This is a genomic window from Hanstruepera sp. CR43 (assembly GCF_055227665.1).
Window position 1 is genome coordinate 2191515 of record NZ_CP200078.1, and the last position, 57671, is coordinate 2249185.

Sequence of the window (57671 nt, forward strand, 5' to 3'; positions counted from 1 at the left end):
ACGTTCTTTTAATTGGCGATGGTGACAATGTAACTGTAGGCGCCCCAGCTATAGGCGGAGCTCAAGTAGGAGCAAAAGTCTTAAAGCACCTAAAAGGTGATAAAGTGATAGTTTTCAAAAAGAAAAGACGTAAAGGTTACCGTGTAAAAAATGGTCACAGACAAGCCTTAACTGAAATTCAAATTGAAAGTATTGTGGCTTCAGGAGCTAAACCAGCTGCTAAAGCCGAAAAAGCTGCTCCAGCAAAAGAAGCTCCAAAAGCTGAAGCAAAACCAGCTAAAAAAGAAGAATCAACTCAAGATTTAAGTAGTTTAACTGTTGCTGAATTAAGAGATATGGCTAAAGCAAAGGAAATTACAGGATATTCTTCAATGAAGAAAGCCGAGTTAATTGAAGCTTTAAGTTAATTTAAAATATAAAATCGAAATAAAATGGCACATAAAAAAGGAGTCGGAAGTTCGAAAAACGGTAGAGAATCAGAATCGAAACGATTAGGTGTTAAGATTTTTGGTGGTCAAGCTGCCGTTGCAGGTAACATCATTGTAAGACAAAGAGGTACTGCACACAATCCAGGTGAAAATGTTTACGCTGGAAAAGATCATACATTACATGCTAAAGTAGACGGTATTGTAAAGTTTGAAAAGAAAAAGAATGGAAAATCATTTGTTTCTATAGTTCCTTTTGAGGCTTAAGAAATATTTTCTTGATAAAATAAAAACCCTTTCTGTTTCCAGAAAGGGTTTTTATTTTAAAATATCCTTTATTATTTTTAGATGATGGCAAGTATGCATATTCAGAAACTTAATTGTCTTTCGTTTATTAAGTTGTCCAAAAATAAAATGGGTAAAATGGGCATTATTATCTAAATGTTTTAGAATTTCAATATTGCGAAGTGCTAAGTCAACTTGTTCTGTCAAATCATTTTGAGATATTAAATCAGGTGGTCTTACCATTTTTGGCGCTTTTGCTTTGCCTCTAGGAATATAATTAATCGTAAATAATAACAGGCGCCATTTATTAAATGCCCATTTGTATTCTTTGGGATTTGAGTTAGCTGTTGCTTCAATAACAAGATTGATAACTTTTAAAGAATGGTCTATTTGCCAAGCGATATCAGATTTTGAAATTTTGTTGTTTCTTTTGTCTTTATACCGAATGTAACCTTCAAGTTCATTAATAAGTGGGATTAAAACTTCTGTATTTTGCATACTCTAAACTAATAAAAAACCCTCACAATGCTGCAAGGGTCTTGTTATTGTTTATAGATTCCTGCCTCTGCAGGAATGACAATTAGTATCTGTAGTATTCTGGCTTGTAAGGTCCTTCAACTTTTACACCAATATATTTGGCCTGGTCTTGTTTCAATTCGGTTAACTCAACACCAATTTTCTCTAGGTGTAATTTGGCAACTTTTTCATCCAAATGCTTAGGTAACATGTAAACTTTGTTTTCGTAAGCATCTTTATTATTCCAAAGTTCAATTTGAGCCAACGTTTGGTTCGTAAACGAGTTACTCATTACAAAACTAGGGTGGCCAGTAGCACAACCTAAATTGACTAAACGACCTTGAGCCAAAATAATGACATCTTTTCCGTTTACGTTATACTTGTCAACTTGTGGCTTAATCTCGTCTTTAGTATGACCATGGTTCTTGTTTAACCAAGCCATGTCAATCTCATTATCAAAGTGTCCAATATTACAAACTATGGTTTTGTCTTTCATGGCTTCAAAATGCTCACCACGAACAATATCTTTATTCCCGGTAGTTGTGATAACCACATCAGCATTGCCAACAACAGTTTCTAATTTCTTTACTTCAAAGCCATCCATGGCAGCTTGTAACGCACAAATTGGATCGATTTCAGTAACCGTAACAATACTTCCAGCACCTTTGAAAGACGCTGCAGTACCTTTACCAACATCACCATAACCACAAACAACTACGCGTTTTCCAGCAAGCATCACATCAGTTGCACGACGAATAGCATCTACAGCACTCTCACGACATCCATATTTGTTATCAAATTTAGATTTCGTAACAGAATCGTTTACGTTAATGGCAGGCATTGGTAATGTACCTTTTTCCATACGCTCGTATAAACGGTGAACACCTGTTGTAGTTTCTTCACTTAATCCGTTAATTCCAGGAACTAACTCAGGGTATTTGTCTAATACCATATTGGTTAAATCACCCCCATCATCCAAAATCATGTTAAGTGGTTTTCTGTCTTCACCAAAGAAAAGGGTTTGTTCAATACACCAATCAAATTCTTCTTCAGTCATATTTTTCCAGGCGTAAACTGCTGTTCCAGCATCAGCAATAGCAGCCGCAGCTTGATCTTGAGTAGAAAATATGTTACAAGAACTCCAAGTTACTTCGGCACCAAGAGCTTGCAATGTTTCGATTAACACCGCCGTCTGAATGGTCATGTGCAAGCATCCTGCTATACGTGCGCCCTTAAGAGGTTGTGAGTCTTTGTACTCTTCACGTAAACTCATTAATCCTGGCATTTCAGCTTCAGCCAATTCAATCTCTTTTCGTCCCCATGCCGCTAGCGACATATCTTTTACCTTATTAGGTACGTAGGCAACAGTTTTTGTGTTCATATTGTTATATTTGTCTTTGTATTTATTTGCGACTGCAAAGATAACTAATAACTTTCAGAATATTAAATGCCTCTATATAAATCCATTACTCCCAATCCGCAAACCACTGTTAAAATCTGGAAGATTACGGAATCTTATGATGATTTGCTAAAACCCGTTACCCTGAAACCAGAAAATATGGAACGTGTTTTAGGCATGAAAAGCGAGTTGCATCAACGTGGTTTTTTGAGTGTGCGCCATTTATTGGCAGAATTTGGTTATCAGGATTCGGATTTGTTTTACGATGAAAATGGCAAACCTCATCTAAAGGATGGTAAGCACATTTCCATAACGCATTCGTTTATCTTTTCGGGTGTTGTAGTCAGTGATTTTGAGGTTGGCATTGACATTGAAAAGCAGCGAGAAAAAATTGGAAGGATTGCACATAAATTCATGGATTACGAGTCGCAATATTTGGACTCGAATGATAAAGAATATGTTAGAAAATTAACGGTTATCTGGTGTGTGAAAGAGTCGCTTTACAAACTGTTTGCCACTCCCGGTTTGAGTTTTTTACAACATACCATGGTCATTCCATTTATGATTCACGATGAGGAAACCATTGCCTGGATTGATTATGATAATAAAAAATATCGTTTTAATACAACGTTCATAGAATTTGAAGGATTCTCTTGTGCCATTGCTTTACCGTCATAAATGATAGATGTCTATGCTAACATATTGCAGTCTGTTTCCGCTGGGAAAAAGTCATTGGCAGTTCTTATTGATCCTGATAAATTTCAATTAAGTAATACTGAAATCTTTATCAATAAGGTCAATGAATCGATTGCTACCCATATTTTTGTCGGAGGTAGTGAGGTTGATGATAAAGCCACTGAAGTTCTAGTAAACGCTTTAAAAAAGTATACGCAATTGCCTATTGTATTATTCCCAGGGGATGTTACCCAAATAACCGATAAGGCTGATGCATTGTTGTTTCTATCCTTAATCTCTGGTAGAAACCCAGAGTATTTAATTGGTAAGCATATACAGTCCGTTTCGAAATTAGAAGCAACTAATCTCGAAATCATTCCAACAGGTTACATATTAATTGAAAACGGAAAGGAAACTGCTGTTCAACGTGTAACTGACACAAAACCATTACCAAGAGAACATATTGAATTTATTGCAGATACGGCGAAAGCTGGCGAATTATTGGGAATGAAACTTATTTATTTGGAGGCTGGAAGTGGTGCTATACATCCTGTAACGAACGAAATCATTACCCAAGTAAAAGGCAAATTGGGAGTTCCATTAATTGTTGGTGGCGGAATTAGAACGAAGCCTCAACTTGAAAATGCTTATAAAGCTGGAGCAGATTTAGTCGTAATAGGAACGGCATTTGAAGAAGATGAATCATTTTTTGACAGCTTAAAAAAGAAAACGTGAAAATTTCTGTAGAATTAACATTGACACCATTACATGACGATTATGAACCCGCCATTATTCATTTTATAAAAAAATTGCGAGCTTCAAATTTAAAAGTATTGGAGAACCCATTGAGTACTCAAGTTTATGGCGATTATGATGAAGTCATGCAAACTTTAACAACTGAAATAAAAGAGGCTTTTGAACTGATGGGACTTGGCTTACTTTATATGAAAATCGTCAAATCTGACCGACATGACTATGAACCTCATTTTTGATTTTTTTTTCGGACAGTATCGTGGGTATAATACAATAGATGTTGTTCTGGAAATTATTGCGGTTGTTTTTGGGTTTTTGTCGGTGTGGTATTCCAAGCAAAACAAAATTTGGGTATTCCCTACTGGTATGATTAGCACACTTATTTTTGTGTATCTGCTCTTTAAGTGGGAATTGTTGGGAGATATGATGATTAATGGGTATTACTTTATCATGAGTATTTATGGCTGGTATGTTTGGACACGAAAAGTTGATGCAACACATGTAACGCCCATTTCTACAACCACTAAAAAAGAAAAAATTGGAAGTATTGGCATCTTTTTGGCAACATTATTATTTGTTTTCTTTGTTTATCAAACTTTTGATAAATGGAACGGTTGGGTAGCCTATATCGACACATTAACAACGGCCATTTTCTTCGTGGGTATGTGGCTTATGGCCAGACGTAAAATTGAAAACTGGATATTCTGGATAATTGGTGATATCATTTCAGTACCTTTATACTTCTATAAAGGATTCACCTTTACAAGCCTTCAGTATTTAGGTTTTACAATTATTGCCATATTTGGATATTTAGCATGGAAGAAGCACTTAAACAGAAAGATAGCGACTGCATAAAATTTGTCTTGTTTGGTCCGGAATCTACAGGAAAGACTGTGTTAGCCAAAGCGTTGGCGGAACATTATCAAACACTTTGGGTGCCCGAATATTCTAGAATTTTGGCAGAAAAAAAGAAAATGAATAATGAGTTTCTAACGGAAGATGATGTCATGACCATTGCAAAAGGACAAATGGATTTAGAAAATGAGTTAACGCAACAAGTCAAAAATCTATTGATTTGCGATACCGATTTATTGGAGACAAAGGTGTACAGTGAATCTTATTACAACGGCTATTGTCCAAGTGCACTGAATAAATATGCTATTCAAAATTCATATAATCTGTATTTTTTGACTAATATTGATGTGCCTTGGGAAGCTGATGGTATTCGAGATAAACCGAATGACAGATTAGAAATGTTTGATGTGTTTCATAGAACTTTAATAGACTATAATAGACCTTATGTGTTGCTCTCGGGAACCTTTCAAGATCGTTTAAAAACAGCTATCGAGCATATTGATAAATTATTGAAATAATGACGTATGAGTTTTTCTGATAAAGACAAAAAACAAATTGAAAATAAAGGACTGACAATTAATCAAGTCTACAATCAAATTGAAATATTTAAAACGGGATTACCCTTTTCAAATTTAGTTTCTGCAGCTACAATTGATGAAGGGATCATTAGATTGAAAGATCATGAAATCAATCATTACATTGAATTATTTGAGCAAGAAAAAGACCATAAATCCATTCTAAAGTTTGTTCCAGCTTCTGGCGCAGCAACTAGGATGTTTAAGTTTCTTTTTACTTTTTTGGAATCTTACAGTGCAGAAACCGAAAGTATCAATGCTTATATCAATCATAATGACAACAAAGATTTGTATATCTTTTTTGTGGGATTGGAAAAATTCCCATTTTATTATGAAGTAAAGGATAAACTGGATAGTTTATATCCCAATTATGACGAATTAAGTGTTAGTCAACAATCCCAGTTGTTTGTGAAGGCCATGTTGGATCCTGCTATGTTGGATTATGGTAATTATCCTAAAGGGTTGTTGCCGTTTCATGAGTATAAAAACCGGATTATTTCAACGGCATTTGAAGAGCACTTGTTTGAATCGGCTTTATATTCATCCACTAATGCAAAAACGAAATTGCATTTTACAATTTCCGAACAGCATAAAGATAAGTTTAGTGAAGAATTTTCTCGGATTGAAAAAAAGGTTGAAACTAAAACCAATTCATTGTTCGATATTTCATTCTCTTATCAAAAAGAATCTACTGATACCATTGCTGTAACACCCAAGGATAAGCCCTTCAGAAATGATGATGGAAGTTTGTTATTCAGGCCGTCTGGTCATGGCGCACTTATTGAAAATTTAAACGATTTAGATGCCGATATCATTTTTGTTAAAAATATCGATAATGTGGTGGTCTATAAGTACAAAGATGAAGTGGCAAAATACAAAAAGGTACTCGCTGGAAAATTAATTGAAATACAGAATCAGACTTTTAAGTATTTAGAAAAGCTGGATGAGGGAGATTTAAGTTTTCATGAAATTGTTGAAATAGCCGAGTTTTTAACAAACAAGATGAGTGTTAGAATTTCACCTGAATTTGAGAAGTATGCTGAAAGGTATCAAATTGAATATTTAAAGGAAAAGCTAAACCGACCCATTCGCGTTTGTGGCATGGTCAAAAACGAGGGAGAACCTGGTGGAGGTCCTTTTTGGGTTAAAGATGAAAGCGCTAATATATCCTTGCAAATTGTAGAAGCTGCCCAAATAAATAAAAAAAATAAACATCAAAAGGACATTCTTAATAATGCCACCCACTTTAATCCAGTTGATTTAGTCTGTGGTGTTAGAAACTATAAAGGGCAAAAGTTTGATCTTACCAAATATGTCGATCACAAAGCCGCTTTTATCACCAAAAAAACAACTATGGGTAAGGATTTAAAAGCTTTGGAGCTACCAGGATTATGGAATGGGAGTATGGCTAATTGGAACACCATTTTTGTTGAAGTGCCGCTAATTACCTTTAATCCTGTGAAGACGGTTAACGATTTACTAAAAGCACCGCATCAAATAAAGTAACATGTTTGATGAATCACTGCTTTTATCTGAATTGGAATTCAAAGCCGTCAGAAGTTCTGGAGCTGGTGGGCAGCATGTGAATAAAGTATCGTCAAAAGTGGTTTTGAGTTTTGATTTAATAAATTCCCAGGTTTTTACAGAAGAACAAAAGGAACGGCTATTAACTAATTTGAAAAACCGATTGACCAGCAATGGCGTTTTGATTTTGCAAAGTGATGATAGCCGAAGCCAGCATAAAAACAAAGAGGCGGTCATCAAAAGACTCTTAGAAATCATTAATGATGGACTAAAAGTTGCTAAAAAACGTAAAAAAACAGCAGTCCCTAAAGCCGTGAAATTAAAACGCTTATCCAAAAAGCGACAACAATCAGATAAAAAAGCCAACAGAAAACCACCGGAGCTTCCATAAATTATGAAGTTAATTTTATGGAAAATAATTAATTGTTAGCTACCTTTGTGACGTTCTCAAAAAAGGGGTGCCAAATAACGGCTGAGATCATACCCAATGAACCTAGAACAGGTAATGCTGTTTAGGGATTGTGAATATTAAAACTGTATCCGGAACAGTGAAGATATTCCATTTTATAATCAATTATTAAACAAGAATAATGACCTCTTTTTATTCGGCAAAAATTATTTTATCGAATGAAAAATTTATTCACATTTTTAGCACTAATTGTGGTATCTACAAGTGCGTTTTCACAGGAAGAACCAGTTATTCAACCTAAAGACTCCACTGAACTGGAAGTGTTAAATGAAGTTATGGTAAGCGCTGTGCGTGTCAAAGCAACATCTCCCATTACTCATTCCAACCTCACAAAAGAAGAGATTGCCGAACGCAATTTAGGGCAGGATATACCCATTCTGTTAAATTATTTACCTTCGGTGGTCACTACTTCTGATGCAGGAGCAGGAGTTGGTTATACAAGTATTCGTGTGCGCGGTATTAATGCACAATCAACTAATGTCACCATTAACGGAATTCCTTACAATGATGCGGAATCATTAGGAACTTTTTGGGTTAATCTTGGGGATTTTGCTTCATCCGTTGAAAGCTTACAGTTACAACGAGGCGTTGGAACATCATCAAATGGATCTGGAGCTTTTGGTGCCAGTATCAATGTATTGACTGATGCGATTTCTAAAAATTCCTATGCCGAATTTGCTAATTCCTTTGGTAGTTTTAATACCAGAAAACATACCCTTAAATTTAGTACGGGTTTACTTAATGACCATTTTGAAGTAGCAGGAAGGCTTTCTGCAATTAAATCAGATGGTTATATCGATCGTGCTGAATCCGATTTAAAATCTTATTTCCTTCAGGGATCTTATGTAGATGATAACCGTGTTATAAAAGCCATCACTTTCGCAGGTAAAGAAATTACCTATCAATCATGGAATGGCCTGGAAGATTTAGAAAAACTGGAAAACGATAGAACGTATAATACTGCTGGTGAATATACTGATGCAAACGGTAATATTCAGTTCTATGAAAATGAAGTAGATAACTACCAGCAAGACCATTATCAATTGCACTGGAATGAGCGCTATAACAACTATTGGTCTACTAACTTGGCGCTGAATTATACCTATGGGCGAGGCTATTTTGAGCAGTTTAGAGAAGATGAAAGCTTGTCCAGTTATGGTTTGGACGATGTCGGAATTGGCAGTGAAACCGTTTCTGAAACCGACTTGGTACGCAGACGTTGGTTGGATAATGACTTTTATGTTATTAACGCCAATGCGAACTTTAAAAAGAATCAGATAGACGCTATTTTTGGAGGATCCTATAGCTTTTATGATGGTGATCACTTCGGTGAGATTATTTGGGCACAATTTGCCAGTAACAGTATGAATACTGATAGATACTACAATGCTAACGGTAAGAAAACGGATATCAATTTTTTTGGTAAAGCCAATTACAGACTCAATGATAAAATAAGCCTTTTTGCTGATTTGCAATTACGATTGGTAGATTACAAAACCACCGGACTTACCTCGGATATATTACCTCTGTTAGTTGATGAAAATTATACATTTTTTAATCCAAAAGCGGGTATCACTTATACGATAAACTCGAGTAATAGCTTGTACTTTTCCTATGCCAGAGCGAACAGAGAACCCAATAGAGATGATTTTGAAAACAATACGACCATAAAACCAGAACAGTTAAATGATTTTGAGTTGGGTTGGCGTTTAAAAAAGGATAAGTTCAGATTAAATGCCAATACTTATTTTATGTTATACAATGAGCAATTGGTGTTAACTGGAAATATCGATAATGTTGGTAATCCTATCCGCACTAATAGTGGCGAAAGTTATAGATTGGGACTGGAAATAGATGCCGCTATTCAACTCGGAAAGAAATTTGCTATTCAGCCTAATCTAACGATTAGCACTAATAAAAACAAAGAAATGATCACATCAATAGATGGTGAATTGGTGAATTTGGGCAAAACGGATATTTCGTTTTCACCTAATCTAATAGCCGGAAATGCTCTGGTTTTTCAACCGATTCCAAGCTTACAAATGAGTTTATTGAGTAAGTATGTTGGTGAACAATACATGAGCAATACGGAAGCTGAAGCCTCGAAATTGGATAGTTACTTTGTAAATGATTTTAGTATCAATTACGAGTTACTGTTTCAACGCGATGAAGAAAAGAAACCGTTTTTAGATGCTATTGTGTTTTCAGGGCTGGTGAATAATATCTTTAACGAGAAGTATGAATCCAATGGTTATTATTATACCTATGATGATACGTGGTCTAATCCACCAGAGGTAACCACCATCGAAGGCGCTGGTTTTTATCCACAGGCCACAACCAATTTCTTATTAGGAATGACATTGAAGTTTTAAGCATCAAAAAAGGCGACCTAATTTGGTCGCCTTTTTTGTTAATTATTCCACACCCTGATAATATCACCAGTTTTTTCTACAAAATAACGTTTTAAACCGTAGTTCCCGGTGGTGCCTTCTTGCGGTTGCCCAGTGAGAATATCATAGGTTTTGGAATCGTCACAATCGCAAGTAGCTAATATGCCCTCAACTGTTAAAGTAGAGCAATTACGTAATTCGTGATTCGGATCACTCAATTCAAAAGCACTATAGTTGTTACCACCAGCATAATATACCACAATACCATTGATGCCATAAGTTGGCTCTATTATATAATTATTTGGAAATTGTAGGTCAGTATACCTAGGGAATGACACATTAATGGTCGTACCAGTATCAAATGTGTAATTTGGTAAATACCGATTATTGTTATCAAAACCGTCATCATCATTATTCTTACAAGACCATAGTATAATACAGCTTATTAATAGGACAATTGTTCTTTTCATTTCCATGTGATTTTAGGTGCAATTTACAACAAAAAGCGTTCAGCTTTAAATATTTTGTATATTTGTCATGTTATCTCGTGTAAGCGGGATTTTTTTATTATAAAACGATGAAGTTATGAGTAAAGTATCTTATTACACAGCAGAAGGGTTAAAAAAACTACGAGACGAGTTAAAACAATTAAAGGATATAGAACGTCCGCGTGCATCCCAAGCCATTGCGGAAGCACGAGATAAGGGTGATTTAAGTGAAAATGCCGAATATGATGCCGCTAAAGAAGCGCAAGGCCTTTTGGAAATGAAAATTTCTAAACTTGAAGAAACATTGGCTGGCGCTAGATTGATTGATGAATCGCAATTGGATACTTCCAAAGTTTTGGTGTTATCAACAGTGAAAATTAAAAACCAGACCAATGGTATGGAAATGACTTACACCTTGGTTGCTGATGGTGAAGCTGATTTAGCTTCTGGAAAGATTTCGGTCAATTCACCTATTGGAAAAGGCTTGTTAGGGAAATCGGTTGGAGAAGTTGCCGAGGTTAAAGTGCCTAACGGAGTCATGAAATTTGACATCTTGGAAATTTCCAGATAAGCTGTAAACTAAATAATATTTTAGAAAGATTCCTGTCATGCAGGAATCTTTTTATATTTACAAAAACCTTACAGTATGGCATCTATCTTCACAAAAATTATTAGCGGCGAAATCCCATGTTATAAAATTGCGGAAACCGACAAGTTTTTTGCGTTTTTAGATATTAATCCCAATGCTAAAGGCCATACTTTATGTATTCCAAAACAAGAAGTTGATAAGTTGTTTGATTTAGATGATGATACCTATTTGGAATTGATGGCTTTTTCTAAAAGGGTTGCAAGTGCTATTGCTAAAGCCGTCCCTTGTAAGCGGGTTGGGATGACTGTCATAGGTTTAGAAGTACCTCATGCACACGTGCATTTAATTCCACTAAACTCTATGGAAGATGCGCGCTTTATTAGTAAGCAAAAATTAACTGATAAGGATTTCAAAGAAATTGCATCTGCAATACGAGCCCAATTATAATTGATCTTTTAAAAAGAATAAAGCAACTCCAGCAATAATTAGCGCTATGGCTACGCCTATCAATATCCAAGCTTTTTTCTTTAGTTTAAAGGATGCTTTTTTAGGTTCGAAAGCGCGTTGATGATACTTAAATACACGCTCAATATCGTCGGTCCAACTAATGGGATAAATGGTTGTATTGCAAGTTTTACAGGATAGCACATGGCTTGTTTCCGTAGTGAGCGATTTGTAAAAATGGGTTTCAATAAATTTTTGCTTGAACGTCAAACGTAGCCCGTCATTACTGTAGCATTCTGGACAGTTATTTTTTAGGGCAACTTCTTTGATGGTGATTAAGCTCTCTTTCATGATGAAACCGATTTTAATTCAATTTGCATAGTCGTACCTTTGTTGGGTTCTGAATGAAGGACTTTAATTTTACCGCCATGAAACTCTTCAATGATACGTTTGGCCAATGATAATCCCAATCCCCAACCACGTTTTTTAGTCGTAAAACCTGGCTCAAAAATAGTTTTGAACTGCTTTTTTGAGAGACCTTTCCCAGTATCACTTACTTGAATTTTTACAGTCTCTTCCAATTGTTGAATGGAAATAGATAGCTTACCCTTGCCCTTCATAGCGTCAATGGCATTCTTGACTAAATTCTCAATTGTCCAACTATATAATTGCTTATTCAGTTGAACAAAAATAGCTTCACTTGGAGCTTGTAATTCAAAATCTATAAGGTCTGAAGAACGCGCCTTTAAATAATCGTAAGAATCTATGGTTTCTTGTACAATGTCAGCTTTCTCAAGTGTTGGTAATGACCCTATTTTACTGAAACGTTCGGTAATGGTTTGTAATCGGCTAATATCCTTCTCAATTTCGATGATGTAATCAGGATTGATATTTTCTGTTTTTAAAATTTCGGTCCACCCAATTAATGACGACAATGGTGTGCCAATTTGATGGGCTGTTTCTTTAGCCATTCCAGACCAAAGTTTGTTTTGTGTAGCAATTTTGGAACTACGGTAAAAAAAGTAAACAACAGCCCCAAAAAGAAAAATGATAAGTAAAAGAGCTAGTGGATAGTATTTGAGTTTATTTATCAACGGTGAATTGCCATAATAAAGTTTTCCTAAATTCACATTGGTATTTAATTCAGAATCAAAATAGGATAGTTCAATAGGCTTGTTTTCTTCTTTGAATTTATTAACCAGTTTAGTAACATAACCTTTATTATCAAGCATGGTACTATCAATGTTTCGCCAAAACCCAACTTCATTTTGTTCACTGACTACAATCATGGGATTGTCATTTTTTGTATCAAAAAACACTTTTGAAGACACCGGATTTATATTATCCGTTAAAAAGTTTTGCTGAATATCACTCTGTGCTGCGGCCCATATATCCATTTTTTTTCGCTGTTCTTCCTTAAAATGCTGAAAAAACACATAGGTATTCCAAAGGATTAAGGATATAATTCCAAAGGACGCAATAACAATAATCCAGCGCGTAATATTACGATGTTTCGAAAAAATCATAGAGTCATTTACAAACGGTAATATAATGTAAATCTGTTAATAATATTGTGTGATAAGGCAACCAAATCATTTTTAGTTCATTATCAGATTAATTACATTTGTGCAAATTAAAAATAATTCATGACTTCATTCGAACCCAAAGAGCTTTCAACAGGCAAATTACACAGTTATTTGTTGTGTGCTGTTGCACCTAGACCAATTGCTTTTGCCAGTACAGTTGATAAGGAAGGTAACCCAAATTTATCTCCTTTTAGTTTCTTTAATGTGTTCAGTGCCAATCCACCAGTCATGATATTTTCACCTGCAAGACGCGTGAGGGATAATACCACGAAACACACTTTGGAAAATGTTTTAGAAACCAAGGAAGTGGTTATCAATGTTGTGAATTTTGATATGGTACACCAAATGTCATTGAGTAGTACGGAATATCCAGAAAACATCAATGAATTTGAAAAAGCTGGATTGCAAATGCTAAAATCTGATATGGTAAAACCATTTCGTGTAGCTGAATCACCCATTCAGTTTGAATGTAAAGTCAATGAAGTCATCTCTTTAGGGCATGAAGGGGGTGCAGGCAATTTAGTTATATGCGAAGTTGTTAAAATGCATATTGATGATGAGGTATTGGATGAGAATGGTCATATTGTTCAAGAGACTTTAGATTTAGTGGCACGTGCTGGTGGTAGTTATTATAGCCGCGCTAAAAATGGCTTTTTTGAAATACCAAAACCCTTATCAACATTGGGTATTGGTGTTGACAGCATTCCGGAGTATATCAAAAATAGCATGATTTTAACTGGAAATGATTTAGGCATGTTAGGAAATGTTGAATCACTTCCCAATGAGGAATCAGTTCAAGAATTCGTGGCATCGGTTAGTGAACGCTATCCGAATATTTCAGAAGCTACACATAGAGAAAAACATAAATTGGCACATAACTACTTAAGTTTTGGTGATGTAGAAAGTGCCTGGAAAATATTATTATCATAACACAGAAAATTAGAATAGAAAATGGAAGTACAAGGGAGAATTAAATTAATTGGAGACACACAAACTTTCGGTGCAAACGGATTTAGAAAAAGAGAAGTGGTCGTAACAACTGAAGAACAGTATCCGCAACATATCATGATTGAGTTTGTTCAGGATAAAACAGACTTGCTAAACAATTTTCAAGTAGGGCAACAAATAAAAATCAGTATCAACTTACGTGGTAGGGAATGGGTGAATCCTCAAGGTGAAACCAAATATTTTAATTCCATTCAAGGATGGCGCATTGAAGCATTACAATCAGAATCTGCTAACCCTGAAATGCCTCCTGTTCCACCTGTTGAAGCATTTGAGCCAGCAAATGATTTGAATGAAGACGATCATGACGATCTTCCTTTTTAAAAATAGAAGGCCTTATAAAATGTCAATCCCAACTTTTTGAAGTTGGGATTTTTTTATATAAAAAAGCCTTGAATGAACAAGGCTTTAGTTTTGTGGTTTTAGATTTGACCTTTATAAACAAACTCAAAAAAAGCAATGATGAACAAAATTTATTGCACAAAGGCCACTGTAAAGATGGTGAAAAAAGTTGTATTTTCAAAAACTATAGAGGTTTAAGAACTGTAATCATGGGATTCAATAAATTCATTTTAAATGACTTATGCATGTTTTAGGAACTGAAATAGCTTTCCCAAACCCACGTTTAACCGATGAAAATGGACTATTGGCTATCGGTGGCGACCTATCGGTTGAGCGGTTGCTGCTTGCTTATAAAATGGGCATTTTTCCTTGGTTTAATGATGAAGAACCTATTTTGTGGTGGTCTCCCGACCCGCGTTTTGTGTTGTTTCCAAGTAAACTAAAAGTTTCAAAAAGTATGAAGCAGGTACTTCGAAATTCGGATTTTGAGGTAACAGTTAATCAAGAATTTGAAAAAGTCATTTCAGAATGTTCTAAAATAAAGCGAAATGGTCAAGGTGGAACTTGGATTACTTTTAGCATGATAGAGGCCTATTCGGAACTACATCGAATGGGTTTTGCTAAATCAGTTGAGGTATGGTTGGAGGGTAAATTGGTTGGAGGTCTTTATGGTGTTGATTTAGGCAATGGCGTTTTTTGTGGCGAAAGTATGTTTTCAAAGGTTACCAATGCCAGTAAAGTAGGCTTTATAACTTTTATACAGAATACCAGCTACGGCCTTATTGACTGCCAAGTTTATACGAACCATTTAGCGAGTCTGGGTGCTGAAGATATTTCTAGGGAAGATTTTTTAAAGCATCTGTAGTTATACTTCATCATACCTGAAACATGCCACTTCGTGGTCATTGACCATGCCTGTTGCCTGCATGTGCGCATAAACAACCGTACTACCAACAAAATTAAAACCACGTTTTTTTAAATCTTTGCTCAAAGCATCGGAAATAGCAGTTGTTGCAGGTGCATTTTTGTGGTTTTTTAGGTTGTTTTTTATGGGTTTATGGTCAACAAACCCCCAGATATATTCCGAAAATGAACCAAACTCATCCTGAATTTTTATGAAAGCTTGAGCATTGGTCACAGTGGCATTGATTTTTAATTTGTTGCGAATGATTCCTGCATCTTGCAATAAGCTATCGATTTTAGGTTGTTGGTAAGAGGCTATTTTTTGGTAGTCAAAATTATCAAACGCCTTTCTAAAGTTTTCGCGCTTTCTTAAAATCGTAATCCAGCTCAATCCAGCCTGGAAAGTTTCAAGAATCAAAAACTCAAATAAGGTCTCATCATTATAAACTGGAACGCCCCATTCCTGATCGTGATAGGCTTCATAAAGTGCATCCCCGACACACCAGCCACATCTGTGTTTTTCCATTTTTTTAATGATTTAATTGTGCTTCTAGTTCTATAATTCTTTCATTTTTCTGTTTCAATTCAATACGTAATTCTATTGTATATAATAAGATAAAAATCAAGACACAAAACTTTGAAAAATCATATAAAGGCAATGAGTCGCTTAAATAATAATTTTCATATAAGTGAAATCTTTTTCCTATGTATAAAAAGAAAAATAAAATGATGAAAAAGTTCTTTAGACTTTTAATAATTTTCAGCCAAGTCATATTTTGTAAGGTTTAAAGATTCTTTCTACTAATGTAACAACTGTCACGCAAATGGCAGTACAATAAATGTATTTTTGTTTAAAATAATTATATGGAAATCACCCACGATAGCGACATTCAAACGATTATAGGCAGCAGTTTAAAAACAGCAATAAACTATAAGGACTATAAGGAATTAGTCAAAAATATGGTTGACAATAAATCGACAACAGGGAATGACAAATCAGAAGCTATGGTTAATTATACAATGCTGAATGATCGCCGTATGAAACGCTGGGATAAAACGGTAAAAGCTACTGAAGAGTCTAAAACGCGTTTAGAAGGATTTGATAAACAAGTCACCTGGTTGGTTGTTACCGAAAGCTGGTGTGGTGATGCGGCACATGTTATTCCGGTTTTTAACAAAATTGCAGAACTCAATCAGAATATTGATTTAAAATTAGTCTTACGAGATGACCATGACGAGCTCATGAATCGGTTTTTAACCAATGGCGGCAGGGCTATCCCAAAGCTAATAATGATGGATAATGAGACTAAAGATATTTTAGGAACTTATGGGCCTAGACCCAGTGAAGCCACAAAAATGGTTAATGATTACAAGGCTGAACATGGCACTCTAACTCCAGAATTTAAAGAAGATTTACAACGATGGTACAATGCTGATAAAGGCCAGACTGCCATTGAGGATTTATTGCAACTGTTGGGAGTTTAATTTTTCCCTTCAAAGTAAAACGTAATGGATCCTAATTGCGATTTTTTTGAAGCATCAGCACTAAATCGGGCATCTTTGGCGTAATCAATAGCATGATCGTGTAGGCAGACATTATTTGTAGACGCAGCTTCGTTAATTGAAGCATTGGTGACCTTCCCTAAAGCATTTACGGTAATGTTGACCACCACTTTTCCACCTGTTTCACATAGGTAAATAGGCGTTGGTAAAAACGTAAGGGTTCTGTTTAACAGTGAGTAATGTGATGTGCTGTTTTTGTTTACAGATTGCTGACTTAAATTACTTTGCTGTTTTTTTAAAACCGAATTTACGTTATCAAATGATGAGAGCACGTCATCATCAATTTCTGGTTGTGAAGTGGTTTCATTTGGACCGTTATGATCTTCTCCCTGATTTTCAGATGGTGTATATTCATAATCTTTTGGAGGTGCAATAGGTTGATAAGCTTGCGCAAACCGTTTATAATTTTCAGTTTCGTTATAGGCTTTATTGGTTTCTGCTACCTGTTTTTCAGCGGCTTCTTTTGCTAATGCTTCTTCTTGAAGTTCTTCTTCAGTCTTTGGTTCAACTAAATAATAGCTTTCTGTAATAAGGTCTTCCTGTTGTTTTAGATGAAACGTAAACATACCCATAACCATCGTTCCCGAAATAAGGGCCGTTATCAACATAGCTTTATGTTTATCGGTTAAATTCAAAGATTTTAATTAGGCTAATCAAGCATGTTTCAATCTAATATACGGAAAAAAGCCTTATTTGGTCGTTAAGCTTTTTATAAAGGCCTCTGGAGAAAGGGCATTCGCAACATCAAAGGATCCTATTTTGGTGCGTCTTAAAACAGATAAATGAGCACCTGAATTCAGTGCTTTGCCAAAATCGTGAGCTAAAGATCGAATATACGTGCCTTTACTACAAACCACTCTGAAATCAAGATTATTGCCATCAATCTTGGTAATTTCAAATTCGGAAATGGTAACTGTTCGTGATTGTATCTCAACGTCTTCACCAGCACGTGCAAATTCATATAGGCGTTTACCATCCTTTTTTATAGCTGAAAAAACGGGTGGATATTGTTCAATATCACCAATAAATTGTTGGGTGGTTTTATGAATCAGTTCATCGGTAATATGGTCCGTTGGAAAAGTATGATCGATTTCCGTTTCTAAATCATAGGAAGGCGTGGTGCTCCCAATGACAAAGGTTCCTGTATATTCCTTGTCCTGACCTTGAAAGGTATTGATTTGTTTGGTCATTTTTCCCGTACAAATAACCAGAAGACCGGTAGCTAAAGGGTCTAAAGTACCCGCGTGACCAACCTTTATTTTTTTGATGTTAAACGCATGTCGTATTTCCCATCGCAACTTATTGACAACCTGAAACGATGTCCAATTCAAGGGTTTGTCAATTAATAGTACTTCGCCATTAAGAAAATCTTCCGCAGTTTTCATATCGTTAATTTATCCAGGCATATATTATAGCTGCCAGACCAACAATGATACAATAAGCGGCAAAATAGGAGAGTTTACTTTTCTTAACAAGGGCTATCATCCATGTACAAGCAAATAAACCAGCGACAAAAGCGGCTATAAAACCGACACTTAATGATGTAAAATTGGAACTTTCATAGGTCAGTTCGCCACTTAAAATATCCTTCGCAATTTTGCCAAATATCAATGGAATAACCATTAAAAATGAAAAACGTGCTGCCCGCGATTTATCATTACCAAGCAATACAGACGTTGAAATGGTGGCACCCGAACGGGAAATACCTGGTAGCATAGCAATGGCTTGAGAAATCCCAATAACAAAGGCATTGCCAAAACTCACTTTTTTAAAGGTATCCTTGGCTTTGTCCGCCAGTAGCAATAAAATAGCCGTTACGAGCAACATGAATCCAACCAACAAAATATTCCCTCCAAATAGGCTTTCCAATTGCTCTTCAAAAAATAATCCGACAATGACGGCAGGTATCATGGAAAGTGCAATTTTGGCGGCAAATTGTAGGTCTTCATTCCATTGAAATTTCAAGATGCCTTTTAACAACAACCAGATATCCTTTCTAAAAACAACCATAGTGCTTAAGGCCGTAGCAAAATGAAGAACCACAGTGAATAAGAGACTTTCTTTAGGGATGGATGCATCACCTAAAATAGACTTTCCCAATTCTAAATGACCACTTGATGACACTGGTAGAAATTCAGTAAGTCCTTGAATAACACCTAAAATAATTGAATCTGAAATATCCATAGGGCAAAAATATCAAAATGCACTTATCAAAGTGACCAATGAAGTAAATAAGTGTTATTTTTTATCAGGATTCAGTAAAATGGCATAAACCTCAATCCCGAAACCAATGAGCACTAAAGCAGGAGCCAAACGAATGCGACGCCAGCTAAAAATATCGGGATTAAACACATTAGGGTCGTCACTACCACCACCAGACATTAAAATAAAGCCCAATGCTATGAAAGCCAAACCAATCAGCATGAATTTATAATTCTTTTTCCCAAATATAAATTCTGCTTTTGCTGCTTCTTTTCGTTTTTGTTCGCCCATAATCAATTAAATTCTGTGAAATAATATCGTCACCAATTGCCAATTGCGCAATGTGTTCGGATGTCCCTAACCACAATTTAGGTAAGTGCAAAGTAACCCTTTTATTTAAAACTTTTGCGTTAAGAGAATCTAAATTTAATCCGCGCTCCAATCCACGGTTAATATAATAGCGGTCACCATGGCTGTCACTAAATACAATATCGTAGGACGTCCCTTCACTAATCTTAATAATGGTTTCTGTTTCGACTACACAGCTTTCAGGTTGCGGATCTTGAATTATTAGAGATTTGATCCCAAAAAAAATGACTCCCAAAAGTATTATCGAAATAAAAATGAATAGAACGTATTTTTTCATTTGAAGAAAACGTTGGTTATATATCTTTTAACGAAGAGTACCAATAATTATTATTAACTAAGAATTAAAGTCAGGACTATATACTTCATACTTCAAATTTAGGTTTTCAGATAGAAAAGCGACTATCTTTTTAGCATTTTCCTGTTTTTTGAATCCGATCACTTCAGTTTTTTCAGTATGAGATTTATTGAGAAGGTATATGTAAAACTTATAGAAACTATGAGTGTTTTGAGGAAATACAATCCCAGGTGCTGGCATGCCATGAGCTCTTTTCAATTTTAACAATGAAACTGTAGTTTTATTTTTTAAATCAATACTTTGCTTATAAATTAAAAACCCTAAAACGAAGTACCCTTTAAAGAGTTTATATTCTTTAACTAATAACCCTGACCTTGAGAAGATAATTGCTGACATTAAAAGTGTAAAAATTCCTAAATAAATTGAAACTATAGGAAATGGTTTTTCTATTAAAGAATAGCTTTCGCTTTCAGCTAGGTAAAAAAGAAAAAGTGTCACCAATAAAATAATAGATAAGTGAATTTTTTGAATAAGATCTAAATTGTGCTCGCCAATTATTTTTTTCATAATATTCAATCACTAATCACTAATCACTAATCACTAATCACTAATCACTAATCACTAATCACTAATCACTAATCACTAATCACTAATCACTAATCACTAATCACTAATCACTAATCACTAATAATACAACTGATCCGTCTTTAAATTCAAAAACCGTTGTGTGGCAATAAACGTACTAATCCAGGTAATTACAATACCCAACATAAAAATACCCGCAAACAATCCAGCAATTAGCACCGTATTGTTCAATAAGTTGAGTTCAGGGAATGTTTTGTTGACGTAATAGAACACAATAGCCATGCCTATCATGGCTAAGATTGCGCCGATAACTCCCAAGCGAACACTTTTCCAAACAAAGGGTCTACGTATAAATTGCTTGGTAGCACCAACCATTTGCATGGTTTTGATAGTGAAACGTTTGGAATATACAGACAGCCTGATGGAACTATTAATAAGCAACACCGCAATAACCGTAAATAAGGCACTAATGACCAAAATCCAAAAGCTGATTCTCTTAACGTTATTATTCATTAAAGTGACCAAATCATTATCATACCGCACTTCATCTACAAAGCTTTTGGTCAATGCTTCTTCAGAAATGGCCTGCAATTGTGTTTCATTCACATAATCGGCTTTGACATGCACATCAATAGAATTTTGTAATGGATTATACCCCAAAAACTCCATAAAATCCTCACCGTTTTCAGCTTTCATAGATTCCGCAGCTTGTTCTTTAGAAACAAATTCCGTGGATTTAACATATTCTGAAAGGGCCAAACTCTTTTCCAATTGTTTAATCTCAACATCTTTGGCAGAATCTTTCAAGTAAATGGTTACCACAACCTGTTCTTTAAAATGATCTGAAACCTTTTTGGCATTAATCACCAGCATCCCCAATAAACCCAATAGGAATAATACGAGACCAATACTCAAAACAACTGAAAAATAGGATGAAATTAAGCGGCGTTTTTGATACCTGTCAAATGATGAGCTCATAGAAATGTTTGTTAGTGATGTAAAAATATAAAACTATTTCATACTAATATCAAAAGACCATAGTCTTTTGAAACCATTAAAAAATTGTCATTCCCACGAAAGTAGGAACCCATTGGTTTATCTTTAAACGTTTAAACTTTCAACATTGTTATAATAAGCGTAAATTTGATGTTAAAAGAAATCTGAATTTGACCTTTACGCTTCACGATTTAAAAATTTCAAGACCAGGACTTTGGTTTCCAACTATTTGGATTTATTTAGTGCCATTTCGAATTGAAGATTACTTTTGGTTAGAGTTCAATTTTTGGTTGGGATTCATTTTTGTCACATTTCCACTTAACTATTTAGTTTATGGATTTAATGACTTAAATGATGTTTATGCTGATAAACTTAACGACAGAAAAGGAAACTTTCTATTTGGGGCAAAATCTTCACCCGAACAACTGGAATCTATCTTGCTTAAAATTGCAATTATAATAAGTCCTTTCATCATTTATTTTTCAATAATAGGCGGTTGGAAAATGTTTGGTTTGCTCATGTTTATGATTGTTATTAATGGGTTGTATAATTTTAAACCATTCAGATTTAAAGAGCGTCCGCCTTTTGAAATTGCTATTCAAATAGGATATGTGTTTACTGCATTTTTTAGTATTCAGTTAAATGACTTGAATATATTACCATGGCAAACAATTTTGTATTTATCGCTATTTGCATTTCAGGCGCATATTGCCGGTGAAATTATGGATATAGAACCCGATTTAAATTCGGGAAAGAAAACAACAGCCACGATAATCGGAAGAAGGAATACCAAATTCCTAATGCTGCTTATTCTATTGGTTGAAGTTTATATTTTATCATTTTGGTTTCAAGACTACATCTTGGCAGGATTTTTATTGACTTTTTCTGGATGGCTCATTTTGGATAACTTTTTTTTCTTTAAGTCAAAACCTTACTCGGTTGATCAAATGAAACTATTTGGATTAGCTATGAATGTATCTGCCATTTTATCAATGATTTGGATCCTGTATTCAGGAAAATTGTTGGACCCTGTTTTTTGATTGTACTTCCCTTTTACAATCTTATAATAAACCGTAAATTTGCGCTTTTATAAGCGGAAAAACAGGACGATGAAATACAATTTCAACGAGATCGAAGCCAAATGGCAAAAGTATTGGGCAGACAACCAAACCTTTAAAGCGGCCAACCATTCAGACAAACCAAAATATTATGTATTGGATATGTTCCCATATCCCAGTGGTGCTGGACTGCATGTGGGTCATCCGTTAGGATATATTGCTTCCGATATTTATGCACGTTATAAACGCCACAAAGGGTTTAACGTTTTGCATCCACAAGGATATGATAGCTTTGGATTACCCGCTGAACAATATGCCATTCAAACAGGTCAGCATCCTGCGATTACCACCGAAGAAAACATTAAAACCTATCGCAGACAGTTAGATCAAATTGGCTTTTCATTCGATTGGTCTCGGAAAATTCGTACCAGTGACCCGAGTTATTACAAGTGGACCCAGTGGATTTTTATTCAACTGTTCAATTCCTGGTATAATTACGATAGTGATAAAGCCGAAAACATTGACACGCTAATTTCTGTTTTCGAAAAAGAAGGAAATTTTAAAGTGAATGCGGCTTGTGATGATGGTGTAGTTGATTTTACTGCGGAAGAATGGAATGGTTTGTCTTCTGAAAAACAACAAGAAATTTTATTGCAATACCGATTAACCTATTTAGCAGAGACCGAGGTGAATTGGTGTCCTGCTTTAGGAACTGTTTTAGCAAACGATGAGATCGTTAATGGCGTTTCAGAACGTGGCGGACATCCTGTGGTTAGAAAGAAAATGACCCAATGGTCTATGCGTATTTCGGCTTATGCTGAACGCTTATTACAAGGGCTGGAAACTATTGATTGGACAGATTCTCTAAAGGAGAGTCAACGCAATTGGATTGGTAAATCCGTTGGAGCCTCTGTCACTTTCAAGGTTAATAATCATGATGCTGTTATTGACGTTTTTACCACCCGACCTGATACTATTTTTGGAGTCAGTTTTATGACTTTGGCACCAGAGCACGAATTAGTCGCGAAAATCACGACGGACGAACAAAAGGCAGAAGTAGATGCCTACATTGAAGCAACGGCTAAACGTAGCGAACGCGATAGAATGGCCGATGTTAAAACCATTTCAGGGGTGTTTACCGGTGCTTATGCCGAGCATCCCTTTACTAATGAACACATTCCAATATGGATTGGCGATTATGTTTTGGCTAGTTATGGAACAGGAGCTGTCATGGCTGTGCCATGTGGTGACCAACGCGATTACGATTTTGCCAAGCATTTCAATATTCCAATACCTAATATTTTTGACGGTGTTGACATTTCTGAAGAAGCCTTTGCCGATAAGGAAAACACGGTTATTGCTAACAGTGATTTCCTTAATGGTTTGAACTACAAAAAAGCGACTAAACGGGCTATTTTTGAATTGGAGCAATTGGGTCAAGGTGAAGGAAAAACCAATTACCGTTTGCGTGATGCCGTATTTTCGCGCCAACGTTATTGGGGAGAGCCTTTCCCAGTGTATTATGTTAATGGCATGCCGCAAATGATTGATGCCAAGCATTTACCCATTAACTTGCCAGAAGTAGAGAAGTACTTACCTACGGAAACGGGCGAACCACCTTTGGGTAACGCCTCCACTTGGGCTTGGGATATAGTAGCTAATCAAGTGGTTGATAATAGTAAGATAGACCACAATACAGTTTTCCCACTAGAGTTAAATACCATGCCAGGTTGGGCAGGCAGTAGCCAATACTTCAACCGCTACATGGACCCGCATAATGACACCGAAATCTTTTCACAGGAAGCGGTGAATTATTGGCAGGAAGTAGACTTATATATTGGTGGTAGCGAGCACGCTACAGGACACCTGCTATACGCGCGTTTTTGGCAAAAATTCATGTATGATTTAGGCTTGGTGCCAGTGGATGAGTTTGCTAAAAAACTCATTAACCAAGGGATGATTTTGGGAACGAGTGCCATAGTTTATCGTATATCTGGTGAAAATATATATGTTTCTAAAGGGTTGAAAGATGATTATGAAGTCGAGGAGTTAAGGGTTGATGTTAGCCTGGTTAATTCTTCTGACGAAATAAACATTAATCAATTGAAAAATTGGCAGCCTCAATTTAAAGATGCTGAATTTATTCTTGAGGACAATAAATATATTGTTGGTAGAGAAGTTGAGAAAATGTCGAAGCGTTGGTTTAACGTTGTTAACCCTGATAGTATTTGTGAAGACTATGGTGCCGACAGTTTGCGTCTGTATGAAATGTTTTTAGGGCCTTTGGAGCAGTACAAACCATGGAATACTGCTGGTATTACAGGGGTGCATGGATTCCTTAAAAAGCTTTGGAAATTATATGTTGATGAAAACGGTTTAAATGTAACTGATGCTGAGCCAACAAAGGACAATTTAAAGACCTTACATAAAACCATTAAAAAAGTAGAAGAAGATATTGAGAATTTCTCGTTTAACACGTCGGTATCTACTTTTATGATTGCCGTTAATGAGTTAACCGCTCAAAAATGTACCAGTCGTGATATTTTGGAGCCATTGATTGTGTTGATTTCACCGTATGCACCTCACATCGCTGAGGAATTATGGAGTCAGTTAGGGCATAATGAGTCTATTTCAACTGCGCCATTCCCTAAATTTGAGGAGAAGCATCTGGTAGAAAGCAGTAAGAACTACCCGATTTCCTTTAACGGTAAAATGCGTTTTACGTTGGAGTTACCCTTGGATATGAGCAAAGAGGATATTGAAAAAACCGTATTGGCACACGATAAAACACAGGAGCAATTGCAAGGTAGAACACCTAAAAAAGTAATTGTGGTTCCTGGTAAAATTGTAAACATTGTCGGATAGTACTGTCATTCCTGCGAAGGCAGGAATCTCTTGGCTAAAAGGATTAAATTTAGAATTAAGCATGAAAAAAATACTCATAATTCTATTGACTCTAGCTTGTTTCAGCTTGTCAGCTCAAACCGAATTACTACAATTCCCTCAAGATTTTTATGGTATTTACAAAGGGGATTTGCATATAACCAATGCCAGAGGGAAGCAAACCATTCAAATGGAGTTTCATTTAAACCCGACTGATTCTATCGGGAAATTTCAATACATGTTGGTGTATATTATGGATGGCAATCGTCAGGAACGTCATTATAATTTATTGGAAAAAGATGTGGCTAAAGGTGAATACATTGTTGATGAAAATAACGGTATTCTTATCGACGCCAAGCTAATAGATAACACTATTTTCTCCATGTTTGAAGTACAAGGGAACATCTTGACAACTACCGAGCGTTTTTATAAAGACAGTATGGATTTTGAAATCACCTTTGCCAGTAAAGCCCAGCAAACCAAATCAGGAACAGTAGGTGAAGATGCTACCGAAGTGATTTCATATCCCATTTCAGTTTTGCAAAAAGCAAATCTCAAAAAACAAAACTAGATTTGTTAATTCCATAATTTTTAAATGGGATTTTGACGATTCCATAAAAATTTCAAAAACCTGATTTTCAGGGTTATATTTTAAATAAAAACCTTTTATTTTTAATTCCAATTATAAATCTTTTAAAGCCAATCAAAGATGAAAATTGGAGTCCCAAAGGAAATTAAAAACAATGAAAGTCGTGTGGGTATGACACCTGCCGGTGTTATGGAATTAACCAGCAACAACCATACGGTTTATATTCAATCCACTGCAGGCGAAGGCAGTGGATTTTTTGATTCAGATTATGAGGAAGTTGGAGCCGTAATTGTCGATAATATCCAAGATGTCTATTTAAAGAGTGATATGATTGTCAAAGTCAAGGAACCTATTGAGGTGGAGTATGCATACATAAAACCCAACCAAATTGTATTCACTTACTTTCATTTTGCTTCTAGTGAAGCGCTAACTCTAGCAATGCTTAAAAGTCAGGCCATTTGTATTGCTTATGAAACCGTTGAGGATGAAGATGGTTCCTTGCCATTATTGACTCCCATGTCTGAAGTTGCAGGTAGAATGGCTATTCAACAAGGCGCTAAATATCTTGAAAAACCCATCAAGGGTCGTGGTGTATTATTGGGAGGTGTCCCAGGTGTTTCCCCCGGAAAAGTATTGGTGTTGGGCGCTGGTGTTGTGGGTATTCAAGCCGCGAAAATGGCAGCAGGATTAGGTGCTCATGTTACTATTATGGACATAAATATGAAACGTTTACGCTATGTGAATGATGTCATGCCCAGCCACGTGGTTACCGAATTTTCAAGCGTGTACAACATAAAAAGGCATATAAAAACGCATGATTTAATAATAGGAGGTGTCTTAATCAAAGGTGGGAAGGCTCCTAAACTTATTACCAGAGAAATGCTCAAGGACATGCGACCCGGAACGGTATTGGTTGATGTTGCTGTAGATCAAGGCGGTTGCATGGAAACCACAAAAGCAACGACCCACGAAGATCCCACCTATATCATTGATGATATTGTTCATTATTGTGTGGCCAATATGCCTGGGGCTGTTCCTTATACATCCACATTGGCATTAACTAATGTGACACTGCCCTATGTTTTAAAACTGGCTAATATGGGTTGGGAAGCAGCTTGTAATGCAGATGCATCTCTAAAAAAAGGACTAAATGTTGTCGAAGGGCATATCGTTTACAAAGGCATAGCAGAAGCCTTTGGCTGGGATTGTCAGATGACATAACCTGACAAAGTTTCTTAACGAATATTTGGCTCATTATTTGCTATATTACTACTAAATTTACAGTTTAAAATAGAAAACAATGATCGGATATTATATATTGATTGGTGGTATTGCTTTAGTAAGTTGGTTGGTTAGCAATCAATTAAAGCAAAAATTTAAAAAATACTCACAGGTTCATTTGCGTAATGGGATGAGCGGTAAAGAGATTGCTGAAAAAATGCTGTCAGATAATGGCATCTATGATGTTGAAGTCATTTCTACTCCGGGTCAACTGACAGATCATTACAATCCAAAAAACAAAACAGTAAACTTAAGCGAAGCAGTTTACAGCCAGCGTAATGCTGCTGCAGCGGCAGTGGCTGCTCATGAGTGTGGTCATGCGGTACAGCATGCACAAGCCTATAGTGCTTTACAAATGCGTTCGGCTTTGGTTCCTGTCGTTTCAGTAACATCAGGTATGTCACAATGGTTGGTGATTGGTGGATTGATATTGGGTGCTGCTGCAGGAATGGGTATGGGCTTTTGGATTGCTGTTGCTGGTCTGGTTTTTATGGGCTTTGCAACCCTATTCAGCTTTATCACATTGCCAGTGGAATACGATGCCAGTAATCGTGCCTTGGCTTGGTTAAAAAATAAAAATATGCTGTCCCAAGAAGAATATTCAGGAGCTGAAGATGCGTTGAAGTGGGCAGCTCGCACCTATTTGGTGGCTGCTGTCGGTGCTTTGGCATCGTTGTTATATTGGGCGCTTCAAATTTTTGGAGGAAGAGACTAAATTAAAAAATAAGTTATTATTTAAGTCGGATTCATACAAACCGACTTTTTTTTGCTTAAATTTCAAGAATGAATACTAACTAACACAATTAAATTTATGGAAAATCAAGTTCAAGAACCATTATTATTAAGTGAAGTTTCAGATGCTGAACGCGTGGCATTTTACAAGAAAACCTATGCGCATGTAGCCGGAGGTGTATTAATTTTTGTTCTTTTTGAATATTTATTATTACAAAGTGAAACTATTGTTGAATTCATGTTCTCAATGACAGAAGGATACCGATGGTTGATCATGTTGGGCGGTTTTATGTTAGTCACTAATTATGCTGAAAGCATGACTATGAAAACCACTAATAAGAATACCCAATATTTAGCATATAGCTTATACATTTTTGCCGAGGCCTTAATTTTTGTGCCTCTTATTTACATTGCTGCATTTTACATGGATTCTGGGCCTGAAATTTTAAATCAGGCAGCTATTGTCACCTTGGCTTTATTTACGGGCTTATCTGCTGTGGTATTTGTAACAAAAAAGGATTTTTCATTCATTAAAACAGGGTTGACTATTGGGTTTTTTATTGCCATCGGACTAATTATAGCAGGCACCCTTTTTGGGTTTAATTTAGGCCTGTGGTTTTCTGTTGGGATGTGTTTATTGGCTGGAGGCTCCATTCTATATCAAACATCCAACTTGGTGAATAAATATTCAACCGAGGATTACATTCCAGCTTCATTGGGATTATTTGCATCCTTGATGTTATTATTTTGGTATGTACTATCCATATTTTTATCGAGAGATTAAAAAGAAAAGCTCCTGAATTCAGGAGCTTTTTTTATAGTTCTATTTGCCGATCTATCTGTTGGGCTAGAGAGATAAAGGTTTCGGTTCTTGAAACACCCGGAATAGATTGAATGTTTTTATTGAGCAACTGCATGAGATGCTCATTATCCTTGCAAAGTATTTTGATAAAGATGCTCCAATTTCCAGTGGTATAATGGCACTCTAAAACTTCAGGTATTTTTTTAAGTTGTTTCACGGCATCTGGATTACTCATGGCCTTATCTAAATAAATGCCAATGAACGCCATGGTGGTATAACCCAAAACTTTTGGATTAATCACAAATTTAGAACCTGAAATAATTCCTGATGCTTCCAGTTTTCGCAACCGTTGATGAATAGCTGCGCCAGATATCCCCACTTCTTTTGCAATGGCCAGAATAGGTGTTCGGGCATCACGCATTAATGCGCGTAGAATGGTTTTATCTATGCCATCAATTTCAATATTTTGATTAATGACCTTCATCTAGATATTTAAGGGGTTGTAGCCAAGATACGGGACTTCGATTTCTTTGAAAGTAATGTCGTAGGTTTCCAATTCTTTTAGAATAGGTTCATAGACTTCTTTAATAATAGGCATCTGAACACCTGGCGTTGTTATCTTTTCATTTAAAATCGCTAAAGTAGCTATGGCTACGGGCAAACCAACTGTTTTAGCCATGGCTGTGTAGGTTTGATCTTCGCCCAGGGTAACCATGGTAGAATCTATTTGATGTTTTTTGCCTTCCAGTTCATAACCAAATTTATGATACATAACAATCATATCTTTTTCATCGTCTGCAAGCGTCCAGCTGTCCATTAATATTTTTTGCAGGATTTGGGCTGGAGTGGCTTTTTTAAGACCAACCATTTTTTTATTATTGAAAATATCCAATTCAATTAATTTATCCCAAACAATATCATCTTGATCAATTTTTAAGGCATGCCTAAACTTTAGTTCAACAGAATCTGTCGGGCTGTAAGGCAAAAAGGCATTTACAAAATCTCTATATGACATGTTCTCGCTATCATCAATAGTATATTCATCATCGGTCATACCTAGTTGAACAAACATATTCCAGGCGCGACTGAAGCCCACACGACGCATGGTGCCTCGATATAATGTTCTGGCATCATCCAGTCCATAAGCTGATTGGTACTTCAGAGAATCTCTATTGGCATAAGCCTCAAAACGGCCATATCCTTCAACATCTAAAAATTCGGTGCGTCTAAACAAACGGTTGTAAGGAATATACTTATAAGTACCTTCCTGTAAAAACTTGGCAGCCCCACCTTGGCCTGCTACAACAACATTCCTTGGGTTCCAAGTAAACTTATAATGCCAAAGGTTATTGTCGCTTTCCGGAGCGACCAACCCACCTGTAAAGGACTCAAAAAGAATGACTTTTCCGCCTTTGTTTCGAATACGGTCAATTACCTGCATGGCACTCATATGGTCAATTCCAGGATCCACACCAATTTCATTCATAAAAATAAGACCTTTATCCCGAGCGGCTTTATCTAATTTATGCATCTCATCACTGATGTAGGATGCCGTCACCATATTCTTATTAAAAGCAATACAGTCTTTGGCAACCTCAATGTGAAACCTAGCCGGTAGCATGGATACTACAATATCACAATTTTGAATGGCACTTTGTCTTGAATGTTTATCATGAATATCTAGCATAATAGCTTGGGCATTGTCATGGTCGTTTATCAATTTTTTGGCATGGGAAAAATTGACATCGCCTACAATGACAATCAAGTTTTCAGACTCCGATTTGTCTAGTAAATATTTTATAAGGTAAGATGCCGATTTGCCTGCACCAATGACTAATATCTTTCGCATAATGAAATTTGTTCAGTATTTTTGTGTACACGAAAGTAGTAAATAGTAACTGTTATAAAAACCCAATTTATAAAATTCTATGAACAAAGAAGTATTGATTCTCGGAGCATTTTTTGGTGGATTAAGTGTCATTTTAGGGGCTTTTGGAGCTCACGGACTTAAAGAATCCTTATTGGCGGAATCTCTGCAAGTATTTGAGACTGGTGTGCGCTATCAAATGTACCATGCTTTGTTACTTTTAATCATTGGAAGCACCCAAATAGTTGATATGAAAACCAAGAAAATCGTTTTCTATCTTGTGCTTTTAGGAGTATTGTTGTTTTCAGGTTCTATTTATGGTTTAGCGACCAATTCATTGACCTCATTTGACTTTACAAGTATAGGCTTTATAACACCTATAGGCGGTTTGTTACTTATTTTAGCGTGGGTTTTATTGTTAATAAAGTTTTTGAAAAACAAGGCTGATATTTTGTGAAATAATCGGTCTACTTTAAAATAATGTGTAATTTTGCAGGATAAAACAACACAAAATATTATGGTAAATCAGACTCAGGCATCGAAAACGATTTCGTTGGAACAATACGGAATAAAAAATGCCAAAGTTCAATATCAGTTATCTTCAGAAGAATTACAGAATATTACAATAGAAAAAGGACAAGGCGTTGAGGCGTCCTCCGGTGCATTGGCTGTCAATACAGGCGAGTTTACTGGGCGTTCTCCACAAGATAGGTTTATTGTAAAGGATGACATCACCAAAGATCGGGTATGGTGGGGGAATATCAATATCCCTTTTGATTCGGATGCATTCGGAAAACTTTATGACAAGGTTGTTAGTTATCTTTCTGAAAAAGAAGTATTTGTTAGAGATTGTTATGCTTGTGCCGATGAAAACTACCGATTGAATATTCGTGTTATTAATGAATATCCTTGGAGCAACATGTTTGCATATAACATGTTTTTAAGACCAGAAGATTCAGAATTGGAAAATTTTGCACCTGAATGGACAATTGTCAATGCTCCTGGCTTTATGGCAAATCCTGAAGAGGATGGAACACGTCAACATAATTTTGCTATTTTGGATTTCACCAGAAAAGTAGCTTTAATTGGTGGAACAGGTTACACAGGAGAAATTAAAAAAGGAATTTTTTCGGCACTAAACTTCATATTACCAGTATTTAAGAATACATTACCGATGCACTGTAGTGCCAATGTTGGGGAAGATGGAGATACTGCTATCTTTTTTGGTTTGTCTGGAACAGGTAAAACAACCCTGTCTGCTGATCCGAATAGAAAGTTAATAGGTGATGATGAACATGGTTGGACTAATGAAAATACCGTGTTTAATTTTGAAGGTGGCTGTTATGCAAAAGCCATTAACTTGACTGAAGAAAACGAACCAGATATTTACAGAGCCATTAAAAAAGGGGCTATTCTGGAAAATGTCATCATGGATGAAAATGGTGTTGTGGACTTCACAGACACATCTATTACGCAAAATACACGTGTTAGTTATCCTATATTTCATATTGACAACATTCAAGTGCCTTCTATAGGTGAAAACCCTAAAAATATTTTCTTTTTAACTGCAGATGCTTTTGGTGTGTTGCCTCCTATTTCTAAATTGACCCCTGGTCAGGCAGCTTACCATTTCATTTCCGGATACACGGCCAAAGTTGCTGGTACAGAAGCAGGAATTGATGAACCTTTACCAAGTTTTTCCGCTTGTTTTGGAGCACCTTTTATGCCATTGCACCCAACAAAGTATGCTGAAATGTTGAGTGCTAAAATGAAAGAGGCTGGTGTTAACGTTTGGCTTGTAAATACAGGTTGGACAGGAGGTCCTTATGGTGTAGGAAGCCGTATTAAATTGAAATATACAAGAGCTATGATTAGTGCGGCACTGAATGGAGATTTAGATGAAGTGACTTATGAAACATACCATACACACTCTGTTTTTGGATTGTTGCAACCTAGACATTGCCCTGGCGTTCCATCTGAAGTATTGAGTTCCAGAAGGACCTGGGATAATGATGAAGGTTATTACAAAGCAGCTTATAAATTATCAGAATCATTTAGAGCTAATTTTAAGAAGTTTGAGGAGTTCGCAAACGAAGAAATCCTTGCGGGAGCACCCAATTTGAAGCCAGAATAGCAGATTATTGCATTATTTTAGACGTAATGCACGTTTTTGACTTGTTAGTGTTAAAGAAATTTGGTATTTTTAAAGGTCAAATTACAGAACCTCAATACTATGAAAAAAACTACTTATTTTTTTACACTAATAATCTTTATTGCATTTCAAAACTTATCTTTTGGGCAGTACACAGCTATACCTGATGTTAATTTTGAGCAGGCCCTGATTACTTTTGGGTATGATTCAGAGGGTACGTTAGATGGTCAAATTTTGACTGCTGATGCCAATGGAGCATCTGGTTCGTTGTCTTTTGCTGGACAGAATATATCTGATATAACAGGTATTGAAGCTTTCGTCAATATAGACGGTCTTAATATGTCTTATAACCCTATAAATGTAGCGGTTGATTTGACCTTAAACACGCTATTAACTAATGTTAATTTTGAAGAATGTAATAGCTTGCCTAGCTTGACAATTACGAATTTAACAGCACTCCAAGTTCTCAATATTTATGGAAGTGCTATAACTACGATTGATGTTTCGACAAATACAGCTTTATCCGATATTACAGCTAGAAATGGAAGTCTAACAAGTTTAGATTTATCAGCTAACAGTAGTATAGTTGCAGTTAATGTGAGAAATTGTAATTTATCAAGTTTGGATATGCGTAATGGAAATAACGCGAATGTAACTAGTTTTAATTCCGATTTCAATAGTGGACTTACTTGTATTTTTGTTGATGATTCAGCTGAACCTAATTTAGCGACTTGGTCAATTGATTCAGGTAGTACTTTTGTTGAAAATGAAGCCGAATGTGCTACCTTAAGTGTTGATTCGGTTACAGCAGTGGTCTTTGATTTGTATCCAAACCCTGCAACGGATGTCATCAATATTACTTCTAAATCTCAAAAAGCTTCAATTGAAGTTTACAATATAACAGGTAAGCAAGTGTTATCTAGAAAGCTTGGAATAGGGGACAATAGAGTCAGTATTGCTCAATTGAAATCAGGTGTATATTTAGCCAGATTGATATCTGATTCAAGTGTTGAAACTAAAAAACTGATTGTTCGTTAATTAAGTTTTAAAAAATAAAGACATAAAAAAGCCCAACTCAAAAGTTGGGCTTTTTAAATCTATAGAGTGTTGCTATTTTTTCTTGTTGTTTTCTATGATATATTTTTCAAGAGCCATCGTCATTGAAGGTGTTTCAGGTGTTGGTGCAGCAATATCAACTCTTAAACCACGCGATTCAACGGCCTTAATGGTTGTATTCCCAAAAACGGCAATACGAGTGTTGTTTTGTTTGAAATCAGGGAAGTTGTGAAATAATGAGTCAATTCCTGAAGGGCTAAAAAACACCAAAATATCGTAATAAACATCTGCTAAATCTGATAAATCACTGATTACAGTTCTGTAAAAAACAGCTTCTTTCCAATCGACATTTAGAGAGTTCATCGTTTCTGGAACTTCAGGTTTCAACTTATCAGTTGTGGGTAAAAGAAAATTTTCTCCTTTATACTTTTTGATTAAAGGTGATAAATCGGCAAAAGTACGTTTACCGACATAAATTTTACGTTTTCTGTAAACAACGTATTTTTGTAAGTAGTAGGCAACGGCTTCAGACTGGCAGAAATATTTCATAGTGTCCGGCACCTTAAAACGCATTTCTTCGGCAACTCTGAAAAAATGGTCAACGGCATTTCTACTTGTTAATATAATCGCAGTGTATTTTGTTAAATCAACTTTTTGCTGTCTTATCTCCTTTGCATCAACTCCCTCAACATGAATAAATGGCCTAAAGTCAATTTTAACTTTTTGCTTTTCTTGAAGATCAAAATATGGCGAATTTTCTATTTTAGGTTCTGGTTGAGATACTAAAATTGTTTTCACTTTCATAAATAAAATTCTGTTTTTAAAGCCCTAAACATCTACTATAACGCTAACTATAATAACGTAAGGTGCGATTTCAAGTGCGCAAAGATACAAAATAAAATAAAACATGTTTTGTTTTATCAAATTTTGATACACCTTTAATGTGGTTAAAAGACCTATGGCAAAAACGAGAAGAATGATGGCTAAAATACTATAAATAATTACAGGACTGCCGTCAATACTATAGATTAATAATGCATTTAGGGGCAATAGCAGAATACCAACAAAATTTTTATAGCTTATTTTCTGAAACAAATAATTATCTATCAAAAAATCAATATCAAACACACTACCAATAAGCCGTTCTATTAAAATTTTCATGGTTATAAAAATAGCCACGGCCAAAAACAATTTTAACAATAACGTCAATGACAATGAGACACTACCAAAAAGGGTTTCAAAAGATAAAATACCAAATATGGTAAATGTGAAAACAAAGTTGATAAATAATAAAGCATCAAAAACGTCAAAAAACTTCTGATCTCTGGAGTATATTTTTAGGTATTTGGAATTCCCCAATACAAATACAAAGTCATCAAAACGTTTGGCAAACAATACCTTTGAAACGGCTATCAAGATTAGGCCAATGACAATACTAATTGTGAATAAATCATTTGATATTAAAGGGCGTAGCATATTGTAAAATTATTATAAATTATGACATGGTCAGAAAATATTTTAAGGAATATTTAAAAAAAAGTATGCGTCAAAAGGTTACATTTGCTAAAAATTAAAAGCCTTTAATGCAGGATGCCATTGTTATAATCCCAACTTTCAATGAGATTGAAAATATTGAAGCCATTATTAGGGCTGTGTTTTCTCAAAAAAAAGCTTTTGATATACTCGTAGTGGATGACAATTCACCTGATCTCACAGCATTAAAAGTTAAGGAATTACAAACGGAATTTGTTGGTCGTTTGCATTTGTTGCAAAGAAAAGATAAAACAGGTTTAGGAACCGCTTATATTGCTGGTTTTAAATGGTGTTTGGAACGTGATTATGAATATGTTTTTGAGATGGATGCCGACTTTTCGCATAACCCAAATGATCTGATTAAGCTCTATAATGCCTGTAAAAATGATAATGCTGATATGTCCATTGGCTCGCGCTATGTCAAAGGGATCAATGTTGTAAATTGGCCAATGAGTAGAATTTTATTATCTTTTTTTGCTTCTAAATACGTCAGGCTCATAACTCAAATGAAGATTCATGACACAACCGCTGGCTTTGTTTGTTATAAAAAAAGGGTTCTGGAAGCTATAGATTTGGACAAGATTAAGTTTGTGGGATATGCCTTTCAGATTGAAATGAAGTTCAAGGCGTATCTGAAAAACTTTAAAATAGTTGAAATACCAGTTATTTTTACTGACCGAACTAAAGGGAAATCTAAAATGAGCAGTGGTATAATTTCTGAAGCGATATTTGGCGTGATAAGTATGAAGTTGAACAGTTTAATAAATAAGGGATAGTATGTACTTAAATCGTTTAATTATAAAAAATGGTCTAGTCGTAAATGAAGGTAGTACGCAACAGCTGGATATTTATATTGAAGGTGAGGTCATAAAGGAAATAGGACCTAATTTTAAAAAAGAAGGTGTTAGGGTTATCGATGCTTCTGGAAAATATATTATTCCTGGTATTATTGATGATCAAGTTCATTTCAGGGAACCAGGACTTACTCACAAGGCAGATATTGAAAGTGAGTCAAGAGCGGCAATTGCTGGAGGCATAACATCTTTTATTGAAATGCCCAATACCAATCCCCAAACAACAACTATTGAAAAACTTCATGAAAAGTTTGAAATAGCGGCAAATAAATCATTTGCCAATTATTCTTTCATGTTTGGAGGTACCAATGATAACCTCTCTGAAATTTTGAAAGTCAATCCAAAAGAGGTCGCTGGTTTAAAGCTGTTTCTGGGCTCCTCTACTGGTAATATGCTGGTTGATAACCCTGAAACGCTCGAAAAAATCTTTTCAAGCACCGATATGGTCATTTCAGTTCATTGTGAAGATGAAGCAACCATTCGCAAAAACACTCAAAAGTATGTCGATTTATATGGAGATGATATTCCGATTAAATACCATCCAATTATAAGAAGTGAGGAAGCCTGTTATTTGTCGTCTTCAAAGGCCGTTGAATTGGCAAAAAAAACGGGAGCGAGATTACATGTTTTTCATTTGTCAACAGGTAAGGAAACCCATTTGTTCACTAACAAGACACCTCTGAAAGATAAAAAAATTACAGCCGAAGTCTGTGTACATCACTTATGGTTCTCGGATGCTGATTATGAAGAAAAAGGTACGCGAATTAAGTGGAACCCGGCAGTAAAGACAGCACAAGATAGAGATGAACTTTGGAAAGCTTTGTTGGACGATAGAATTGATGTTATTGCTACAGACCACGCACCACATACCATTGATGAGAAAAACAACCCGTACACCAAGGCGCCTTCAGGTGGGCCATTGGTACAACATGCATTAGTTGCGCTGCTTGAGGCTCATCATCAAGGGAAGATTACAATTGAAAAACTGGTTGAGAAAATGTGCCATAATCCGGCTATTTTGTTTGAGGTTGAAAAACGCGGATACATAAAAGAAGGATACTTCGCCGATTTGGTTATTGTTGATACCAACAGTCCTTGGACAGTAAATACAGAAAACATTCTGTATAAATGTGGTTGGTCTCCATTTGAGGGCACGACATTTCAGTCAAAAATAAAGCATACCATATTAAACGGTCATGAGGTATACAATGAAAATGGTTTTAGTGGTGTTAAAGCGGCTAAACGGTTAACTTTTAACAGATGAGACAATTATTGATATATTCCTTTGGTATCTGCCTATTGGTGTTTTCTTGTCAAGACAAAAGCACGCCACAAAAGCCCAAAAACTTAATTTCTGAAGATAAAATGGTAGATGTCCTCATAGATTTATCTTTATTATCTTCAGCCAAAGGCGTCAATAAAAAAGTTATTGAAAATAACGGAATTACACCCGATGCTTATGTATATCATAAACATGGAATAGACAGTCTCCAATTTGCAGACAGTAATGCCTATTATGCCTTTTTTGTAGATGATTACAACCAGATTTACACGCGTGTCCAGGATAGTTTGGAAAAGCTTAAAATTAAATATGTCAGACTAGAGGAAAAGGAGAATAGCAAAAAGAAAAACTCTAAAACATCTAAAGAGAAACAGAATAGGGTGAATATCGACTCTTTACGAAAAAGACGCAATGATAGCATTTTACAACCACCAACAGTTTACGACGACTAATTTTGCTCCTTTAAAAACTGCTTGGAAACAGCTTCAATGCTTACTTCATTAGGAATAAATTTATAGTCTAGAGCGTCTTTAATTTTGGTGTTCTCATAAAAGGCTTTATTAAATAGGGAAGCAACCATTTGTTTTACTAGAACACGACGTTTACCTGTAATTTTATTTTTGAGCCAGTCCAATCGCCAAGCAATTGCCAGTAACCAGGGTTTGGCTTCCTTTTTCGGCTGTTCAACATTCAGATGATTTGCAATGGTATTTAAAAACGTTTGATAGGAGATATTTTCAGCTACAAGAACAAACCGTTCATTTTTGATGCTACTGTCTAAAAGGGTTATCATAATATTCACAACATCCCGTACATCAATGACACCAATGCTTCCTTCGGTATAATATGGTATTTTGTTATAGACTTTTTTAATAATGTTGCCGCTGCCATGAGACCATATACCGCCACCAATGATGACACCTGGATTTACTATCACGGCAGGCAACCCCTCTTGAGTACCACGCCATACTTCCATTTCAGCACCATACTTGGTGATAGCATAAACACTGTTATCGGCATCTGCATTCCAAGTAGTATTTTCGTTAATGATATTATTCTTGTTGGATTCCCCCAGAGCTGCAATGGAACTAACATAACACAATTTTTTCACCTTACTGGAAATGCATAAGTTGACGATGTTGGCTGTACCTTCAATATTAGTTCGTCTCAAAAGATGATACTTGTCTGGTTCAAAGGATACAAAGGCAGCGCAATGATAGACATAGGTTATGCCATCAAAAACGTCCATTAATTTAGGTACATCCAATAAATCACATTCAATCCAATCAATTTTATCATACAGTGCATCAACATGATCAGTATAATAGGAAAAAACCTTTTTAACAATGGAAAGTTTTTTGGGCCGTCTATAAATTGCCCTTACGGAATCGTTGGCATTAACCAATTGGTACAATAAGTGTGAGCCGACCAAACCTGTTCCTCCTGTGACTAATATCATACAAGCAAAATAAAGAATTATTCATTAAGACACGGTAATTATACATTGATTTTTATCTTTGCCAAGATTTAAACTTCATTTATCAAATTATGACAAATGCATTTGTAGAAGAGCTACGTTGGAGGGGCATGGTACATGATATTATGCCTGGAACTGAAGAACAACTCAATAAAGAGATGACCACAGCCTATATTGGTTTTGACCCAACTTCAGATTCATTACACATAGGTAGCTTAGTACCTATTATCCTATTAGTGCATTTGGAAAAGGCTGGTCATAAACCAATTGCATTAGTTGGTGGCGCAACGGGAATGATTGGAGATCCATCTGGCAAGAGTGATGAACGAAATTTATTGGATGAAGAAACTTTGAATCATAATGTTAACGGAATTAAAAATGTGTTATCACGATTTTTAAACTTTGAATCTAAAGAATCGAATGCGCCTGTTTTGGTCAACAATTATGATTGGATGAAGGATTTCACCTTTATAGATTTTGCCAGAGATGTCGGTAAACGAATTACCGTTAATTATATGATGGCAAAAGACTCTGTCAAAAAGCGATTGTCGGGTGAAGAAGGTAGCGCAGGTATGTCATTTACTGAATTTACATACCAATTGATTCAAGGATATGATTTTTACCATTTGTATAAAACCCATAATTGTATGCTGCAAATGGGTGGGAGTGATCAATGGGGAAATATCACGACTGGAACAGAGTTGGTAAGGCGTATGAATGTTGGTGAAGAAGCTAAAGCTTATGCTATGACATGTCCGTTGATAACAAAGGCTGATGGCTCAAAATTTGGTAAAAGTGAAGGTGGGAATATCTGGTTGGATGCCGACAAAACTTCGGTTTACAAATTTTATCAATTTTGGTTAAACACGTCCGATGAAGACGCTGAAAAATATATCAAGATTTTTACATTTTTAGACAAAGAAACTATTGACAGCTTAATCTCTGATCATCAAGAACAACCCCATTTGAGATTGCTTCAAAAAAGATTGGCTGAAGAAGTAACCACCTTTGTGCATTCAAAAGATGATTTTGAGAATGCTGAAAAAGCATCAAACATTTTGTTTAGCAAAACTTTTAAAGAAGATATTAAAACCCTGGATGAGAAAACTTTTTTGGATGTTTTTGAAGGTGTGCCTTTAGCTGAAATTTCTCTTTCTGATTATAACAATGGGTTGGATATGATTGGAGCACTTTCGGCCCAAACAAATTTTCTGGCATCTAATGGTGAGGCTAGAAGAGCCCTCAAAGAAAATTCTATTTCTGTTAATAAGGAGAAAGTGAATGAAAATTACCAATTAGGAGATTCAGACTTGATTAACAATCGTTATATTATTATTAACAAGGGAAAGAAAAACACGTACATAATCAAAGTGATATAAATACAAAAACGCCTGGATATCCAGGCGTTTTCCATTAACCAATCAGCTAAAAAAATCTTTCTTTTTCTAGCTATCGTTTGGTCGAAATATGCTCTTGTAACTTACAAGGCCATCAAGTTACAACCTCTAATATCTGAATTATCAAACCGACCAATAATTTCAAAGGAGCCATTTTGATTTAAAGAACCTAAATCCTGTGTCGCAATAAATGAACACGAGTTGATATTGGCTAAATCGATAACATTAATGCCACCTGTTTTATTGTTTTTTTGAATAGTAAGGGCATCTTCTGGATCTCGGATTAAAATTTTCATCCAAGGCGGACATTCGAAAATGCCATTTCCTTTGGAATAGCCTTGACTCAATAATTCTGTCATACCATATTCACTATGGATTGAATCGACCCCAAAACCAGATTTTAAAATGGTATGTAACTCATCTCGGACAAGCTCCTTGCGTCTTCCTTTCATCCCACCAGTTTCCATGATGATTGTATTTTTTAAATCAAATTGATAGGTTTCAACTAAATCTAAAAGCGCATACGACACACCAATTAGCAAGGTTTTTTTTTCACTGGCATCCAATTCAATTAATTTCGTTTTTAATTGGTCATAGTCATTTAAATAAAATCCGCTATGGGCATTATTTGAAGCTTTAATGAGATAGTCAACCATATAAACCAATGAAGAGCCTTCACGTTCTAAATAAGAGGGCAATAAAGCTAGGACGGTATAATCCTCAATATGGCCATAAAACTGTTTAAAACCGTAATTAAAGCTGTTTTCATAGAGACCCAAGTCCGTAATGTAATGCTTGCTTGTTGTAGCACCTGTAGTCCCCGAACTGGTGAATATTTTTTCAATGGGTTTGCGAGAACTTATAATCTGCTTGGTCTTAAAAAATTCGATTGGCAAAAAGGGGATATCATTGACAGAGGTCACTTCGCTTGGATGTTTGTAAAGCAAATCACAAAAAGACCTGTAAACAACATTGGTTTCAAATTGATACGCAAAGATTTTTAAGGCTATTGTTTCAAAAGCTTGCTCTGAAGAAATATTGAAAATAGCCTGTGTGTCAATCATGGTATAAAAATATGTAAAAATAAAAAGCGCCACCTATTTGGTAGCGCTTATATGTTCAAAAAAGATGTCGCTTACTTAACAACTAACTTTTTGGTAATTGTGTTCCCGTTTTGAGAAATTTGTAACATGTAAATGCCAGTGTTTAAGCTGGAAACATCAACACGGTTATTTGTAACGGCAGTGCTGATAACACGTTTGCCTAATATATCAAAAATAGCAACCGAAATACCATTATTGTTAGTTGATGTAATGTTGACATAGCCATTGGTTACCGGGTTAGGATAAACATTGAATTCATTTGCTGAAAAAGTATCTGCCGAAAGTGTAAAATCATTCGCAGCTCCCGGAGTTCCTAGATCTCCACTTCCAAAAGGTGATGAACCTTCACCCCAATTAGCACCTAAATCATTGTCATCAGCGTTAAAAGCAGTCAAAGATAATTCCATGCTAATTCCTGTTGGATCTGGAAATTCAGTGCCACCATCCCAAATAACTGTATCAATCATGGTTCCACTACATTCAATTATTAATCCATCAGCTCCATTTCCTAAAGAAACACCAGCATATTCATAATCAACAGGGACGCCACCATTAGTTCCTATATCTGCATTGATTCCAAATACAGCATATCCATTTGCGGGAACTACCAAAGCACTTATTACGAATTCTTCCCCTACTGAAGCATCATCTTTAATTATCCAACCTTGCATATTAATTGGAGCTCCAGTCGTATTATAAACTTCAAACCATTCACCTTCAGAATCATTAACGGCATTAGGATTTTGCATAATTTCAGTGATGATGATATCGCCATAATTACCACAAACAACACCACCCACACAAGCAGGACTGGTTATGCTTCTGGTGAAATCACAACTACTATCAGATACATCACCTGTAAAAGTGACTGTAAAGTTTGTACCTTCATCAACTCCAGAAATTACTATTGTTCCATCGGTAACACTAGTTGGATCATCACCACCAACAGTGCCAAAGCCTTCGGTATCTATATTGTATGTGGAAGTTCCCCCACCTGTATACTCTATAGTTACTGTGTATGTGTCAATACCTGCAGTTTCCGTGTCACAAGTGGTTGTGATTGTGCCAACTTGTAGATCACAAGGAAATTCTACAGAAAACGTGACAGTTTGCTCAACGGCTGGCATAATAGGAACATGTGAATTATCAACTAATTGCATAAAAACCGTATAGGTCTCACCATCAACAACAGCAATTGATTCTGGATCTGTATCATATTTCATTGGCTGTGAAACACCATTTATAGTCCAATGAATATGTCCGTCACCAGTTCCACCATTTCCTGGCAATTGGTCTACTATGAAGTTTTGAACATCTATGGTTACATCAACATTCGTTGTTCCAGAAGCAAAAGCAGTACCATCTCCAGGAGATGTAATGGTTAGTACCGGGTCAGATGAACAACCAACATACGAGCCTAGGTTATCCCAGCCAGAGTCTATATCAGTTACTATCCATTCAGAATCATTAGCATCGGTTCCAGCAGAAGAAGCCCAATCATTGTTTGGTCCACAAACTGATGTTTTTCTTGTTAAAGTGTGATTGGCAGTTGCAGCAGTTACTCCAGCAACGTCCCAACCAGTGCCTGGATCACCATTGAAATCTCCTAACCAATCTAATACCGTAAATCCGGTCATTTCACCCGCATCAACAGTACCGTTGGTATTGGCATCATCCCAAGTACCGTCGTTTGCAACTAAAGCATAACCATCGTCTCCATTACTTAAAAAGTTAAAAGTCATATCGGCAGCAGCGAGAATTGTTGGGTCTGCACTACCATGAGCAATTACAAAAACATCCCCATCAGCTAAAACAAAACCTGATGGAAAGGTATTCCAGAATTCGTATTCGCCAACGACTGTAGGGTCATTGGATACATTAGGAAAAGCATAATCGTCAAGGTTAACGTCAGATCCGGTTCCATTGTAGATTTCCAGAAATTTGTTGTTACTTGATCCTTCTCCATACATACTGAAATATAAATCAGATGTCTGCGAAAATGATAAGGCAGTTATTAAACAAGTAAAAAGTAAAAAGTAAATTTTTTTCATAATTGTTTTGTATAAAATTAGGAAAACAAATATAGGCAGAATTTAGGTTTTTTTCTAATTTTATAAGGAGTAAGAGGCTTTTTTACAATAAGTTAATATTGGTTAAAGCTACTTAACTATTAGTTTACGCGTGGCACTAACAGCATTTTCGGTAACTTTAATGATGTAGACACCTGGTTTTAGTTTGGAGATATTTAATTCTTTACTCTGGAGTGTAGCAGATATGACTTCTTTTCCTAAAACATTGTAAATGACAACATCTTTGGTAAAGTTGTTTTTGGTAACAATATAGAGCTTGCCATTGGTAGTAGGATTGGGATAAATAGACAATCCATCAATGTTTGAGGTAGGGGAAGTGGTGTTTTTTTCCAAAACAGATTGAGCGTTCGTTTCATGTAGAAACAAACTAATTAAAAACACAAAAATGAATAATGTAATTTTTTTGCTCATAAACAATACCTAATCAACTACAAGTTACTAATTATCTTCAATTTGTATGCCAAAATAAATGTTAAATTAGATTTTGTGCATTATAAATTAATGGAATTGTAATATTAAAGTTACCTAATTGTTATTTATCCCATAGGATGGGTTTAAAGTCTGTTATTAATTTTATCTTTACGTTTTGTATATCACTTTAAAATGAAGAAAAAAGATATTAAAATACTGCTAGTAGATGATGAACCAGACATTCTTGAAATAGTTGGTTACAATTTGTCAGCTGAAGGATATCAGATTATTACTGCTTCTGATGGTGTTGAAGCGGTAAAAAAAGCAAAAAAAGAACGGCCTCACTTAATTGTAATGGATGTTATGATGCCCGAAATGGATGGTATTGAAGCTTGCGAACAAATCAGAAAAGTACCTGAATTAAGTGATACGATTATTACGTTTTTAACCGCCAGAGGTGAAGACTATTCTCAAGTTGCTGGATTTGATGCAGGGGCAGACGATTACATAACTAAACCAATAAAACCAAAAGTGTTGGTTAGTAAAGTAAAAGCTCTGTTAAGAAGACTTAAGGAAGAAGAGACTTCAGATTCTGTAATGAAAATTGGGTCTTTAGTGATTAATAGAGACGAATACAAGATTACTTTGAAAGGTCAAGAAATTATTTTGCCCAGAAAAGAATTTGAATTATTATCTTTATTGGCATCAAAGCCTGGTAAAGTTTTTAAACGCGAAGATATTTTAGATAAAGTCTGGGGTAATGAAGTTGTCGTAGGTGGTCGTACAATTGATGTACACATTAGAAAACTTCGGGAAAAAATTGGAGACAAATCGTTTAAAACCGTGAAAGGAGTGGGCTATAAGTTTATTGATTGATGCAGAAACTAAAGAAAACGTATAAGTTTGCGATTAAAACATCGCTTTATCTGACCATTCTATTAACACTCCTTTTGAGTGTTTTTTTATACTATACCAATGCACTCTCGTGGTTGGTTTTACCATTTATAGCAATTTTTTATGCACTGTCTTTTATAACCATTCAATATCGTGTTGAGCGATTTATTTACAGACGGGTCAAAAAAATATACGATGATCTGACACTCCTGGAAGCAACTACTTTAAGGAATCAGCCCATAACAACAGATATGGCAACCCTTACCAAAGAAATTGATAAATATGCCAAGGATAAAAAGTTGGAAATTGAAACATTAAAAGTCAGGGAAGAGTATAGAAAAGAATTTTTAGGGAATGTATCACACGAATTGAAAACCCCATTATTTACCGTTCAGGGCTATTTGCTTACCTTATTGGATGGCGCTATTGAAGATAAGAAAATCCGAACTAAATATCTTAATCGTGCTAATAAGGGCGTTGAAAGATTGATATACATTGTCAAGGATTTGGACATGATTACGAAGTTGGAGGTTGGGGATTTGAGTTTAAATAAAGAGGTTTTTGATATTGTGGAACTCATCCAAAGTGTTTTCGATTTATTGGAGATGAAAGCTGCCAAAAAGAAGATAACCTTGACCTTTGATATGGATTATCCCGAACCCATTATGGTGCATGCAGATAGAGAACGCATTCAGCAGGTTCTGACCAATTTGATTGTAAACTCCATTAAATATGGAAGGGAGAAAGGAACGACAGAGGTCAGTATTGAGAACTTAATAAAAAATAAAGTTATAGTTCGAGTAACGGATAATGGTGAGGGTATAGGCAGTGAGCATATCAAACGAATTTTTGAAAGATTCTATCGAGTTGATAAAAGCGGTTCTCGCAAAGAAGGAGGTTCTGGTTTAGGTTTATCCATTGTGAAGCATATCATTGAGGCTCATGATGAACGTATTTATATTGAAAGTGAGGTAGATGTCGGAAGTGAGTTTTCATTCAGTATGGAAAAGGCTGAATAAGTTTTTATAATTAACGTCAAAATAAAAGGCATCCAAACCTCTAAAATTCTTTAATAGTTCTAATTTATTCAGTGAAAATTCATCTTGAGGGCACGATGGCACGATTCTGTTTTTGTGTAATGTTTTAGCCAAATATTCCTGTTCAAACTGACCAGGTGTTGGTATGAAAAACGCCTGTTTACCTAATTTAGCTAAATCCATAATGGTGGTATATCCAGATCTTGAAATAACCAGTTTGCTTTCATTTATAGCAGTTTCCAATATATCGCTTGTCAAATAGTTATAATAAGTAATGTGGTTTCGGATGTCTTTTTTTATGTCACCATCAACTAGGCCTTTTACAAACAATACCTTTCCTGAATAATGAGAAAGTTCACTGGAAAGTTTCTCCTCCAATAATGTTCGTTGAGGTTCCGGACCAGACAATAAAACCATAATATCATAAACAATTGGAGTTTCAAGTTTGTTGAACCTACTAATTGGGCCAATGTATTTCAATGTTACATCCAAAGAGTCTGTATGGCCCAATTTGCCACTTAAATTGAGTTCATCCATGCTGTCTGGTACCCAGCACTCATCAAATTTCTTGATGATCTTTTGATGCATTTTGGTGCTAAACCATGTTGTACTACCACTCAAAACCTGCAATTGATGCGTCATAAATACACAGGGAATATTTTTGTTAAACACTCCAAAGCGATTATCAGAAATAATACCTGCAATATTATGATTCACTATGATATTGGCAGTAGCCTGTCTTTCTGCCTTAATATTCTTGAGAATCTTCGGGGAGTCCTTCAGGATTTTGTATTTAAATCTACTACCCTTCTTGGAGTAGGTGATATTGTATGATGGTAATGACAAACACAGTAGGTCAGGAAATTCTCGTTTTAGTAATTCCAAAGCAACGCCATCGCTCGCTATGACAGGCTCAAAATGGTATTCTTCGAGAGCTTTTATAATGGGAATGCAACGCGTGGCATGACCTAATCCCCAGTTCAAAGGGGCTACTAAAATTCGCTTTTTTTCAGACATTAAAAACAAAGGTAAGCATATATTCGCTTCAACATATTTCCGTAATTTTACCGAAACTTTTTCAAAACATTAAATAAGTAGTGGGAAGTAAAAATAAGCTAAAGCGATTCAAAGAAAACGAGACTTTTAACAACGTGGTCCAACCAACGCGAGATATGTTGGTAAATCAAAAGTTTGAATTGAAAGGTAATTGGAATCGTGATTTTTTTAAAAATGAGAATCCAATTGTCCTCGAGTTGGGTTGTGGTAAAGGAGAATATTCCGTGGCATTAGCCAAAAAGTATCCTGAAAAGAATTTTATTGGGGTTGATATTAAAGGCGCTCGATTTTGGCGTGGTGCTAAAACAGCTATTGAAGAAGGTATTGCCAATGTTGGATTTTTAAGAACGCAAATTGAACTCATTGATTGGGCTTTTAATAAACATGAAGTTGATGAAATTTGGATAACCTTCCCTGACCCACAAATAAAGTACAAGCGTACAAAGCATCGCATGACCAATTCCGAGTTTTTAAAGCGTTACAAAACCATTCTTAAACCAGATGGTATCGTAAATCTTAAAACAGATAGTGAGTTCATGCACGGGTATACATTAGGTCTATTACATGGCGAAGGTCATGAGGTATTATATGCTAATCATAATGTATATAAGCAGGAAGGTAGCCCGGAAGAAGTGACGAGTATTCAAACGTTTTATGAGAGTCAATATTTAGAACAAAACAAACCAATTACGTATATTAGGTTTAAAATCAAAGATTCTTGAATATCACCGTTGTTTTTTTAGCTGGATTTATTGCAACGTTTTTGGCAACATTGCCTCCCGGTTTATTAAATATGACGGCAGCCAAAATTAGTTTAAAAGATGGTCATACACGTGGGATTATGTTCTCCTTGGGAGCATGTCTTGTTATCATCTTTCAAGCGCTTATTGCCACAGTTTTTGCGCGTTATTTGAATAAGCATCCTGATGTCATTGATATCTTACAGCGGGTAGCTTTTGTGATCTTTGTTTTAATCAGTATTTATTTTCTTTTAATAGCTAAAAGCACTGAAAAAAAGGAAAAGGATGTGGATGTCAAGAGTAAATCCAGTCGTTTTTTTCAGGGCATATTTATGTCTAGTATTAATGTATTCCCAATACCTTTTCAGGCCTATGTCGCCATTACCATAGCTTCATTTGGATGGTTGGAATTTGACAACACGGGCATTACGGCTTATGTTGCTGGTGCTACTTCAGGGGCTTTTGTAGCCTTGTATATTTACATGTTCTTTTTTGATAAAATTAAAGGCACAAAAATAACGTCTCAAAAGGGTATGAATTATCTCATTGGAATTATTACAGGGATTATTGCTATCGTTACCTTCATTAATATTTTAAAAGAAATTTAATGAAGCCGGAAACGTTGAATTTTTTTGAGAAAGTTTACGAAGTAGCTCGACTGATTCCGTACGGTCGTGTTACCAGCTATGGAGCTATTGCCAAATATTTAGCCGCTCCCAGAAGTGCCAGAATGGTGGGTTATGCCATGAATGGTTCTGTAGGAAAGGATGTTCCAGCACATAGAGTGGTCAATCGAAACGGATTATTAACTGGAAAACATCATTTTGACGGCACCAACCTCATGCAACAACTATTAGAAAGTGAAGGCATAACCATTATTAATAGCCAAATACAGGATTTTGATGAGGTCTTTTGGGACCCTCAAAAGGAACTACGTTAATCTTTTATAACTTTTCTAACTGTTTCATTAAGAGCTGCCTGCAACTTCACAAAATAGGTTCCGGTTGTGAGGTTTTCGGTGGATAAGGAGATGTTGTTTTTAGTTCCCACAACAGCAATCTCCTGAATCACTCTTCCTGAAACATCAAAAATGGTGACATGTTCGATAGGCTGTTTTGATTCCAGATTCAGGATGTTGGTCGTCGGATTCGGATATAGAACTACACCATCATTAGCGAATCCAAATTCATCAACACTTAAGGCAGCCACAGTTGTGGTGGCTTCGTCTGTAATGATAGGGAAGTTGTAATCAAAGTATATTTCGGCATTGTTGTCAAAGGAATCTCCCAACACCAGAGTTTCCAGTGTTTTGATTTTAAAGGCTACATAGCCATCGTTGTTGGCATCATCAAAAGGTAGGTTGATATCCTCAAATATAAATTCAATATAATGCTGACCTCCCTGATCTTTAACGCGTGCAAAATAATCATGACTAGCGTGTAATGGCACCAAGGTTGACAGGTCATACTTGGTAATATCAATATCATCCTTTACCACAATGTTTACGGCACTGGCTGTTCCCGTATTTTCAAAACGGATTAGATAGTCCACATACTTGCCAACTTCTTCAGGTGTAATGTAATCGCCTTGTAAACAAGTTTTATCATTCGGATCATAAGAGTTTACGACTGTTTGATTAAAAACAGCTGTATTGTCATCAGGAGTTTCATCGGTTTCAGAATGGTTAACAGACCCTTCAAAGACCAACACATCATCACCATTCACAGGTGGTGAATCAGTTGGTGCATTGATGCCCATGGTAAAGGCAATTTCACGCACTTCAAAAGGGGTCAAATCACTAAAGTTCCAAGACAGCGAACCAATGGCCTGACTGTCGGGAGCTGGATTGGCAACAACAAAATCCATGAGGTCATCCTGAAAGGACAAACCCACGCTACCTGATAATGTGGTTGTTCCCTTGTTTTTATAAACCAGTTTATAGTCCGTATCAAAACCGGGTCTGGCAGCTTCCGTTGGTAATACGGCAATTTCCAAATCGTTGAAGGTGCCATTAGCCGTTACACAAAAATCCTGGACATAAGGACTGGTGTCAGACGGAAAATTAACGGTTATACTACTTGGCGAAACTGAAAAATATTCTGGGTTTTCAAAGTTTGGTGAAATGGTATGAGAACCAGAATCAATATACAATGTAAACGCTCCATTGGTGTTAGCTATAAAACTATCATTTATGGAATTGCTGGTAATGTTATAAACAACATTTTGCATGCCAATATCACTAACATCACAGCCATTATTATTAGAATCAAAAGTAGTTTCGCCTTGGACAATATAGTATTCTCCATTTGGCTCAAAGGAACAATAAGAAGAAATAGCAACATCCGTATACCCAAACTCAGTTAATTTATTTTGTACCTCATCAAAATTTTCTTCTATGGTGCACACTACCGAAAGATTTGGATTGCCATCAAAAAAAACATCATATTCCCAAGCTAGACTTTCCGCATTACCAAGATTTAAGGAGGTGAATTCATTATTACTGGCATATAAGTTTATTAGCGAATTGTTATTGCTGATGTCCAAAGAGGTGAGTAAATTATTTGCACAAAAAACACCCTCAAGATTTGGGCTGTTGCTGATGTCTATTTCAGTTAGATAATTATTTACAACACTAAGATATTCACCTGTTATGGGACACAGGTTAATAGAAGTCAATTGATTATTATCAACAATGAAATCAGAAATATATTCCAAATTTGTAAGGTCTAAAGTAGCTAGATTATTATTGCTGCAATCTAATGTCCAAAATGAAGATTGATTTGAAAAATCTAAAGAAGTCAATAAATTATTACCACAATATAAGGATTGAAGATTAGGCGCATTGTTGATGTTTAACACAGTTAATTGATTGTTATTACAACTCAAATCATAAAGTGTTGTAGAATTTACAGTTAATTCGGTTAACAGATTGTTTCCACACGCTATCAGGTTAATATTTAAATTTCCTAAAATTAAAGAAGTTAACTGATTGTCTTGGCAGTTTAAGCTATTTAAAGTTGTCATTGTAGAAACATCTAAAGAAGTTAATTGATTGTTCCTACAGGTTAAGCTATTTAAACTTTCCATAGTGGAAAGATTTAAAGATGTTAATAAGTTGTTGCTGCAATCCAAACTAGAAAAATCCGGAGTATTTATTTGTAAGGATGTTAGTTGATTATTATTACAATCAACGTTCAAAAGTTCAATTGAATTAGGAATAGTTAAATTTTCCAGTAAATTATCTTGGCAGTATAATCGTTTTAAATTAGTAAAATCAGCAATATTTAAAACCGATAGTTGATTATTACGACAATTCAATTCTTCGATATTGACCAATCCACCTAATTCTAAACTTGTTAATTGATTATCACGGCAATTCAAATTTATCATATTTTCCAAACCGCTTAAATCCAAAGAATTCAGGACATTATTTTCGCAATACAAATAACTTAAGTTTATTAAATTACTTAAGTCTAAACTAGTTATTTGGTTATCGTTACAACGTAAGCTTTCTAAATTCGTAAATGACTCAATGCCCAATAATGATGTTATAGATTCATTATCAACATTCATAGAAGCAATTTGTAAGGCTTCACTTGTTTGAATTTCCCCGTCATTGTTAAAATCTGCATCAGTCCATGCGCCAACACCAGTATTACAACAAATTGTACTGGTCAAAGCATTCTTAAAATTAGCGTCAGGTATATAAATTATCTGCGCTTGTAGGCAAAAAGAAAATAACAGGGCAGCGATAAAGAGATATTGTTTTTGCATCTGGTTTTGAGTTTATTCCTTAATTATTTTTTTTACGATGTCACCGTGGGCTGTCTGCAACTTCACAAAATAGGATCCGGTTGTGAGGTTTTCAGTGGATAGGGTCATGTTGTTTTTAGATCCCACAATAGCAATCTCCTGAATCACTCTTCCTGAAACATCAAAAATGGTGACATGTTCGATAGGCTGTTTTGATTCCAGATTCAGGATGTTGGTCGTCGGATTCGGATATAGTACCACATCATTATCGGATGATACAAACTCATCAATGCTCAAGGCAGCCACGGTTGTGGTGGCTTCATCAGTAATAATAGGGAAGTTATAATCAAAATATATTTCGGCATTGTTGTCAAAGGAATCTCCCAACACGAGAGTTTCCAGGGTCTTAATTTTAAAGGCTACATAGCCATCGTTGTTGGCATCATCAAAAGGAAGGTTGATATCCTCGAATATAAATTCAATATAATGCTCGTCACCTTGATCTTTAACGCGTGCAAAATAATCATGACTGGCGTGCAATGGCACCAAGGTTGACAAGTCATATTTAGAGACATCGATATCATCTTTTACCACGATGTTCACGGCACTGGCTGTTCCTGTATTTTCAAAACGGATTAGATAGTCCACATACTTACCGACTTCTTCAGGTGTAATATAATCGCCTTGCAAACAAGTTTTATCATTCGGATCATAAGAGTTTATGACTGTTTGGTTAAAGACTGTTGTATTGTCATCAGGAGTTTCATCAGTTTCAGAATGGTTAACTGACCCTTCGAAGACCAACACATCATCACCATTCACTGGCGGCGTATCAGTTGGTGCATTGATGCTCATGGTAAAGGGAATCTCGCGCACTTCAAATGGTGTCAAATCACTAAAGTTCCAAGACAGCGAACCACTGGCCTGACTATCGGGAGCGGGATTGGCAACAACAAAATCCATGAGGTCATCCTGAAAGCTCAAACCCACACTACCTGATAAGGTAGTTGTTCCTTTGTTTTTATAAATCATTTTATAATTTGTGTCAAAACCGGGTCTGGCGGCTTCTAACGGTAACACTGCAATTTCCAAATCGTTATAGACACCATTGGCTGTGACACAAAAATTCTGGACATATGGACTGGCATCTGCAGGGAAATTAACGGTTATACTACTTGGCGAAACTGAAAAATATTCTGGGGTTTCAAGAGTTGGAGTTATAGTGTGTGAGCCTTCTTGAACAGGGATAGAATATTCGCCTGAACTATTTGCAATAAAAGCTCCAGTAACAGCTCCATCTGTGATACTAAAATTTAAATTAGAATACATAGCATCATCAACTGTACAACCGTTCCCATCTGAATCTAAATGTGTAGAGCCTTCAACAGTATAATAAGTACCTCCAGGGACAAAAGAACAGTAACTATTTATTTCATAATTATTTAAGTTTTGTGTTGAAAATATGCCGTTTATGATATCAAATTCATCATTATCCGCACACACATAGGTTATGGGATTGTTTGAAAAATCAATAGCGCCCCATATTAGATCGTTAGGGTAATCTATCACACCATTTTTTATTATGAGTGTTTCAATTTGGTTATTTTGACAAAGGTACCTATGCGGGTTTACGATTTTGTTTGATAAATCCAGAAAAGTAATTTGATTGTATTCACACTCAAGAGTTCGCAAAAATGGATTGCCTGTTACATCTAATTCAGTTAATTGGTTGGCATAGCAATATAACACTTCAAGATTCGTCAAATTAGTAATGTCCAATTCAGTTAAATAGTTACCTCCACAGTTAAGATAGTTAAGATTGGTCAAAGCAGAAACATCTAGCGTTGTAATTTGATTGTTTGGGCAAGATAACCTTTCAAGCTGTGTCAATGTGCTAACATTTAATTCGGTAATTTGATTCGATGATATTATTAAACGGGTTAGATTATTTGGTAGTGAACTGACATCTATTTCAGTAAATTGATTATTGGAAATATTCAAGGATTCAAGATTGGTTAATGAGCTAACATCTATTTCAGTGAATTGATTAGAGGAAATTTCCAAAACCTCAAGATTTGTTAAACTGCTAATATCTAGTGAAGTAAGTTCATTGGCTCCACATGATAAATGATTAAGATTTTGTAACCCATTGACATTTAATGATGTTAATTGGTTATCCGAACAATATAGAGTTGTAAGATTAGATAAAGTACTAACATCTAGAGCAGTTAATTGGTTAGAATAACATTGTAATGTCTCAATACCTGAAAAGGTGCTTACGTCTAATGAAGAGAAGTCATTATTTTCACAAATTAGCTCAACAAGGTTGGTTAGTCCACTTAAATCCAGAGAAGTTAAATTATTGTTAGTCACATTTAACACTTGAATGTTGCTAAATGCATTAATACCCTCCAAGGAAGAAATAGATCGTCCGATAGTATGAAGATAAACAACTGCTTCAGCTTCAGCAATTGAAATTTCTCCATCGTCATCTATATCAGCATCACTGTCGCCAGCACTATCGCCATCTATATCGACACAATTGGTATTCACAAGAGCATTTTTAAAGTTGGGATCTGGAAAGTCAATTATCTGCGCTTCCAATGAAAAAGAAAATAGAAGTGCAATAATTAATAAGTAATAATTTTTCATAGCGTTGATTAATAAGCTATTAAATATACACATTAAAAATTAGAGTTTGATAGCTAACATAAATTCAGGCATCAATCATTTCAATCAAACCGTTTCAAAATCTAAACAATTCACTGTATATTTGCACTTTAGAATAAATCTAAATTAGAATTCTGTGAAATTAAACAAACAAGATATATTAAAAGCCCTTGAAACCATTTCAGTGCCTGGTGAAGGTCAGAATATGGTGGAGAGTGGTGCTGTAAAGAATGTGGTGACTTTTGGTGAGGAGGTGGTAATCGATATTACCATAGCAAACCCAAGCCTACAAGCCAAAAAGAAAACCGAGGTGGATATCATGAAAACCATTCATGATTTGGTATATGAAAAAGCCAAAATCACTGTCAATGTCAAGGTTGATGCACCTACCAAGTCGGCTCCTAATGTTATTAAGGGGAAGGCTATTCCGGGTATTCAAAACATTATAGCTGTAGCTTCGGGTAAAGGAGGTGTAGGTAAGTCTACGGTTACAGCCAATTTAGCTGTTACTTTGGCTAAAATGGGCTTTAAGGTGGGTATTTTGGATGCCGATATTTATGGGCCTTCGGTTCCTATTATGTTTGATGTCGAACATGAACGACCACTGGCCATCAATGTAGAGGGTAAGTCTAAAATGAAACCCATAGAAAATTATGGTGTTAAGGTCTTATCAATCGGGTTTTTTACCCAACCCAATCAAGCGGTTGTTTGGCGTGGGCCTATGGCTGCCAAAGCCTTAAACCAAATGATTTTTGATGCACACTGGGGAGAGCTGGATTTTATGCTTATTGATTTACCACCTGGAACAGGTGATATTCATTTAAGTATTATGCAGTCCTTACCAATTACAGGTGCTGTGGTAGTGAGTACGCCTCAAAATGTGGCATTAGCCGATGCCAAAAAAGGGGTGGCTATGTTTCAGCAGGAAAGTATCAATGTGCCAGTTCTGGGTATCATAGAAAATATGGCCTATTTTACACCAGAGGAATTACCAGACAATAAATACTATATCTTTGGACAAGAAGGGGCTAAAAATTTAGCTGAAGATTTACAGGTGCCGTTTTTAGGTCAGTTACCTTTGGTGCAAAGTATCCGCGAAGCGGGCGATGTTGGTAGACCAGCGGCTTTACAAACAGCGACTGTTTTAGAGCAGGCTTTTGAAACTTTAACACAGAATGTGGTTCAGGAAGTGGTTAGACGCAATGACAACTTACCACCAACTGAAGCTATAAAAATTACGACTATGGCTGGTTGTTCAGCAGTTAAAAAATAAACCATGAATACAGAAGAGTTAAAACTAAATATAGAAAAGGCACTGGATGAAATCCGTCCGTTTTTGCAAAGTGATGGTGGTGATATTTCCTTATTGTCCATTGAAGATGACAATAAGTTAGTGAAAGTACAACTTCAAGGAGCTTGTGTGGGTTGCAGTGTGAACCAAATGACACTCAAATCTGGGGTAGAAATGACCATCAAAAAGTACGCCCCACAAATAGAACAGGTTATTAACGTAGAATCTTAAAAATTAAGATGTAATGTGACTTTTGTCACATTTAATTAATAAAGGAAGTAATAACTTTGTTTATCCAAAAATTCAATTCATGATTAAAACTGATATTCTTATCATTGGAGCTGGTCCAACAGGACTTTTTACTGTTTTTGAAGCTGGACTACTCAAGTTAAAATGCCATTTAATTGATGCATTACCGCAACCAGGTGGTCAATGTTCTGAAATATATCCCAAAAAACCGATTTACGATATTCCAGCCTATCCTGAAATTCTGGCCGGTGACCTAACCGATAAGTTACTGGAACAATGTAAGCAGTTTGAGCCTGGTTTTACGTTAGGTGAACGTGCTGAAACCATAGAAAAGCAAGACGATGGAACTTTTATTGTGACGACCAATAAAGGGACACAACACCATGCGCCAGTGGTTGCCATTGCAGGTGGTTTGGGCAGCTTTGAGCCACGTAAACCCCTAATTCACAATATTGCTGACTTTGAGGATAAAGGTGTGGAGTATATGATTAAAGAACCGGAGATGTATCGCGGTAAGAAAGTCGTGATTGCAGGAGGTGGTGACTCGGCATTGGATTGGAGTATCTTTTTAAATGATGTGGCTAGTGAGGTAACCCTAATTCATAGAAGAAATGAATTCCGTGGGCATTTAGATTCTGTTGAAAAGGTACAAGAGCTCAAAAATCAAGGAAAAATCAATTTAATCACACCTGCTGAAGTTACCGGCATAGTGGGCGATCATCATGTTAAGGCCGTAGTGGTTTCTCAAGCAGAACACATTCCAAAGGAGTTTGAGATTGAATGTGATCATTTTATACCCTTATTTGGTTTATCACCTAAATTAGGACCAATTGCCAATTGGGGATTGGAAATAGAAAAAAATGCTATTAAGGTTAATAACGCATTGGACTACCAAACCAATATTCCTGGTATTTTTGCCATAGGCGATGTTAACACCTATCCTGGTAAATTAAAATTGATTTTATGTGGTTTCCACGAAGCAACTTTGATGTGTCAGGCCGCTTATCAAATTATCAATCCGGGAAAAAAATATGTCTTGAAATATACCACTGTGAGTGGTGTAGATGGTTTTGATGGTACGCGTAAAGAGGCTCCTAAAGCCGTTGTAAAAGCGATTGACTAATGGATCAGGATGTTACCTTAAAAATCACAGATAGAGATGGCAATACCCATGAAGTTCTGGCTCCAACCGATATGGCTATGAACCTTATGGAAGTCGTAAGAAGCTATGAGCTCGCTCCGGAGGGAACCATTGGTATTTGTGGCGGCATGGCTATGTGTGCTTCGTGTCAGTGCTATGTTTTATCAGACCATGAACTCCCCGAAATGCAAGATGACGAAGAAGCCATGCTGAGTGAGGCCTTTTACGTAAAGGATAATTCCCGATTAGGTTGCCAGATTCAGATTACCCCTGAATTGGATGGTTTGGAAGTTGAGCTAGCACCGGAAAGCTAATCCGTTTTATAATCAATCAATTTTTGAGGTCCCTCCAATAGCACTCGCACGATTTTAAGTGTGCCATCATCTGTAGTGGCAATTTGCCATTTAATTAGCGAGATTTCACCATTTTCAATTTCTATTCCCGTAATACTTCTGGGGTGCACACAACTACCATCGTTAAAGAAGGCAATATCACCAGGCTCTGGAAAACGGGGTCTATGAGTATGGCCTACAATGGTAATTAAATTATTATTATCAATAATCCATTTTTTGATACGACGTTCAACTTTTATGAGCTCCTTATAATTTTTTGCAGGGCTGGTTGGATCGGCAATTCCCATAACATTCAATGGTTTCCATAAAATGCGAACCATAAAACGACTCCATTTCCAAAAGAGATAATTCCACCAATCGGCTTGATGGCCATGAGTCAAAAACAGTTCCTGATTGGTTTCATAATTTTTTAAAATGACACCTTCATGATATTGAATATTGCAAAATAATTCAACATCTTCTCCAGTTTTTGGATCAAAATATGTGGATAAATGTTTTTCTACATATTTTGGATCCCGATACACCATATCATGATTCCCCCAAATCATATGTAAGCGTTCTTGTTCATGAAATAGTTTCAAGAGCAGATACACATTTTTGTGTGCCTGTAAAATAGGTTCAAATGATAAGTTTTCCCACAATTCGTCACCATCACCCAATTCGCAGTAAGTAAACCCTTCAGCATAA

At 35.9% G+C, this 57671-nt stretch carries 62 protein-coding genes (2 of these 62 cut by a window edge); 38 read left to right on the plus strand and 24 right to left on the minus strand.

What is annotated here, in order from left to right; all coding sequences use genetic code 11:
* Window positions 1-407, plus strand: partial view of a 50S ribosomal protein L21 gene (rplU, locus tag ACKXGU_RS09935; RefSeq protein WP_463465168.1) — the 3' portion only. Its footprint begins 109 nt before the window's first position; only the last 407 of its 516 coding nucleotides appear in the window; the start codon falls outside the window, past its left edge; the stop codon is at window positions 405-407.
* Window positions 408-431: 24 nt separating this feature from the next.
* Window positions 432-692, plus strand: a complete 261-nt coding sequence (rpmA, locus tag ACKXGU_RS09940; RefSeq protein WP_463465169.1) for a 50S ribosomal protein L27 — start codon at window positions 432-434, stop codon at window positions 690-692.
* 51 nt (window positions 693-743) lie between these two features.
* Here the strand turns inward: rpmA and ACKXGU_RS09945 are convergent, their stop codons facing one another.
* Window positions 744-1208 carry a DUF1569 domain-containing protein gene (locus ACKXGU_RS09945; protein WP_463465170.1) on the minus strand — a complete coding sequence of 155 codons (465 nt, stop codon included), beginning with the start codon at window positions 1206-1208 and terminating at the stop codon, window positions 744-746.
* Window positions 1209-1290: 82 nt separating this feature from the next.
* Window positions 1291-2607, minus strand: coding sequence for an adenosylhomocysteinase (ahcY, locus tag ACKXGU_RS09950; RefSeq protein WP_463465171.1), 1317 nt, complete (start codon window positions 2605-2607; stop codon window positions 1291-1293).
* Window positions 2608-2673: 66 nt separating this feature from the next.
* Between ahcY and ACKXGU_RS09955 the strand changes: the two genes are divergently transcribed.
* From ACKXGU_RS09955 to ACKXGU_RS09990, 8 genes are all read left to right on the plus strand, one after another.
* Window positions 2674-3303, plus strand: a complete 630-nt coding sequence (locus ACKXGU_RS09955) for a 4'-phosphopantetheinyl transferase family protein (protein WP_463465172.1) — start codon at window positions 2674-2676, stop codon at window positions 3301-3303.
* Window positions 3304-4035 (plus strand): phosphoglycerol geranylgeranyltransferase, encoded by a 732-nt coding sequence (locus ACKXGU_RS09960; RefSeq protein WP_463465173.1) that lies wholly within the window; start codon window positions 3304-3306, stop codon window positions 4033-4035.
* Window positions 4032-4292: a thiamine-binding protein gene (locus ACKXGU_RS09965; protein ID WP_463465174.1), complete on the plus strand. Its 261-nt coding sequence runs from the start codon at window positions 4032-4034 to the stop codon at window positions 4290-4292. Before ACKXGU_RS09960 ends, ACKXGU_RS09965 begins: the two co-directional genes overlap by 4 nt.
* Window positions 4276-4908, plus strand: coding sequence for a nicotinamide riboside transporter PnuC (gene pnuC / locus ACKXGU_RS09970; protein ID WP_463465175.1), 633 nt, complete (start codon window positions 4276-4278; stop codon window positions 4906-4908). Before ACKXGU_RS09965 ends, pnuC begins: the two co-directional genes overlap by 17 nt.
* Window positions 4869-5426, plus strand: coding sequence for an AAA family ATPase (locus tag ACKXGU_RS09975; protein ID WP_463465176.1), 558 nt, complete (start codon window positions 4869-4871; stop codon window positions 5424-5426). Before pnuC ends, ACKXGU_RS09975 begins: the two co-directional genes overlap by 40 nt.
* A gap of 6 nt (window positions 5427-5432) precedes the next feature.
* A complete protein-coding gene (locus ACKXGU_RS09980) occupies window positions 5433-6989 on the plus strand; it encodes a DUF4301 family protein (RefSeq protein WP_463465177.1) in 1557 nt (518 codons plus the stop codon).
* A gap of 1 nt (window position 6990) precedes the next feature.
* Entirely contained in the window at window positions 6991-7398 is a 408-nt protein-coding gene (gene arfB / locus ACKXGU_RS09985; RefSeq protein ID WP_463465178.1) for an alternative ribosome rescue aminoacyl-tRNA hydrolase ArfB, read from the plus strand.
* Window positions 7399-7634: 236 nt separating this feature from the next.
* Window positions 7635-9848 (plus strand): TonB-dependent receptor, encoded by a 2214-nt coding sequence (locus ACKXGU_RS09990; protein WP_463465179.1) that lies wholly within the window; start codon window positions 7635-7637, stop codon window positions 9846-9848.
* A 38-nt stretch (window positions 9849-9886) separates the two neighbouring features.
* On the opposite strand, the gene ACKXGU_RS09995 is transcribed toward ACKXGU_RS09990, so the two are convergent.
* Window positions 9887-10336, minus strand: coding sequence for a hypothetical protein (locus ACKXGU_RS09995; protein ID WP_463465180.1), 450 nt, complete (start codon window positions 10334-10336; stop codon window positions 9887-9889).
* A gap of 115 nt (window positions 10337-10451) precedes the next feature.
* Between ACKXGU_RS09995 and greA the strand changes: the two genes are divergently transcribed.
* Entirely contained in the window at window positions 10452-10925 is a 474-nt protein-coding gene (gene greA, locus ACKXGU_RS10000) for a transcription elongation factor GreA (RefSeq protein ID WP_103050903.1), read from the plus strand.
* A 75-nt stretch (window positions 10926-11000) separates the two neighbouring features.
* On the plus strand, window positions 11001-11390 hold the full coding sequence (locus ACKXGU_RS10005; protein WP_463465181.1) for an HIT family protein: 390 nt from the start codon (window positions 11001-11003) through the stop codon (window positions 11388-11390).
* On the opposite strand, the gene ACKXGU_RS10010 is transcribed toward ACKXGU_RS10005, so the two are convergent.
* On the minus strand, window positions 11385-11738 hold the full coding sequence (locus ACKXGU_RS10010) for a hypothetical protein (protein ID WP_463465182.1): 354 nt from the start codon (window positions 11736-11738) through the stop codon (window positions 11385-11387). The genes ACKXGU_RS10005 and ACKXGU_RS10010 overlap by 6 nt on opposite strands.
* Entirely contained in the window at window positions 11735-12913 is a 1179-nt protein-coding gene (locus ACKXGU_RS10015; protein ID WP_463465183.1) for a sensor histidine kinase, read from the minus strand. Before ACKXGU_RS10015 ends, ACKXGU_RS10010 begins: the two co-directional genes overlap by 4 nt.
* A gap of 120 nt (window positions 12914-13033) precedes the next feature.
* On the opposite strand from ACKXGU_RS10015, the gene ACKXGU_RS10020 reads away from it, so the two are divergent.
* The 3 genes from ACKXGU_RS10020 to aat all read left to right on the plus strand — a co-directional run bounded on the left by ACKXGU_RS10020 (window position 13034) and on the right by aat (window position 15185).
* Window positions 13034-13903 (plus strand): flavin reductase family protein, encoded by an 870-nt coding sequence (locus tag ACKXGU_RS10020; protein WP_463465184.1) that lies wholly within the window; start codon window positions 13034-13036, stop codon window positions 13901-13903.
* Between the two features lie 21 nt (window positions 13904-13924).
* A complete protein-coding gene (locus tag ACKXGU_RS10025; RefSeq protein ID WP_463465185.1) occupies window positions 13925-14302 on the plus strand; it encodes a DUF3127 domain-containing protein in 378 nt (125 codons plus the stop codon).
* 259 nt (window positions 14303-14561) lie between these two features.
* Window positions 14562-15185: a leucyl/phenylalanyl-tRNA--protein transferase gene (gene aat / locus ACKXGU_RS10030; RefSeq protein WP_463465186.1), complete on the plus strand. Its 624-nt coding sequence runs from the start codon at window positions 14562-14564 to the stop codon at window positions 15183-15185.
* On the opposite strand, the gene ACKXGU_RS10035 is transcribed toward aat, so the two are convergent.
* The gene (locus ACKXGU_RS10035) at window positions 15186-15749 is read right to left on the minus strand and encodes a DNA-3-methyladenine glycosylase I (RefSeq protein ID WP_463465187.1); all 564 of its coding nucleotides are present in this window, start codon (window positions 15747-15749) and stop codon (window positions 15186-15188) included. It abuts the gene before it with no gap.
* A gap of 338 nt (window positions 15750-16087) precedes the next feature.
* Here ACKXGU_RS10035 and ACKXGU_RS10040 point away from each other — a divergent pair, with 338 nt between their 5' ends.
* Window positions 16088-16708 (plus strand): thioredoxin family protein, encoded by a 621-nt coding sequence (locus tag ACKXGU_RS10040; RefSeq protein WP_463465188.1) that lies wholly within the window; start codon window positions 16088-16090, stop codon window positions 16706-16708.
* Here the strand turns inward: ACKXGU_RS10040 and ACKXGU_RS10045 are convergent.
* From ACKXGU_RS10045 to ACKXGU_RS10070, 6 genes are all read right to left on the minus strand, one after another.
* Window positions 16705-17394, minus strand: coding sequence for an energy transducer TonB family protein (locus tag ACKXGU_RS10045; protein ID WP_463465189.1), 690 nt, complete (start codon window positions 17392-17394; stop codon window positions 16705-16707). The two genes, ACKXGU_RS10040 and ACKXGU_RS10045, sit on opposite strands and share 4 nt — an antisense overlap.
* A gap of 81 nt (window positions 17395-17475) precedes the next feature.
* Entirely contained in the window at window positions 17476-18171 is a 696-nt protein-coding gene (truB, locus tag ACKXGU_RS10050; RefSeq protein ID WP_463465190.1) for a tRNA pseudouridine(55) synthase TruB, read from the minus strand.
* A gap of 4 nt (window positions 18172-18175) precedes the next feature.
* Window positions 18176-18970, minus strand: a complete 795-nt coding sequence (locus tag ACKXGU_RS10055; protein WP_463465191.1) for an undecaprenyl-diphosphate phosphatase — start codon at window positions 18968-18970, stop codon at window positions 18176-18178.
* Between the two features lie 54 nt (window positions 18971-19024).
* Window positions 19025-19279, minus strand: a complete 255-nt coding sequence (locus ACKXGU_RS10060) for a DUF3098 domain-containing protein (RefSeq protein WP_463465192.1) — start codon at window positions 19277-19279, stop codon at window positions 19025-19027.
* Window positions 19280-19691: 412 nt separating this feature from the next.
* Complete coding sequence (locus tag ACKXGU_RS10065) at window positions 19692-20219, minus strand: hypothetical protein (RefSeq protein ID WP_463465193.1); 528 nt, start codon at window positions 20217-20219, stop codon at window positions 19692-19694.
* A gap of 117 nt (window positions 20220-20336) precedes the next feature.
* Window positions 20337-21215: a cell division protein FtsX gene (locus ACKXGU_RS10070; protein WP_463465194.1), complete on the minus strand. Its 879-nt coding sequence runs from the start codon at window positions 21213-21215 to the stop codon at window positions 20337-20339.
* Window positions 21216-21403: 188 nt separating this feature from the next.
* On the opposite strand from ACKXGU_RS10070, the gene ACKXGU_RS10075 reads away from it, so the two are divergent.
* From ACKXGU_RS10075 to ACKXGU_RS10100, 6 genes are all read left to right on the plus strand, one after another.
* Window positions 21404-22273 (plus strand): UbiA family prenyltransferase, encoded by an 870-nt coding sequence (locus tag ACKXGU_RS10075; protein WP_463465195.1) that lies wholly within the window; start codon window positions 21404-21406, stop codon window positions 22271-22273.
* Window positions 22274-22342: 69 nt separating this feature from the next.
* Entirely contained in the window at window positions 22343-25156 is a 2814-nt protein-coding gene (gene leuS / locus ACKXGU_RS10080) for a leucine--tRNA ligase (protein WP_463465196.1), read from the plus strand.
* Window positions 25157-25217: 61 nt separating this feature from the next.
* The gene (locus tag ACKXGU_RS10085) at window positions 25218-25745 is read left to right on the plus strand and encodes a hypothetical protein (RefSeq protein ID WP_463465197.1); all 528 of its coding nucleotides are present in this window, start codon (window positions 25218-25220) and stop codon (window positions 25743-25745) included.
* A 138-nt stretch (window positions 25746-25883) separates the two neighbouring features.
* Entirely contained in the window at window positions 25884-26984 is a 1101-nt protein-coding gene (gene ald / locus ACKXGU_RS10090; RefSeq protein ID WP_463465198.1) for an alanine dehydrogenase, read from the plus strand.
* Between the two features lie 79 nt (window positions 26985-27063).
* The gene (locus ACKXGU_RS10095) at window positions 27064-27759 is read left to right on the plus strand and encodes a zinc metallopeptidase (protein ID WP_463465199.1); all 696 of its coding nucleotides are present in this window, start codon (window positions 27064-27066) and stop codon (window positions 27757-27759) included.
* A 96-nt stretch (window positions 27760-27855) separates the two neighbouring features.
* A complete protein-coding gene (locus ACKXGU_RS10100) occupies window positions 27856-28560 on the plus strand; it encodes a Bax inhibitor-1/YccA family protein (protein ID WP_463465200.1) in 705 nt (234 codons plus the stop codon).
* A gap of 31 nt (window positions 28561-28591) precedes the next feature.
* Here ACKXGU_RS10100 and ACKXGU_RS10105 read toward each other — a convergent pair whose 3' ends face one another.
* A complete protein-coding gene (locus ACKXGU_RS10105) occupies window positions 28592-29062 on the minus strand; it encodes an Lrp/AsnC family transcriptional regulator (RefSeq protein ID WP_463465201.1) in 471 nt (156 codons plus the stop codon).
* Window positions 29063-30427 (minus strand): saccharopine dehydrogenase family protein, encoded by a 1365-nt coding sequence (locus ACKXGU_RS10110; protein WP_463465202.1) that lies wholly within the window; start codon window positions 30425-30427, stop codon window positions 29063-29065. It abuts the gene before it with no gap.
* A gap of 79 nt (window positions 30428-30506) precedes the next feature.
* Between ACKXGU_RS10110 and ACKXGU_RS10115 the strand changes: the two genes are divergently transcribed.
* The 3 genes from ACKXGU_RS10115 (at window position 30507) to ACKXGU_RS10125 (ending at window position 33635) form a co-directional block, all read left to right on the plus strand.
* Window positions 30507-30902 carry a DUF423 domain-containing protein gene (locus ACKXGU_RS10115; protein WP_463465203.1) on the plus strand — a complete coding sequence of 132 codons (396 nt, stop codon included), beginning with the start codon at window positions 30507-30509 and terminating at the stop codon, window positions 30900-30902.
* A 60-nt stretch (window positions 30903-30962) separates the two neighbouring features.
* Window positions 30963-32579, plus strand: a complete 1617-nt coding sequence (gene pckA / locus ACKXGU_RS10120) for a phosphoenolpyruvate carboxykinase (ATP) (protein WP_463465204.1) — start codon at window positions 30963-30965, stop codon at window positions 32577-32579.
* 99 nt (window positions 32580-32678) lie between these two features.
* Complete coding sequence (locus ACKXGU_RS10125; RefSeq protein WP_463465205.1) at window positions 32679-33635, plus strand: T9SS type A sorting domain-containing protein; 957 nt, start codon at window positions 32679-32681, stop codon at window positions 33633-33635.
* Between the two features lie 72 nt (window positions 33636-33707).
* On the opposite strand, the gene ACKXGU_RS10130 is transcribed toward ACKXGU_RS10125, so the two are convergent.
* On the minus strand, window positions 33708-34457 hold the full coding sequence (locus ACKXGU_RS10130) for a uroporphyrinogen-III synthase (protein ID WP_463465206.1): 750 nt from the start codon (window positions 34455-34457) through the stop codon (window positions 33708-33710).
* Between the two features lie 24 nt (window positions 34458-34481).
* Window positions 34482-35129 (minus strand): DUF4271 domain-containing protein, encoded by a 648-nt coding sequence (locus tag ACKXGU_RS10135; RefSeq protein ID WP_463465207.1) that lies wholly within the window; start codon window positions 35127-35129, stop codon window positions 34482-34484.
* 107 nt (window positions 35130-35236) lie between these two features.
* Between ACKXGU_RS10135 and ACKXGU_RS10140 the strand changes: the two genes are divergently transcribed.
* The 3 genes from ACKXGU_RS10140 to ACKXGU_RS10150 are packed head-to-tail and all read left to right on the plus strand — an operon-like array spanning window position 35237 to window position 37774.
* A complete protein-coding gene (locus ACKXGU_RS10140) occupies window positions 35237-35962 on the plus strand; it encodes a polyprenol monophosphomannose synthase (RefSeq protein WP_463465208.1) in 726 nt (241 codons plus the stop codon).
* Between the two features lies 1 nt (window position 35963).
* Window positions 35964-37304 (plus strand): dihydroorotase, encoded by a 1341-nt coding sequence (locus ACKXGU_RS10145; protein ID WP_463465209.1) that lies wholly within the window; start codon window positions 35964-35966, stop codon window positions 37302-37304.
* Window positions 37301-37774 (plus strand): DUF4296 domain-containing protein, encoded by a 474-nt coding sequence (locus tag ACKXGU_RS10150; RefSeq protein ID WP_463465210.1) that lies wholly within the window; start codon window positions 37301-37303, stop codon window positions 37772-37774. Before ACKXGU_RS10145 ends, ACKXGU_RS10150 begins: the two co-directional genes overlap by 4 nt.
* Here the strand turns inward: ACKXGU_RS10150 and ACKXGU_RS10155 are convergent.
* Window positions 37771-38781, minus strand: a complete 1011-nt coding sequence (locus tag ACKXGU_RS10155; protein WP_463465211.1) for an NAD-dependent epimerase/dehydratase family protein — start codon at window positions 38779-38781, stop codon at window positions 37771-37773. The genes ACKXGU_RS10150 and ACKXGU_RS10155 overlap by 4 nt on opposite strands.
* 89 nt (window positions 38782-38870) lie before the next feature.
* Here ACKXGU_RS10155 and tyrS point away from each other — a divergent pair, with 89 nt between their 5' ends.
* A complete protein-coding gene (gene tyrS, locus ACKXGU_RS10160; RefSeq protein ID WP_463465212.1) occupies window positions 38871-40178 on the plus strand; it encodes a tyrosine--tRNA ligase in 1308 nt (435 codons plus the stop codon).
* A gap of 101 nt (window positions 40179-40279) precedes the next feature.
* Here the strand turns inward: tyrS and ACKXGU_RS10165 are convergent, their stop codons facing one another.
* From ACKXGU_RS10165 to ACKXGU_RS10175, 3 genes are all read right to left on the minus strand, one after another.
* Window positions 40280-41260 carry a LuxE/PaaK family acyltransferase gene (locus tag ACKXGU_RS10165; RefSeq protein WP_463465213.1) on the minus strand — a complete coding sequence of 327 codons (981 nt, stop codon included), beginning with the start codon at window positions 41258-41260 and terminating at the stop codon, window positions 40280-40282.
* A 71-nt stretch (window positions 41261-41331) separates the two neighbouring features.
* Entirely contained in the window at window positions 41332-43350 is a 2019-nt protein-coding gene (locus tag ACKXGU_RS10170; protein ID WP_463465214.1) for a lamin tail domain-containing protein, read from the minus strand.
* A 108-nt stretch (window positions 43351-43458) separates the two neighbouring features.
* A complete protein-coding gene (locus ACKXGU_RS10175; protein WP_463465215.1) occupies window positions 43459-43800 on the minus strand; it encodes a T9SS type A sorting domain-containing protein in 342 nt (113 codons plus the stop codon).
* A 192-nt stretch (window positions 43801-43992) separates the two neighbouring features.
* On the opposite strand from ACKXGU_RS10175, the gene ACKXGU_RS10180 reads away from it, so the two are divergent.
* Entirely contained in the window at window positions 43993-44676 is a 684-nt protein-coding gene (locus ACKXGU_RS10180; protein WP_103050937.1) for a response regulator transcription factor, read from the plus strand.
* Window positions 44676-45713 (plus strand): sensor histidine kinase, encoded by a 1038-nt coding sequence (locus tag ACKXGU_RS10185; protein ID WP_463465216.1) that lies wholly within the window; start codon window positions 44676-44678, stop codon window positions 45711-45713. The genes ACKXGU_RS10180 and ACKXGU_RS10185 overlap by 1 nt, the downstream gene beginning before the upstream one ends.
* On the opposite strand, the gene ACKXGU_RS10190 is transcribed toward ACKXGU_RS10185, so the two are convergent.
* Entirely contained in the window at window positions 45687-46748 is a 1062-nt protein-coding gene (locus tag ACKXGU_RS10190; RefSeq protein ID WP_463465217.1) for a glycosyltransferase, read from the minus strand. The genes ACKXGU_RS10185 and ACKXGU_RS10190 overlap by 27 nt on opposite strands.
* Before the next feature lie 80 nt (window positions 46749-46828).
* Here ACKXGU_RS10190 and trmB point away from each other — a divergent pair, with 80 nt between their 5' ends.
* The 3 genes from trmB to ACKXGU_RS10205 are packed head-to-tail and all read left to right on the plus strand — an operon-like array spanning window position 46829 to window position 48467.
* Window positions 46829-47509, plus strand: coding sequence for a tRNA (guanosine(46)-N7)-methyltransferase TrmB (trmB, locus tag ACKXGU_RS10195; protein ID WP_463465218.1), 681 nt, complete (start codon window positions 46829-46831; stop codon window positions 47507-47509).
* Window positions 47506-48135, plus strand: a complete 630-nt coding sequence (locus ACKXGU_RS10200; RefSeq protein WP_463465219.1) for a LysE family transporter — start codon at window positions 47506-47508, stop codon at window positions 48133-48135. Before trmB ends, ACKXGU_RS10200 begins: the two co-directional genes overlap by 4 nt.
* Window positions 48135-48467 carry an MGMT family protein gene (locus ACKXGU_RS10205; protein ID WP_463465220.1) on the plus strand — a complete coding sequence of 111 codons (333 nt, stop codon included), beginning with the start codon at window positions 48135-48137 and terminating at the stop codon, window positions 48465-48467. The genes ACKXGU_RS10200 and ACKXGU_RS10205 overlap by 1 nt, the downstream gene beginning before the upstream one ends.
* On the opposite strand, the gene ACKXGU_RS10210 is transcribed toward ACKXGU_RS10205, so the two are convergent.
* Both ACKXGU_RS10210 and ACKXGU_RS10215 read right to left on the minus strand, forming a co-directional pair.
* Complete coding sequence (locus tag ACKXGU_RS10210; RefSeq protein WP_463465221.1) at window positions 48464-51301, minus strand: T9SS type A sorting domain-containing protein; 2838 nt, start codon at window positions 51299-51301, stop codon at window positions 48464-48466. The two genes, ACKXGU_RS10205 and ACKXGU_RS10210, sit on opposite strands and share 4 nt — an antisense overlap.
* A 12-nt stretch (window positions 51302-51313) precedes the next feature.
* Complete coding sequence (locus ACKXGU_RS10215) at window positions 51314-53932, minus strand: T9SS type A sorting domain-containing protein (protein ID WP_463465222.1); 2619 nt, start codon at window positions 53930-53932, stop codon at window positions 51314-51316.
* 154 nt (window positions 53933-54086) lie between these two features.
* Between ACKXGU_RS10215 and ACKXGU_RS10220 the strand changes: the two genes are divergently transcribed.
* The 4 genes from ACKXGU_RS10220 (at window position 54087) to ACKXGU_RS10235 (ending at window position 56945) form a co-directional block, all read left to right on the plus strand.
* Complete coding sequence (locus ACKXGU_RS10220; protein WP_463465223.1) at window positions 54087-55223, plus strand: Mrp/NBP35 family ATP-binding protein; 1137 nt, start codon at window positions 54087-54089, stop codon at window positions 55221-55223.
* Window positions 55224-55226: 3 nt separating this feature from the next.
* Window positions 55227-55472 carry a NifU family protein gene (locus tag ACKXGU_RS10225; RefSeq protein WP_103050945.1) on the plus strand — a complete coding sequence of 82 codons (246 nt, stop codon included), beginning with the start codon at window positions 55227-55229 and terminating at the stop codon, window positions 55470-55472.
* Between the two features lie 79 nt (window positions 55473-55551).
* Window positions 55552-56613 carry an NAD(P)/FAD-dependent oxidoreductase gene (locus ACKXGU_RS10230; RefSeq protein WP_463465224.1) on the plus strand — a complete coding sequence of 354 codons (1062 nt, stop codon included), beginning with the start codon at window positions 55552-55554 and terminating at the stop codon, window positions 56611-56613.
* Window positions 56613-56945: a 2Fe-2S iron-sulfur cluster-binding family protein gene (locus tag ACKXGU_RS10235; RefSeq protein ID WP_463465225.1), complete on the plus strand. Its 333-nt coding sequence runs from the start codon at window positions 56613-56615 to the stop codon at window positions 56943-56945. Before ACKXGU_RS10230 ends, ACKXGU_RS10235 begins: the two co-directional genes overlap by 1 nt.
* Here the strand turns inward: ACKXGU_RS10235 and ACKXGU_RS10240 are convergent.
* Window positions 56942-57671, minus strand: partial view of a metallophosphoesterase family protein gene (locus tag ACKXGU_RS10240; protein WP_463465226.1) — the 3' portion only. 167 nt of this gene lie beyond the right edge of the window; 730 of the gene's 897 nt are visible here — the last part of the coding sequence; its start codon lies off the right edge, out of view — the gene reads right to left on this strand; the stop codon is at window positions 56942-56944. The two genes, ACKXGU_RS10235 and ACKXGU_RS10240, sit on opposite strands and share 4 nt — an antisense overlap.

Bases quoted from the DNA above. Each gene is read 5' to 3' on its own strand.
- ACKXGU_RS10175 (WP_463465215.1), bottom strand. From the start codon at position 43,800: ATGAGCAAAAAAATTACATTATTCATTTTTGTGTTTTTAATTAGTTTG.
- ACKXGU_RS10070 (WP_463465194.1), bottom strand. From the start codon at position 21,215: ATGAGCTCATCATTTGACAGGTATCAAAAACGCCGCTTAATTTCATCC.
- ahcY (WP_463465171.1), bottom strand. From the start codon at position 2,607: ATGAACACAAAAACTGTTGCCTACGTACCTAATAAGGTAAAAGATATG.
- ACKXGU_RS10145 (WP_463465209.1), top strand. From the start codon at position 35,964: ATGTACTTAAATCGTTTAATTATAAAAAATGGTCTAGTCGTAAATGAA.
- rpmA (WP_463465169.1), top strand. From the start codon at position 432: ATGGCACATAAAAAAGGAGTCGGAAGTTCGAAAAACGGTAGAGAATCA.
- ACKXGU_RS10190 (WP_463465217.1), bottom strand. From the start codon at position 46,748: ATGTCTGAAAAAAAGCGAATTTTAGTAGCCCCTTTGAACTGGGGATTA.
- ACKXGU_RS10095 (WP_463465199.1), top strand. From the start codon at position 27,064: ATGATCGGATATTATATATTGATTGGTGGTATTGCTTTAGTAAGTTGG.
- greA (WP_103050903.1), top strand. From the start codon at position 10,452: ATGAGTAAAGTATCTTATTACACAGCAGAAGGGTTAAAAAAACTACGA.
- ACKXGU_RS09990 (WP_463465179.1), top strand. From the start codon at position 7,635: ATGAAAAATTTATTCACATTTTTAGCACTAATTGTGGTATCTACAAGT.
- ACKXGU_RS10170 (WP_463465214.1), bottom strand. From the start codon at position 43,350: ATGAAAAAAATTTACTTTTTACTTTTTACTTGTTTAATAACTGCCTTA.
- ACKXGU_RS10005 (WP_463465181.1), top strand. From the start codon at position 11,001: ATGGCATCTATCTTCACAAAAATTATTAGCGGCGAAATCCCATGTTAT.
- ACKXGU_RS10125 (WP_463465205.1), top strand. From the start codon at position 32,679: ATGAAAAAAACTACTTATTTTTTTACACTAATAATCTTTATTGCATTT.
- ACKXGU_RS10040 (WP_463465188.1), top strand. From the start codon at position 16,088: ATGGAAATCACCCACGATAGCGACATTCAAACGATTATAGGCAGCAGT.
- ACKXGU_RS10010 (WP_463465182.1), bottom strand. From the start codon at position 11,738: ATGAAAGAGAGCTTAATCACCATCAAAGAAGTTGCCCTAAAAAATAAC.
- pnuC (WP_463465175.1), top strand. From the start codon at position 4,276: ATGAACCTCATTTTTGATTTTTTTTTCGGACAGTATCGTGGGTATAAT.
- truB (WP_463465190.1), bottom strand. From the start codon at position 18,171: ATGAAAACTGCGGAAGATTTTCTTAATGGCGAAGTACTATTAATTGAC.
- ACKXGU_RS10235 (WP_463465225.1), top strand. From the start codon at position 56,613: ATGGATCAGGATGTTACCTTAAAAATCACAGATAGAGATGGCAATACC.
- leuS (WP_463465196.1), top strand. From the start codon at position 22,343: ATGAAATACAATTTCAACGAGATCGAAGCCAAATGGCAAAAGTATTGG.
- ACKXGU_RS10135 (WP_463465207.1), bottom strand. From the start codon at position 35,129: ATGCTACGCCCTTTAATATCAAATGATTTATTCACAATTAGTATTGTC.
- ACKXGU_RS10015 (WP_463465183.1), bottom strand. From the start codon at position 12,913: ATGATTTTTTCGAAACATCGTAATATTACGCGCTGGATTATTGTTATT.
- ACKXGU_RS10025 (WP_463465185.1), top strand. From the start codon at position 13,925: ATGGAAGTACAAGGGAGAATTAAATTAATTGGAGACACACAAACTTTC.
- ACKXGU_RS10115 (WP_463465203.1), top strand. From the start codon at position 30,507: ATGAACAAAGAAGTATTGATTCTCGGAGCATTTTTTGGTGGATTAAGT.
- ACKXGU_RS10105 (WP_463465201.1), bottom strand. From the start codon at position 29,062: ATGAAGGTCATTAATCAAAATATTGAAATTGATGGCATAGATAAAACC.
- ACKXGU_RS10035 (WP_463465187.1), bottom strand. From the start codon at position 15,749: ATGGAAAAACACAGATGTGGCTGGTGTGTCGGGGATGCACTTTATGAA.
- tyrS (WP_463465212.1), top strand. From the start codon at position 38,871: ATGACAAATGCATTTGTAGAAGAGCTACGTTGGAGGGGCATGGTACAT.
- ACKXGU_RS10185 (WP_463465216.1), top strand. From the start codon at position 44,676: ATGCAGAAACTAAAGAAAACGTATAAGTTTGCGATTAAAACATCGCTT.
- ACKXGU_RS10230 (WP_463465224.1), top strand. From the start codon at position 55,552: ATGATTAAAACTGATATTCTTATCATTGGAGCTGGTCCAACAGGACTT.
- ACKXGU_RS10150 (WP_463465210.1), top strand. From the start codon at position 37,301: ATGAGACAATTATTGATATATTCCTTTGGTATCTGCCTATTGGTGTTT.
- ald (WP_463465198.1), top strand. From the start codon at position 25,884: ATGAAAATTGGAGTCCCAAAGGAAATTAAAAACAATGAAAGTCGTGTG.
- ACKXGU_RS10165 (WP_463465213.1), bottom strand. From the start codon at position 41,260: ATGATTGACACACAGGCTATTTTCAATATTTCTTCAGAGCAAGCTTTT.
- ACKXGU_RS10205 (WP_463465220.1), top strand. From the start codon at position 48,135: ATGAAGCCGGAAACGTTGAATTTTTTTGAGAAAGTTTACGAAGTAGCT.
- ACKXGU_RS09945 (WP_463465170.1), bottom strand. From the start codon at position 1,208: ATGCAAAATACAGAAGTTTTAATCCCACTTATTAATGAACTTGAAGGT.
- ACKXGU_RS10140 (WP_463465208.1), top strand. From the start codon at position 35,237: ATGCAGGATGCCATTGTTATAATCCCAACTTTCAATGAGATTGAAAAT.
- ACKXGU_RS09960 (WP_463465173.1), top strand. From the start codon at position 3,304: ATGATAGATGTCTATGCTAACATATTGCAGTCTGTTTCCGCTGGGAAA.
- ACKXGU_RS09980 (WP_463465177.1), top strand. From the start codon at position 5,433: ATGAGTTTTTCTGATAAAGACAAAAAACAAATTGAAAATAAAGGACTG.
- ACKXGU_RS10210 (WP_463465221.1), bottom strand. From the start codon at position 51,301: ATGCAAAAACAATATCTCTTTATCGCTGCCCTGTTATTTTCTTTTTGC.
- ACKXGU_RS10155 (WP_463465211.1), bottom strand. From the start codon at position 38,781: ATGATATTAGTCACAGGAGGAACAGGTTTGGTCGGCTCACACTTATTG.
- ACKXGU_RS10130 (WP_463465206.1), bottom strand. From the start codon at position 34,457: ATGAAAGTGAAAACAATTTTAGTATCTCAACCAGAACCTAAAATAGAA.
- ACKXGU_RS10085 (WP_463465197.1), top strand. From the start codon at position 25,218: ATGAAAAAAATACTCATAATTCTATTGACTCTAGCTTGTTTCAGCTTG.
- ACKXGU_RS09955 (WP_463465172.1), top strand. From the start codon at position 2,674: ATGCCTCTATATAAATCCATTACTCCCAATCCGCAAACCACTGTTAAA.
- pckA (WP_463465204.1), top strand. From the start codon at position 30,963: ATGGTAAATCAGACTCAGGCATCGAAAACGATTTCGTTGGAACAATAC.
- ACKXGU_RS10215 (WP_463465222.1), bottom strand. From the start codon at position 53,932: ATGAAAAATTATTACTTATTAATTATTGCACTTCTATTTTCTTTTTCA.
- ACKXGU_RS10045 (WP_463465189.1), bottom strand. From the start codon at position 17,394: ATGTTGATAACGGCCCTTATTTCGGGAACGATGGTTATGGGTATGTTT.
- ACKXGU_RS10055 (WP_463465191.1), bottom strand. From the start codon at position 18,970: ATGGATATTTCAGATTCAATTATTTTAGGTGTTATTCAAGGACTTACT.
- ACKXGU_RS10180 (WP_103050937.1), top strand. From the start codon at position 43,993: ATGAAGAAAAAAGATATTAAAATACTGCTAGTAGATGATGAACCAGAC.
- ACKXGU_RS09975 (WP_463465176.1), top strand. From the start codon at position 4,869: ATGGAAGAAGCACTTAAACAGAAAGATAGCGACTGCATAAAATTTGTC.
- ACKXGU_RS10020 (WP_463465184.1), top strand. From the start codon at position 13,034: ATGACTTCATTCGAACCCAAAGAGCTTTCAACAGGCAAATTACACAGT.
- ACKXGU_RS10060 (WP_463465192.1), bottom strand. From the start codon at position 19,279: ATGGGCGAACAAAAACGAAAAGAAGCAGCAAAAGCAGAATTTATATTT.
- ACKXGU_RS10100 (WP_463465200.1), top strand. From the start codon at position 27,856: ATGGAAAATCAAGTTCAAGAACCATTATTATTAAGTGAAGTTTCAGAT.
- ACKXGU_RS10065 (WP_463465193.1), bottom strand. From the start codon at position 20,219: ATGAAAAAAATAATTGGCGAGCACAATTTAGATCTTATTCAAAAAATT.
- ACKXGU_RS10110 (WP_463465202.1), bottom strand. From the start codon at position 30,427: ATGCGAAAGATATTAGTCATTGGTGCAGGCAAATCGGCATCTTACCTT.
- ACKXGU_RS10225 (WP_103050945.1), top strand. From the start codon at position 55,227: ATGAATACAGAAGAGTTAAAACTAAATATAGAAAAGGCACTGGATGAA.
- arfB (WP_463465178.1), top strand. From the start codon at position 6,991: ATGTTTGATGAATCACTGCTTTTATCTGAATTGGAATTCAAAGCCGTC.
- ACKXGU_RS09995 (WP_463465180.1), bottom strand. From the start codon at position 10,336: ATGAAAAGAACAATTGTCCTATTAATAAGCTGTATTATACTATGGTCT.
- aat (WP_463465186.1), top strand. From the start codon at position 14,562: ATGCATGTTTTAGGAACTGAAATAGCTTTCCCAAACCCACGTTTAACC.